The organism is Collimonas sp. OK607 (assembly GCF_900111995.1).
Lineage (GTDB): Bacteria > Pseudomonadota > Gammaproteobacteria > Burkholderiales > Burkholderiaceae_D > Collimonas.
Genome location: NZ_FOKF01000024.1, coordinates 1 through 56789, shown reverse-complemented (window position 1 = coordinate 56789; position 56789 = coordinate 1). Strand labels below are relative to the sequence as shown.

Here is a 56789-nt window from a genome sequence, read left to right as displayed (position 1 = left end):
CTTTTGAAGCCCGTATTTAGTATCAAGTCTTTTAAGTCGCCCAGCCATGGTTGTCACTGAACATAACTTAGCAGCACTAGCCACCACCATCAAAGCGTGGGGGCGGGAGCTTGGCTTTGCCGATATCCGCATCAGTGATGTCGATCTGGCGGAGCAAGAGGCTGGTTTCGCGGCATGGCTGGCGCTTGGTTATCACGGTGAGATGGATTATATGGCAGCGCACGGAATGAAGCGCGCCCGTCCTGCGGAACTGGTGCCGGGTACGATCCGGGCGATTACCGTGCGCATGGATTACCTGCCGCGCGCCTATAAAGATGAACAGGGTGATGAGCGTAACTGGCGTGCACGTGAACAAGCGCGGCTGGAGCCTGCCGCTGCCGGCACCGCCACAGTGTCGCTGTATGCGCGTGGACGCGATTATCACAAGGTGCTGCGTTCGCGCATGCAGCAACTGGCGGACCGGATCAAAGGTGAGATCGGCGATTTCGGCTATCGCGTGTTTACCGATTCTGCGCCGGTGATGGAAGTGGCCCTGGCGCAGAAGGCCGGGCTGGGCTGGCGTGGCAAGCACACCCTGTTGCTGAATCGCGAGGCCGGATCGTTTTTCTTTCTCGGTGAAATCCTGACCGATCTGCCGTTGCCGGTGGACGAGTCCATCAGCTCGCATTGTGGGCAATGCAGCGCCTGTATCGATGTCTGCCCAACCAAGGCGATCGTCGGACCGTATCGGCTCGACGCCCGCCGTTGCATCTCTTACCTGACGATCGAATTGAAAGGCAGCATTCCGGTGGAACTGCGACCGCTGATCGGTAACCGCGTCTACGGCTGCGACGATTGCCAGCTGTTCTGCCCATGGAACAAGTTTGCGCAGCCATCCACGCTGGGCGATTTCGATGTCCGCAACGGCCTCGATCGGGCCAGCCTGGTGGAGTTATTCAGCTGGAGCGAGGAACAGTTCAATAGCCGCATGGAGGGCAGTCCGATTCGCCGCATCGGCTATCAACGCTGGTTGCGCAATATGGCTGTGGGCCTTGGCAATGCCGCCGCGGCCGGCGCCGGTACGCCGGAGATCATCGCCGCCTTGCAGCAGCGCAGTGATGATCCTTCCGAGCTGGTGCGCGAGCATGTGGCATGGGCCCTGCAGCAACACGGCGCATGATGGTTTAGTGCTGCAAGACCCACAGCCAGAACGGCAAGGTCAGCGCCGACAGCATGGTGCCGGCAGAAATCATGAACGCTACCAAAGGGCCGTTGCCACCCATCCTGGCCGCCAGAATGTAGGCGCTGGACGCGGTCGGCAATGCGCAAAACAGCACGACGATCTGTAGTTGCGACGGCGCCAGTCCCAGCCACTGTCCCAGCAGCCAGGCCATGGTCGGCACCGCCAGTAGCTTGATCGCCAGGAAGTACCCGGTCAGCGCTTTGGCACGATGCGCGCCGCTCAGGCGCAGGCCCGCTCCAACCAGCAGCAGGCCCAGCGCCAGAGCGGAGTTGCCGAGTCGCGACAAGACCGCTCCCGCCACTTCCGGCATCGGCAAGCCGGACAGGCTATACAAGAGTCCGCAAGCGGTGGCGATCAGCAAGGGATTGCGCGCCAGCTCCTTGAACAAGCCGCCACTTTTATGCGCCAGGGCATGGACCGCCGCCAGGTTGCATAAAGGCACGCCAAAGCCGATCAGCATTGCCATCATGCCGGTGGCTTGCTCGCCGCCCAGCCGGGCCGCCAGGGCCAATGCCATATACGAATTGAAACGATAGGCGGTTTGCATGCCGGATTCATAATCCATAGACGCTGCCTTGATCCACGGCTTACCCAGCCAGGTAAGCATGACGGCGCCGAGCAGTGCGCACATGCCGACCATCAGCATCTTGCCGCTGGTGTCGAAGCTGAGCGGGGTGCGCGCAGTGGAGTAAAAGAGCAAAGCGGGGAAGAGCAGGAAATACACCAGTTTCTCCGCCCCGGTCCAGAATTCAGTCCCCCAGTTGCTAATGCGGTGCAAGATCGCTCCCAGCAGTATCAGCGAGAAATCCGGAAACAGCAGGTTGACGATATACATGGAGTGGTAGATATTGTAAGAAAGTTGGCTCGATTGTAGACATGCCGAACCATCTTGCATAATTTTAAGGAGAGGGCGGCGATATAAATTTCCACAGGGAAATTTGTGAATGTGAATAAGTGTTTATTTGATAATGGTTTAGTGAAAATCTATGTTGTTTAGTCAAAATGATTCATATAAATTATTTGTTAAATCAGCGTAACACCTGTTACAGTGCGACCACAATTTGACATTGCAGGACTTAAAAGCAGCAAATTGAACCGGATTTCGGTTTCCGGAAAACAGTAGTTATGTGGCACAGAATTCAGATTTTTTTAAGCGTCTGGCAGAAGCGGTTAAAAGCAATTGCCAACCAGGTTGAATAAACGGGATTGTAGGTGGTGGTGCATAAGAACGGTATTGATACCGGGGATACTGAGGAGACCTTGCATTCCGAATGAAGCTGTCTAAACAGCCGGGAGTGCATACGAAGTAATTTGAGGCGCATCGACAGATGCGCCTTTTTTATTTTATGCTAGCAGTATGAATATAATCTCAGATAGTCCACTAAAGCGCGCCGCCGGCGGCCAGCTTCCTGCGCAGCACTTCACGGCCGTGGTCGCCGCGCCTTTCGGTGCGATGGGCATACGCACTGATGCCGGCTTGCTGCAGGAATTGGTCTATCTACCTCCCTCATTTCACGAAAAAGACGCCACCGATGCGTTAGCCGAACGCGCAGTCAAGCAGATCTGTCGTTATCTGGAACAGCCCGACTTCCGCTTCAACCTTCCCCTGGCGCCGCTAGGCACCGCTTTCCAGCACAGAGTGTGGAAGGCGATTGCCGCAATACCGCGTGGGGAGGTACTCACTTATGGCCAGGTTGCCAAACTGATAGAGTCGGCGCCACGCGCGGTCGGGCAGGCATGCGGAGCCAACTGGTTTCCGTTGGTGATTCCCTGCCATCGGGTGACCGCGGCTGGCGGCTTGGGCGGCTTTTCTCATCACGATGACGAGGATGGCTTCCATCTGCGCGTCAAACGCTGGTTGCTGGAGCATGAAGGCGTGGTCGGCTTGTGAGAAGGTCCAAAGCTGAAACACTAGCGAAACCGGCATTAAGCACCGAACATCAAACCGCGATCGACGAGTTTTGCGACAGCTTGTGGCTGGAAGACGGCCTTGCCAAGAATTCGCTTGAAGCCTATCGGCGCGACATGACGCTGTTCGCTTTGTGGTTGCAGGCGCAACCAGATGGCAAGACCTTGTTTGCTATCCATGCCGGCGATCTGAACGCGTATTTCCTGGCTAAGCATGAGAGCAGCAAGGCGACCTCCTCGAACCGCCGTCTGGCGGTACTCAAGCGGTTCTATCTGCTGGCATTGCGGCAAAGCCGTATCAGTGTCGATCCTTGCCTGCATTTGCGCTCTGCCAAGCAAGCGCCGCGTTTTCCCAAGATCTTGTCCGAAGCCCAGGTTGAAGCTTTGCTGGCAGCGCCCGATGTTGCGACGCCGCTCGGCCTGCGTGACCGCACCATGCTGGAGCTGATGTATGCCAGCGGCTTGCGGGTATCGGAGCTGGTGTTGCTGAAAACGCTGGAAGTCGGCATGAACGAAGGCGTGCTGCGGATTACCGGCAAGGGTAATAAAACGCGCCTGCTGCCGTTCGGCGAGGAAGCGCGGAACTGGATTGTGCGCTTCCTGAAGGATGCGCGCGGCCAGATCATGGACGGGCAGATGGATGATGCGTTGTTCGTGACAGCTCGTGGCGGCGCCATGACGCGCCAGATGTTCTGGACCTTGATCAAGAAATACGCACTCAAGGCCGCCATCAATGCGCCGTTGTCGCCGCATACCTTGCGGCATGCCTTCGCTACTCATCTGCTGAATCACGGTGCGGATTTACGGGTGGTGCAATTACTGTTGGGGCATGCCGATATATCAACGACCCAAATTTATACCCATGTGGCGCGTGAACGTTTGAAGGCACTGCATGCAGCGCATCATCCGCGTGGTTAATGTTTTAATAATTATTTTGATCGTCCCCATTAAATTGAATTCTGCATCTTCCCAATTATTCTCCTGTATCCTGTAATACATCTATTCAAGAGTCTATTTAGGGGGCGCAATTGGCAAAAACGAATTTTCAGTATGAAAAACGGCAAAAAGAGTTAGAGAAGAAAAAAAAGAAGGAAGAAAAGCTGAAGCGTAAGGCGGAGAAAGGTTCTTCCACCGAAGTTGAGGTTGACGTAGAAGATGCGGCAGAGTCCGAACTGCCGGCTACCGGTGAACCGGCTTCCGACGAGCCAAAACAGCCTTAACCGTTAAACACGTTAGTTAAACATGTTAAACGCCGTGGTCAGCCCGACCAGCGTGGATCAGCGGCAGGGATTGTCGCTGCGTCAAGTTTTACGAACGAAAACATGATTTGCCAGCAGACGCTCAGACACAGGGCGCTGCGTTCAAATACCCGGTATGACAAAACATATTTCAGAGACCCCGGCGACGCAATTCTTGCGCAAGCACGGAGCGGTCTTTTCCGAGCATCCCTATGCATATGAGGAACATGGCGGCACCACGGTATCGGCGCGCGCATTAGGCGTGGACGAACATGCGGTTGTGAAGACGCTGGTGATGCAGGATGAGGCGGCCAAGCCCCTGATCATCCTGATGCATGGCGACCGCAAGGTGTCGACCAAGAACCTGGCGCGGCAAATCGGCTGCAAGTCGGTCGAACCTTGCAAACCGGAGGTGGCGAACCGCCATTCCGGCTACCTGATCGGCGGTACTTCGCCGTTCGCTACCCGTAAGGTGCTACCGGTCTATATAGAAGAAAGCATCCTGGCCTTGCAGAAGATATATATTAACGGTGGCAGGCGTGGTTACCTGATCGGCATGGCGCCGCAAAGCGTGGCGGATCTGTTGCAAGCAAAAGCGGTCCAGTGTGGGCTGGACGAATAAACCGGATAAACCGAATAAGCGCCAAACCTGAATCAACCAAATACAAAAGAAAGAGACACGCATGTACATATTGTTATTCGCGCTTGCCGCCTACCTGATCGGTTCGGTATCGTTCGGCATCATCACCAGCAAGGTATTCGGGCTGGGAGATCCGCGTACCTACGGCTCGAATAATCCCGGCGCCACCAATGTCCTGCGTAGCGGGAATAAAACCGCGGCGGCCCTGACTTTGCTCGGCGATGGTTTCAAGGGTTGGCTGGCGGTGTGGCTGACACAAAAATACGGGCCGCAATTCGGCTTGGGCGATGGCGCCGTTGCGCTGGCCGCCGTAGCAGTATTTTTGGGACATCTGTGGCCAGTCTTCTTCCGTTTTGCCGGCGGCAAAGGTGTGGCCACCTTGCTCGGCATCCTGATTGGCATCAGCCTCTGGCTGGGTCTGGCGACCATCGCGACCTGGATGATCGTAGCCTATGCGTTTCGCTATTCCTCGCTGGCGGCCTTGATTGCCAGCGTCTTCGCGCCATTCTTCTATGCCTTGATGGAAGGGCCGGACATGATTTTGCTGGCAATTGTCGTCATGAGCGCCTTGCTGATCTATCGCCATGCCAAAAACATCGGCAATTTACTGGCCGGCAAAGAAAGCCGTATCGGCGCCAAGAAGAAGGGCGGCAAGGCGGCGTAGAGTGAGTACTTGTACCCACGCATAACGTCAAATCCGCCATCTTGCTCATTTCGGCACCGCGTGGGCAAAAAAACTTGCCCGCCCTACCGATGATAAAAAAGCGCTGCTTCCTTCCGGGTCAGCGCTTTTTTACTTAGATTTACGGTAGTTGTTATATCGAATTAGCTATAAGTCAGATTTTATCGATATCAATATGTAACTATTGCTGCACTGCAGTACGGTGTTTTAAGCTGGAATTCAGCTTTTCGACGCAATGAAAAAGCTAATAAGCCCCGATTTCCCATAGTATTTTGTCTTGCTATGCAGCATATTTTCATATTATGAAATCAAATATCGCTATTTGGAAATGGAAAAAACTCCTGTTAGAATTTGGCGTCCGTCTACGAAGTGACGTAGATGCTTGCGACCCAACCCGCTAATCCGATGTTAAATTGGACAGGCGCACAAATTCAGGAGACTCAGCATGTCAGCCCAGCTCGACCAGGTTTTGGCCCAGGCCGCCAACGATCCAGACGTCATAGAAACCCAAGAATGGCTTGATGCGCTCGAAGCTGTTATTGAAACCGAAGGTCCTGAACGCGCCCACTATCTGATGGAAAGAATGGTCGACCTGGCCCGCCGCCGTGGCGCCCAGATCCCGTTTTCCAGCAACACCGCTTACGTCAACACCATCCCGGCACACATGGGCGAGCCTTGCCCCGGCGATCTGGAGATCGAAGAGCGCCTGCGCTCGTGGATGCGCTGGAATGCGATGGCGATGGTGGTCAAAGCCAACCGTCTCGACGGCGACCTTGGCGGCCATCTGTCCAGCTTTGCATCGCTGGCCAACATGCTGGGCATCGGCTTCAACCATTTCTGGCATGCACCGTCTGAAAACCACGGTGGCGACCTGTTGTACATCCAGGGCCACTCGTCGCCAGGCATTTACGCCCGGGCTTTCCTCGAAGGCCGCCTGACTGAAGAACAACTGCTGCATTTCCGTCGCGAAGTCGACGGCAACGGCCTGTCTTCCTACCCGCATCCGAAGCTGATGCCGGATTTCTGGCAATTCCCGACCGTATCGATGGGCCTGGGCCCGCTGATGGCGATTTACCAGGCGCGTTTCCTGAAATACCTGCATGCACGCGGCATCGCCGATACCGCCAACCGCAAGGTTTGGGCCTTCTGCGGCGACGGCGAGATGGACGAGCCGGAATCGATGGGCGCCATCGGCATGGCCGGTCGCGAACGTCTCGACAACCTGGTGATCGTGGTTAACTGTAACCTGCAGCGCCTGGATGGCCCGGTGCGCGGTAACGGCAAGATCATCCAGGAACTGGAAAGCGATTTCCGTGGCGCCGGCTGGAACGTGGTCAAGGTAATCTGGGGCGCTGGCTGGGACGATCTGCTGGCGCGCGACAAGGAAGGTATCCTGCAGCGCGTGATGATGGAAACCGTCGACGGCGAATACCAGAACTACAAAGCCAAGGATGGCGCGTTCGTACGTAAGCATTTCTTCGGCAAGCATCCGAAGTTGCTGGAACTGGTCAGCAAGATGTCGGACGACGATATCTGGCACCTGACCCGTGGCGGCCACGATCCGCACAAGATCTACGCTGCTTTCAAAGTGGCGCAAGAGCATAAGGGCCAGCCGACTGTCTTGCTGGTCAAGAGTATCAAGGGTTACGGTTTCGGCAAATCGGGTGAAGCGCGCAATACTGCACATAACACCAAGAAGCTGGACGACGAAGCCATCAAGGCCATGCGCGACCGCTTCCAGTTGCCGATTTCCGACGACAAGCTGGCGGAAGTGCCGTTCTTCAAGCCAGCCGACGATACCCCGGAAATGCAATACCTGCACGCCCGCCGCAAAGAGCTGGGCGGTTACCTGCCGCAACGCCGTCAGAAAGCTGACGAAGTATTGGTGGTGCCGGAATTGTCCGCATTCAAGGGTGCCTTGGAGCCGACTGCTGAAGGCCGTGAAATTTCCACGACCCAGGCTTACGTACGTATCCTGAACATCCTGCTGCGCGACCCGAGCCTGGGCCAGCGCGTAGTGCCGATCATGGTCGACGAATCGCGGACTTTCGGTATGGAAGGCCTGTTCCGCCAGATCGGTATTTTCAGCCAGGTCGGGCAGTTGTACGAGCCGGTCGATAAAGACCAGGTGATGTACTACCGTGAAGACAAGGCTGGCCAGATCTTGCAAGAGGGGATCAACGAAGCCGGCGGCATGAGTTCATGGATTGCCGCGGCAACTTCCTACTCGACCAACAACCGGGTCATGATTCCGTTCTACACCTACTACTCGATGTTCGGTCTGCAGCGTATCGGCGACCTGGCCTGGGCAGCGGGCGACATGCGCGCCCGCGGTTTCCTGTTGGGCGGCACTGCCGGTCGTACTACATTGAATGGCGAAGGTTTGCAGCATGAAGATGGCCATAGCCATGTACTGGCTTCGACCATCCCGAACTGCGTTCCTTACGATCCGACCTTCTCGCACGAAGTCGCAGTCATCATGCATGACGGCCTGCGCCGCATGGTCACCAATCAGGAAGATGTGTTCTACTACCTGACGCTGATGAACGAGAACTACAGTCATCCGGGTCTGAAAGAAGGCCAGGAAGAGGGCATCATCAAGGGTCTCTACCTGTTGCAAGAAGGTGGCAAGAAGAACAAGCAGCGCGTACAACTGATGGGTTCCGGCACGATTCTGCGCGAAGTCATCGAAGGCGCGGCATTGCTCGCCAGCGACTGGGGCGTCGATGCCGATATCTGGTCGGCGCCATCGTTCACCTTGCTGGCCCGCGACGGCCAGGATGTCGAACGCTGGAACATGTTGCATCCGACCGAAACACCGCGTCTGGCGCACATCACCCAATGCCTGAAAGACACCACCGGTCCGATCATCGTCTCCACCGACTACATGCGTACTTTCGCTGAGCAGGCGCGTGCTTTCGTTCCTGCAGGCCGTACTTACAAAGTGCTGGGCACGGACGGCTTCGGTCGCTCGGATACCCGCGCCAAGCTGCGTGAATTCTTTGAAGTCAACCGCTACTATGTGGCAGTGGCGGCATTGAAGGCCCTGGCGGACGACGGCAAGATCAAAGCCTCGGTTGTCGCCGATGCGATTACCAAGTATGGTATCAATCCGGAGAAGCCGAATCCGGTCACGCAATAACCGGTTTGGTAGGGTGGGCACGCCGTGCCCACGCGGTAGCTGCAGCAGTGCATCCGCGTGGGCACGGGTGCCCACCCTACGAAAACAAATTTCCACGACTGTGAAGTGCTGGCGAGTACTTCACAGCGGGCAGAATAATTGGAGCTAAGCGATGAGTATGGTGGAAGTCAAAGTCCCGGATATCGGCGACGTCAGTGAAGTTGAAGTCATTGAATTGATGGTCAAGGTCGGTGACACGGTAAAGGTTGATCAATCGCTGATCACGGTCGAATCCGACAAGGCCAGCATGGAAATCCCGTCCAGTCATGCGGGTGTGATCAAGGAATTGAAAGTCAAGCTGGGCGACAAGGTCAAGGAAGGCACTTTGGTGCTGGTACTTGAAGTCGATGCAGCTGCAGCAGCGCCGGCGCCAGCCAGCGCTCCGGCTGCCGCACCAGCAGCAGCGCCGACGGCGGCAGCTCCGGCTCCGGCACCTGCAGTAGTAGCTGCACCTGCTCCGGTAGCGGCACCAGCTCCGGCAGCACCGGTCCATGCCAGCGGCAGCATTCCGCATGCATCGCCATCGGTGCGCAAATTTGCGCGTGAACTGGGCGTTGACCTGAGCCGCGTTGCCGGCACCGGCATCAAGGCCCGCATCACCCACGAAGATGTACAGAACTACGTCAAGGGCGTGATCTCTGGTGCCGCCAGCGGTAGCGCAGTTGCTTCGAGCAGCAAGGGCGGTAGCGGCGTCGGACTGGATCTGCTGGCATGGCCATCGCTGGATTTCAGCAAGCAAGGTCCGACCGAGTTGTTGCCGTTGTCGCGCATCAAGAAGCTCAGCGGCCCGAACCTGCATCGCAACTGGGTCATGATCCCGCACGTCACGCAATTCGACGAAGCCGATATCACCGAGCTGGAAGAATTCCGCAAGCAAGCCAATGACAGTTTTGCCAAGGCCAAGTCGCCGGTCAAGCTGACCATGCTGGCGTTCGTGATCAAGGCCAGCGTCGCTGCGCTGAAGAAATTCCCTGCATTCAACTCCTCGCTCGATGCAAAGGGTGAAAACCTGATCCTCAAGCAGTACTACAACATCGGCTTTGCCGCCGACACGCCAAACGGCCTGGTGGTACCGGTGATCAAGGATGCCGACAAAAAGGGCATCAGCCAGATCGCTCTGGAAATGGGCGAATTGTCTGCCCAGGCACGCGACGGCAAGTTGAAGCCGGCCGACATGCAAGGTGCAACTTTCACGATTTCCTCATTGGGCGGTATCGGCGGTACGGCATTCACGCCAATCATCAATGCGCCTGAAGTAGCGATCCTGGGCTTGTCCAAGGCATCGATGAAACCGGTCTGGGACGGCAAGCAATTCGTGCCGCGCCTGATGATGCCTACCTCTTTGTCTTACGATCATCGCGTTGTCGACGGTGCCATGGGTGCACGCTTTAGCGTCTATCTGGCTGAAGTGCTGGCCGACATGCGCAAGACATTGTTGTGATGCCTGGCGGCGCAAACTGAAAGCTTGTTCTTTCTTTTTTGCGCCGCTTGCGGTCATTTGGCATACCGATGGAGAGCAACTATGACTACCTGTGTTGTCGTCAAAAAAAATGGGCAAATCGCGATTGCGTCTGATTCGCTGGTGACGTTCGGCGATACCCGTTTGTCGCATGCTTATGAGGTCAACAACAAGATATTCCAGGTTGGCGAATCGTATATCACGCTGGCCGGCACCGCCGCCCATTTCCCGGTGATGCGCAAGCTGCTGACCGGCATGGGAGAAGACTGCAAGCTGAATACGCGCGATGAGGTATTCGAGACCTTTTCCAAGGTGCACACCATCCTCAAGGACCAGTATTTCCTGAATACCAAAGAGGATGAAGACGATCCCTACGAGTCATCGCAGATTACTGCCTTGATTGCCAATCCTTACGGTATTTTCGGTGTGTATTCCTATCGCGAAGTGTTCAGTTTCGATCGTTTCTGGGGCATAGGCAGTGGCCGCAATTTTGCCTTGGGCGCGATGTATGCAGTCTACGACCAGGATGTCAGCGCACAGCGTATCGCCGAAGTCGGGGTGCATGCCGGCGTTGAATTCGATAAGAGCTCTGCCACCCCGATGCGCATTCACAGTTTTGAAATGAAATCCTAGGCGGCGCAGGGCACGCTGGGCACAGCACGCAGCATCACACTACATCACACATTTTTCCTCCAGACGGGGGAACGAGCATGGAGCAAACGCTATGAGTATGGTTGAAGTCAAGGTCCCGGATATCGGCGACGTCAAAGAAGTAGAAGTCATTGAATTGCTGGTCAAGGTGGGCGATACCGTCAAGGTCGATCAGTCGCTGATCACGGTGGAGTCCGACAAGGCCAGCATGGAGATTCCTTCCAGCCAGGCCGGTATTATCAAGGAAATCAAGGTCAAGGTCGGCGACAAGGTTAGCGAAGGTTCGCTGGTTCTGGTGTTGGAAGCCGCCGGCGCTGCAGCATCTGCTGCGCCCGCTGCCGCACCAGCACAGGCTGCGGCGCCAGCTGCCGCCGCCCCGGCTGCTGCCGCTGCACCAGCCGCAGCGACTGGCGCCGTCAGCACGATCGAAATCAAAGTGCCGGATATCGGCGATGTCAAGGAAGTCGACGTTATCGAATTGATGGTCAAGGTAGGTGACAGCGTCAAGGTCGACCAGTCGCTGATTACCGTCGAATCGGACAAGGCCAGCATGGAAATCCCATCGAGCCAGGCCGGTACGATCAAGGAAATCAAGGTCAAGGTCGGCGACAAGGTTAGCGAAGGTTCGCTGATCGTGTTGCTGGAAACTGTCGGTGCTGCCGGGGCAGCGCCTGCTGCGCCTGCAGCCGCGGCTCCCGCTACGGCTCCTGCTCCGGCAGCAGCGCCTGCTGTAGCGGCTCCCGCCGCCGTCAGTTTCGCAGGCAAGGTCGATATCGAGTGCGACACCATGGTGCTGGGCGCCGGTCCTGGCGGTTATACCGCTGCATTCCGCGCCGCCGACCTGGGACAGAGCGTGGTGATGATCGAGCGCTATCCTAGCCTCGGCGGGGTCTGCCTGAACGTCGGTTGTATTCCGTCCAAAGCACTCTTGCATGCAGCCAAGGTGATTACAGAAGCGGAAGAAATGGCGCATTTCGGTGTCAAGATGTCGGCGCCGGAAATCGATATCGATGCCTTGCGCGGCTGGAAAGAAAGCGTCATCAAGAAATTGACCGGCGGCCTGAGCGGGTTGTCCAAGGCGCGCAAAGTGCAAGTGTTGACCGGCAAGGGTGAATTCAGCTCAGCCAACACGATCACGGTAGCAACCGCCGACGGCCCGAAAGTGGTCGGTTTCAAGAATGCGATTATTGCTGCCGGTTCTTCGGTTGCCCGCATCCCCGGTTTCCCATACGACGATCCGCGTCTGATCGACTCCACCGGCGCGCTGGAACTGCGTCAGATTCCGAAGAAACTGCTGGTCATCGGCGGCGGCATCATCGGCCTGGAAATGGCTTGTGTGTATGACGCGCTCGGTTCCAAGGTAACGGTGGTCGAATTTGCCGACGGCTTGATTCCGGCGGCAGACCGCGACGTTGTCAAGCCGCTGCAAAAACGTATCGAAAAACGCTACGAAGCGATTTACCTGAAAACCAAGGTCACCAAGCTGGAAGCCTTGAAAGAAGGTTTGCGCGCAACGTTTGAAGGTGCCGACAGCAGCTCGCCGGCAGCGCCGGAACCGCAACTGTACGATATGGTGCTGGTGGCCGTAGGCCGTCGTCCTAACGGCAAGGAAATTGCAGCCGAAAAAGCTGGCGTGATCGTCAACGATCGCGGATTTATTCCGGCCGACAAACAACAGCGTACCAACGTTTCGCACATCTTTGCCATCGGCGACATCTGCGGCGATCCAATGCTGGCACACAAAGCCACCAACGAAGCCAAGGTTGCAGCTGAAGTGATCGCTGGACACAAGGTTGAATTCGATGCGATGACGATTCCTTCGGTGGCTTACACCGATCCGGAAATCGCCTGGATGGGCCTGACCGAAACCGAAGCCAAAGCCAAAGGCATTCCTTTCGAAAAAGCGAATTTCCCATGGGCGGCAAGTGGCCGTGCACTGGCAATGGGCCGCGACGACGGCATGACCAAGCTGTTGTGGGATCCGACCACAAAACGCATCATCGGCGCCGGTATCGTTGGCGTGAATGCTGGCGAGCTGTTGGCGGAAACCGTGTTGGCAATGGAAATGGGTGCTGACCTCGAAGACCTGGCGCTTACCATCCATGCCCATCCGACGTTGTCGGAGACGCCGATGTTTGCGGCTGAAATGGGCCTGGGCACGATTACCGACCTGTTCATCCCGAAGAAGAAATAAAGAAATAGGGTGGGTACGCAGTGCCCACGCAGCATAAAAAAAACGCCGTTCCAGCATCAGCCGGAACGGCGTTTTTGTTTATATCAGCCCACAACAATCAGTCAAAATATCTGCGAACAGCCTCAAATCGGGTCGCGTAATAACGATTGTCGAGACGGTCGATACGCACCTTGCCATTGGTCGACGGCGCATTGATGAAGCGGCCGTCGCCAATGTAAATCCCGACATGGGAAAAAGCGCGGTGCATGGTATTGAAAAAAACCAGATCGCCGGGGCGCAGATCGGCCTTTGAAATATTTCTTCCCTGGCGCGCGATATCTGCCGCGCTACCGGTGACATTGAGCCCCGCCGCCTGCTTATACACATAAGTGACCATGCCGCTGCAATCGAGCCCGGCTTCCGGATTCTTGCCGCCGAATCGGTAGTTGGTATCAATCAGGCCCAGTGAGTAGATGACGATGTCGTTGCCCTTTTCGCTGACGGGTGTGTCGTCGGCGGAGCCGGGGCGGACCGAACCGGTTCCGCCGCAAGCTGCCAGCAACAAAGCCAGGCAACAGATAAAGAGATTTCTAATCGTCATCGAGTACTCACCTTTATCTCCTTTAGTTAGTCTTACTTCTTGATCTGGCCAATCACGTCCGACAGCATGGCGATCATCTGGTCGATTTCCGCAATCGTCACGTTCAGCGATGGCATGAAGCGCAGCAGGTTCGGCCGCGGCGAGTTCAGCAGCAGGCCTACCGGATTCAGGTCGCGTGCGATATCGACAATTTGCGGACCGATGTCGCTACCCAGTTTCAGTGCGCGCAACAAACCTTCGCCACGCTCGCCTTCGAGTCCGTGTTTCCCGGTAAGTTTCAACAACTCGCTGCTCAGGTAGGCGCCCTTGTCTTTTACCGATTGCAGGAAGCCAGGAGCCAGCAAGGTATTGATCACCGCCACGCCGACCGCCGTCATCAGTGGATTGCCATTGTAAGTACCGCCCTGGTCGCCGGCCTCGAAGCAGGCGATCTCTTCCCGTGCCAGCAATGCCGCCAGCGGCACGCCGCCGCCGATGCCTTTGCCGAGCGTCATGATATCCGGTGTGATGCCGGACAACTGATAAGCGAACAGTTCGCCGCTACGGCCCATGCCGGATTGCACTTCGTCGACGATCAGCAAGATACCGCGCGCCTTGGTCAGTTCGCGCAAGCCGTGCATGAATTCACGGGTCGCTGGAATTACGCCGCTTTCACCCTGTACCGGTTCCAGCATTACCGCGACGGTCTTGTCGTTGATCAGTTTTTCGACGCTGGCCAGATCGTTCAGTTCGGCTTTAGGAAAGCCAGGTACTTGCGGTGCAAAAATGGAATCCCAGCCCGGCTTACCGCTGGCTGACATGGTGGCCAAGGTACGGCCGTGGAAACTGTGATTGAAAGTGATGATTTCAAACCGGTTCTGGCCGGCCTGGTTCGGATTCTTCTTGCCCCATTTGCGGGCCAGCTTGATCGCGCCTTCATTGGCTTCGGCGCCGCTGTTGGTGAAAAACACGCGGTCGAAGCAGGAGTTGGCAGTCAGCAGGCGAGCCAGTTCAATCGACGGTGCATTGTAAAAGGCCGGCGAAGGATTGATGATCTTCTTCGATTGCTCCACCAGCGCATCCTGGATGCACTGTGGCGAGTGGCCCAGCGAATTGACCGCCCAGCCCTGCAGATAATCCAGGTAGCGCTTGCCGGTATGGTCCGTCATCCACATGCCGTCGCCTTCGGTAAACACCAGAGGAGGGCGGTTAGTGATGTACATCAGGTCGTTGACCGGGTAGTCGCTGAATTTCACGCTTTGTTCCATATGGTTACTCCAAAATAAGGGCAAAAAAAAACCACAGGCATCGCCTGTGGCTTCGTGATCAATCGACGGTCACGCGCACGGCTTACCAGGCTGAGGTAATGGGTTACGGCGTCGCAACAATGTCTTGATCATGTTCATGACGCAAATATTAGGACCTTTTGTGTGGTGCGTCAAAAAATATTTGCGCCTTTGTTGTCGGCTGTTCCCACAAATTTCGGTGCTAGGACGCCAGATCCGCTTCCGAAGTAAACGAATCCGCATAAAACTCATCGGCCGGCAACTTGCACAGGGCGACAAAATCACGCTGCGCCGATTCCACCACGATCGGCGCGCCGCAGGCATACACCTGGTAAGCGGACAGATCCGGCATGTCCTCGATCACCGCCTGATGGACGAAGCCGCTACGACCTTGCCATTGATCCTCCGGCTGTGCATTCGAAATCACCGGTACGAACTTGAAGTTCGGCAGCGTGCTGGCCCAATCTTCGCACAGCGCCATCATGTACAGGTCTTGCGGGCGGCGTCCGCCCCAGTACAAGGTGATCGGCCGCTGCGATTCGGTATGGGCGCATTGTTCGATCAAGGCTTTGATCGGGGCAAAACCGGTACCCGAGGCCAGCAGCACCATCGGCTTGTCCGAATCCTCACGCAGGAAGAACGTACCAAGCGGACCTTCCAGGCGCAAGATGTCGCGCTCTTTCATGGTGGAAAACACCTGATCGGTAAACAAACCGCCGGGCATGTGGCGGATATGCAACGTCAGATATTCATCCTTGTAAGGGGCGTTGGCCATGCTGTAGCTGCGTCGTTTGCCATCGCGCAACATGAATTCAACGTATTGGCCGGCCAGATACTGCAGGCGCTCGTTGGCTGGCAATTGCAGCGACAATACGATGACGTCGTCGGCCACCTTGTCGAGCTTGACCACGCGGGTCGGCATTTTACGTACCGGAAATTCGCCTATGCCCGCCACTTCACGCGCTTCGATGGTAACGTCGGAATGCGGGGTGGCGCAGCAGAACAGGGCAAAGCCCAATTGTTCTTCCTTGACCGGCAGGGCTTTTTCCTGATGGGCGCCGTGGGTGATGTCGCCGTCCAGCAGCTTGCCTTTGCACGAACTGCATGCGCCGTTTTTGCAGCCGTAAGGCAGACCGACGCCGGCGCGGATGGCGGCGTTGAGAATGGTCTCGCCCTCGTCGCAGCTGAATTGGCGACCGCTAGGCTGAACAGTTATCTGAAAACTCATACAATCCTGTAATGAAAAATATAAAACAAAACCATGACCATGACGGCAAGCCAGGCAAGCCGCGTCTTTTGATTCTCGGCTGCGGCGACGTGGGATTGCGCTTGGTAGCGCTGCTGAAGCACCGGTTTCGCGTATTCGCGGTAACTAGCCAGGCAGCTCGTTGCGCAGAATTACGCGCTGCCGGAGCAATTCCGTTGGTGGCTGATCTTGATCAACCGGCAACATTGGGACGCTTGGCCCGTCTGGCGCAGATTGTCGTCCATCTGGCGCCGCCGCACTCCGCAGGTGAAAAAGACCAGCGCACCCGTAACCTGGCCGCCATTTTACCCGAGCGGGCGACTCTTGTTTACATCAGCACCACTGGTGTCTATGGCGATTGCGGTGGCGCGCTGATAGACGAAACCCGCGCCGTGAGTCCGCACAACGCCCGCGCAAGGCGTCGGGTCGATGCTGAACAAGTATTGCGGGCGTGGGCACGGCGTCGCGGCGGGCGCCTGGCGATCCTGCGCGTGCCTGGAATTTACGCTGCAAACCGGCTACCGCTGGCCCGCCTGCAAAAGGCGACGCCGGCCCTGATCGCCGCTGACGATGTGTATACCAACCATATTCACGCCGACGATCTGGCGCGGATCATCGTGGCTGCAATCTTCAAGGCGTCGCCCCTGCGCATCTACCACGCGAGCGACGATTCCCAGTTGAAAATGGCGGAATACTTCGATCTGGTAGCCAAGGCTTTCGGCTTACCGTTGTCGCCGCGGCTGCCGCGTGCCGAGCTGGAACAAGTGGTGTCGCCTATGTTGCTGTCCTTTATGTCGGAATCGCGTCGTTTGCAAAACCAGCGTATCAAGCACGAGTTGGGGGTGCGCTTGCGCTTTCCGGACGTGCCAACGGCTTTGCCGGAGATGGTGGCGGCTGGCAAGCTGGAGGCCGGATAATAATGCTATGACAGGTTTCTATATCTGTTTTTCGCATAAGCATAGAAGTTATAAGTTGTTGTAAGGCGGAAAGTTGATCGATAAAGTGGAAAGTGAATAAAAAATCCACTTTATATACGCTAGCCGACTTAGGCCCGGCGTTGCAAGACGACGCAAAGGCCGCCATTTCCATGAAGTTATCTTTTCAACATATCAACAAACAATTTTCCGGTTTGCCCGTGATCGCCGATTTCAGCCGCGAGATCGAAGAAGGCGAGCTGGTCGCCCTGGTCGGTCCTTCCGGCTGCGGCAAATCGACTTTATTGCATCTGGCGGCGGGCCTTGGCGCTCCCAGCAGCGGTGCAGTGCTGGCAGATGGCCAGGCGATCAAAGGTCCGCATCCTGAACGGATGTTGATGTTCCAGGAGAATGCGCTGTATCCGTGGCTGACGCTGGAAGCGAATGTGGCGTTGGCGTTGGAGTTGCAAAAAGTCAGCAAGGCCAACGCGCGTAAGCAAGCGCGCGACTGGCTTTCCAAAGTCAGCCTGCAGGGTTTCGAAACTTACTATCCGCACCAGGTTTCAGGCGGCATGCGCCAACGCGCGGCGCTGGCGCGCGCCTTCATCACCAAACCTAAAGTATTGCTGCTGGACGAGCCGTTTGGCGCACTGGATGCGCTGACCCGCATGACCTTGCAGGATTCCTTACGCCAGTTGATCCGGGAAGAGCGGCCGACGGTGCTGTTGGTGACCCATGATGTCGACGAAGCCCTGTTCCTGGCCGACCGGATTCTGGTGTTCAGCCCGCGCCCGGCCAAGGTGCTGCGTGAGTTCAACCTGAACCACCACGAGAAAACCCACGATTTATCCGAGTTTGCCGCCACCAGGCGGGAAATTCTTTGCCTGCTCGGAATTCACGCAGAGCAAGACGCATTCGCAAAAAAACTTGAGGGAATTGCCGCATGAAATTCAATATTCAATGGAAACCGTTATTGCTGATTCCGGCGCTGTTGCTCACACTGGCAGGCCAGGCCGGCGCCGCCGAGAAATTCAAGATCGGTTATCTGCGGGTCATGGACGATGCCCAGGCAATTGCCGCCTTTGAAGGCGGCTTCTACAAGAAGCATGGGCTGGACGTAGAACTGATCGAGTTCAAATCCGGTACCGACCTGATCAAAGCCATCGTCGGCGGCCAGCTTGACAGCGGCGTGCTGGGCTTCACCAATGCCGCCGCCTGGGCTTCCAAAGGCGCCGATCTCAAGGTGGTGGCCGGTGCTCAGCATGGCTATCATGCGATCGTGGTGCGCGAAGATAGCGGTATCAAGGATGTGGCTGGATTGAAAGGGCACACCCTGGCATCGCAAGCGGAAGGCAGCACTGCCGATACCGTCCTCAAAGGCGTGACGCTCAAGAACGCCGGTTTGAAAGCCGACGACGTCAATATTCTCGGCGTCAGTCCGCAGGTGGCGGTGCAATCGCTGGTGGGCAAGCGTGTCGACGCCGCCTTTTTGTTCGAACCGCAAGCCAGCATTGCGAAACTGGTAGCGCCGGTCAAACAGATTTATGAAGTCGGCGAAGTCTGGCCTTTCCCTTGCATGGTGGTGATTACTTCCGGCGAGACTTTGGCTAAGCGTCGTGATGCGGTCTGGAAGTCGCTGGATGCGCAACGCGAAGCGATCGATCTTCTGCAAAAAGATCCGGCCGCAGCATCGAAACTGATCGCCGGCTATTTCATCGCCGATCCGACTCTGAAAACACTGAAGCACGGCGATCTGCCGCGTGAGACGGTGATCCGCGATGCGATCAAGAGCCAGACATTCAGCGCCGTGCTGACCGCCAAGGAACTGGCGCGCATGCAGGAACTGGCAAATATCCTGCAAGAGCAGGGCTCGCTCAAAACACGTGACGGCAAGCCGTTCAACGTCAATGCGATCATTGACCTGGACTGGCAAAAGGATCGCAAACTTTAACGCCGTTTTTAACCACCCGGCATCGCCGGCCGCGCTGTCCCGGGCGGCCTAATTTCAACAACTACGTATTGTTTTGGTTCATCTATGAGTACTCAAAGCCGGCTGGTCGGTTACCGCAAAAAACTAGCCATGTTGCTGGCCATTTTGTTTATTTTCCTGTTGTGGCAGATTGCAGCGTGGTCCTTGCCTGATTTCCTGATGCCTGGGGTGTTGCCAGTGCTGGAGCGCTTGTGGCAAGAAGCGCTGACGCCGGAATTCCGTACCGCCCTGTGGGGTAGCCTGACCCGGCTCGGCGGCGGTTATGCGGTGGCAATGTTGTGCGGGATCGGCTTCGGCCTGATCGGTGCCGTCCTGTTTTTCTTCCGCGAAGTCCTGAAGTCGGCCATCATCATCCTGCAGTCGATTCCGTCGATTGCCTGGGTGCCGCTGTTCCTGATACTGATGGGTTTCGGTAATCTGCCGATCATGGTGGTCGTCGCACTGGCGGCATTTTTCCCTGCTGCATTGAGCGTCATGAATGCCACCGAAAGCGTGCAGCAGGTGCATGTATCGGCAGCGCGGGTGATGGGCGCAACACGTTGGGATATGTTGAAACGGGTGTATTTGCCGGCGGTCATGCCGGAACTGATTACCGGCGCCCAGCTGGCATTCGGCAACGCCTGGCGCGCTTTGATTTCGGCGGAAATGCTGATCGGTTTTGGCAAAGGGCTGGGGCGCACCCTGGCCTATGCCGGTGAAACTGCGGACATGGTCGGTGTGATGACCAACATCCTTGCCATCGCCATTTTGGCGGCGCTGATCGATCAGTTCATTCTGGAAAATCTGAAGCACAGGGTATTGCGCTACCAGTACGTCTGATCCGGGACCAATGATCGTTATGCCGCCGTTTTCATTCCTCCGATTCGCGCTACTGTTACTTGCCTGTACGTTGCAGGTTAGCGCTACAGCTACGGCGGCCAGCTTGCAACAGATCAAGCAGCGCGGCCAATTGGTGGTTGGCGTCAGCTATGTCGTGCCGGAATATGCCGCGGGCGCAAAGTATCGGACTCCGGAAGGTTTCTACAACGCCGCCGCTGAAGATCTGGCGCAGCGCCTGGGCGTCACACTGCGGACAGCAAAAGTCACGGCGCAGAATCGGCAGCAACTGCTGGCGCAGGGCAAAGTCGATCTGTTGCTGTTGAATCTGAAACAGGCCGATGCCGACACGCTGCGCGCAAGCGCAACACTGCTGCCGACCAGCTATCAGGCACGCCCCAGACTGATCATGCGCAGCGATACCGACATCAAGCGGCCGGCGCAACTGCGTGGCCGCAGCGTATGCGTGGCGCGAGGCGGAGCCTATGTGGGTATCTTGGCGACCAGCTATGGCGCCGTAGAAAAAGTAGTTAAAGCGCCGGCCGACGCCTTGCTGGCGCTCAGGACCGGCGTCTGCGACGCCGCAGTACATGACGATGCAGTCTTGAACGGCATGCTTGACCTGCCCGAATGGAAGAAATTCTCAGCCAGCTTGCCGCTGGATGGTAGCTCGGCCACGCTGACCTTCGTGGTCAGGCCGGCAGATGCCGAACTGGCTACCTATCTGCAGCAACTGAACGGCGCATGGGGTGATAGCGGCTACTGGGCCGACAATCGAAAAAAATGGATCAATAACGTCGCTTTCGAGGTCTACCTGGACCAGAACGTACCCGATTGCCATTGACCGGCGCCGATTCGGCCCGCATGTCCGCTTACCTTCACCTGCCTTCAATTTGTTTCCCTGATCGCCGTACGGCAATTAAAATCCGAGCCGGGGCGAGTCATTTTGCCATCGAATCTACGGAGAACCTGCCCCATAAAAGAATTTAATGTGGCGGCGTCCCTGCTAGGATTCGATCTGCAAGAGACGTCCTTGGCACCCACGCCTGACGATGGGTGCTATTATTAAAAAAACACTATTATTAAAGACAGACGAAAGGATACGCCATGTACGCACGGACCAAACTGATGATGGTTATGTTGGCTGCATTCCCAGCGCTCGCGATGGCGCAGGAGACACAAGAAGTAAAAATCGGCTTCAGCAGCCCGCTGACCGGCCCCCAGGCATCTGCCGGCCGCGACAACCAAGGCGGTCTGGCCATGGCAATCGATAAGCTGAATGCGCAGGGCATGGTTATAGGCGGTAAGAAAATCAAGTTCGTCGCCCAGATGGAAGACGACCAGGCCGATCCGCGTTCCGGCGTCAGCGTAGCGCAAAAGCTGGTCGACATGGGCGTCAAGGCAGTGGTCGGCCCTTACAACTCAGGCGTTACGATTCCTGCATCGCGCGTCTATAACGACGCCGGCATCGTGATGGGCACCGTTGCCTCCAATCCAAAAGTGACTTTGCAAGGTTTCCACTCGGTATTCCGGGTAGCAGCCAGCGACAGCCAGCTGGGCGGCAAGATGGCGCTGTATGCGGCCAAGGAACTGAAGGTCAAGACAGTGTCGATCATCGATGACCGCACTGCATACGGCCAGGGCCTGGCGGAAGAGTTTTCGAAAGTCGCCAAAGCTAACGGCATCAAGGTGCTCGGCAATGACTTCACCAATGACAAGGCGACCGATTTCACCGCCATCCTGACCAGCATCAAGGCCAAGAAACCAGACGCGATTTTCTACGGCGGCTATGCGCCACAAGGCGGTCCGATGACACGCCAGATGAAACAGCTGGGCGTGACCGCCATGTTCCTGGGCGGCGATGGTATCTGTTCGCCGGAAATGGGCCGTCTGGGCGGCGATGCGATTACCGACCAAGTGTATTGCACACAGGGCGGGGCCTTGCTGGACAAACTGGCTTCAGGCAAAACTTTCGCAGCTGACTACCAGAAGCGTTACAACCGTCCTGCAGAAACCTATGCAGCATCGTTCTACGACGGCATGATGCTGATCGCGCAAGCGATGAAGGAAGCCAATTCGGTAGAGCCTAAGAAATACGTGTCGGCGATGGAAAAAATTCACTACAAGGGTGTAGCCGGCTCTTATGAATTCGACGCCAACCACGACCTGAAGCAATCGCCGGTAACGGTTTATCGCTTCAAGGCCGGTGTGCCGGAAGCGCTGACCAGCTACTAATCAGCTACTAATCGGCTCACGCGTGGGCACCAGTGCCCACCCTACGTCCATGCGAACAGGTAGGGTGGGCAAGTTTTTTTGCCCACGCGGTGCAGATACAGGCAGGGCATCCAGGTTCATGCGTTGACACGGGTGCCCACCCGACACCATATTCGCAATTCTCTTCAAACAAAATTCCCATGTTAAGTTATACACGCACCATACACACGGTAGATGCACACACCGGCGGTGAGCCGTTGCGCATCGTGATTTCCGGTTTGCCGCCGGTACCGGGCGAGACAATTCTCGAACGTCGCAGCTGGCTCAAGGAGCAGCGCGACGACGTCCGCCAGTTCCTGATGAACGAGCCGCGCGGCCATGCCGACATGTACGGTGCGTATCTGTTGCCGCCAGTGACGCCGGCCGCCGATTTCGGCGTGATCTTCATCCATAACGAAGGTTATAGCGACATGTGCGGCCACGGCATCATTGCGCTCGGCAAAGTGCTGGTGGAACTCAATCATGTGGAACGTACGATGCCGCTGACGCGCATCGGCTTTGATACCCCCGCAGGCTTCATCGAAGCGCAGGTCGAGTGGGACGGCACGCGCGCCGGCGCAGTTACCTTCCGCAATGTGCCGGCGTTTATCTATCAGCGCGATGTCGAGGTCGAGACACCGAGCTTTGGCAAGGTCACCGGCGACATCGTTTTCGGCGGTGCTTTCTACTACTACATGAATGCCGATCAGACTGGCCTCAAGATCAAGCCGGAGCTGGTGCGCAACCTGATTCAGCTGGGCGCGGAAACCAAGCAGGCGGTCAAGGACAAGGTGAAAATCCAGCATCCGCTGGAGCCGGGCCTGGATACCTTGTATGGCACCATCGTCGACGGCGCACCGAACGATCCGAATGCCGATCAAGCCAATGTCTGCATCTTTGCCGACCGCGAAGTAGACCGTTCGCCGACCGGCACCGGCACTTCGGGCCGCGCCGCGCAATTGTTCCTGCGGCAGAAACTGGCATTGAATCAAACATTGGTGAATGAAAGTATTGTCGGCAGTTGTTTCAAGGTTCGGGTGACCGGCACTACCAAAGTCGGCGAATTCGATGCGGTGCATACTGAAGTGACCGGTAACGCCCACATCATGGGTTTCAACCAGTGGGTGCTGGAAGACAGCGATCCGTTCCCGCAAGGTTTTTTCCTGCGCTGATTCATTTTTTTCGTCAAAACAACATGAAAATTCTCGACGCCGAAAGCACCGCCGCCGCACTGCCTTATTCCGAGCTGGTGCCTGCGCTGGTAACTGTTGCGCAACAACTCCGTGAAGGCACGATTAACGCGCCCGAACGCATGGTGGTGGAAATCGACAAGGCCAGCGTGCTGTTATGCATGCCGGCTATCGCTGCCGATATCGGCATGACCAAGCTGATCACAGTGCATGCCAATAATGCCCAGTACCAGCTACCGGCGATTCAGGGCGAAGTGGTAGTGTTCGATGCCGCCAGCGGCCGCCGCCTTGCGCTGTTGCATGGTCCTACCGTTACCGCGCGCCGGACGGCCGCGGTAAGTTTGCTCGGCATTGAAGCCTTGCTGCCGTTCAAGCCGAAATCCGCGCTGTTGATCGGCACCGGGGTGCAAGCCATCGCGCATGCCGACGGCTTGATCAAGTATTTCGGCGTCAACGAATTTTGGGTAGCCGCCCGCGATCTGCAAAAGACCCAGGCATTTTGCGATGCTTTGCTGTTGCGTCATCCGCATATCGCAATCAAGCCGCTGGCTGCTGCGGCGCTGGCCACCGATTTGCCGCACACAGACGTCCTGATAGCCTTGACCACTTCGCGCACCGCCGTGATTCCAACCAACATCGCGGCAACCACGTTGGCGATTGGCGTAGGCGCTTTCAAACCGGATATGGTGGAGTTCCCGGCCGCACTTTTACACAGCCGCACCGTGGTAGTCGACTGCCTGGCCGGCGCCAAGCATGAAGCCGGTGATTTGCTGCAAGCGCAGGTCGACTGGAGCAAAGTGCGCGAACTGCCCGATGTGCTGGCCCACGGTTTTGTCCAGGAAGCGCTGCTGCCAGTGTACAAGACCGTCGGTCAGGCCGCCTGGGACCTGGCCGCGGCGCGCGTTGCGATCGCTTCGCTTACGCGTGCATGAATTTGAAGGGCGCAATGTGATTCGTGACGCCGTAGAAGCCGATTCCATGAGCCTGACCGCGCTGTCGATCCAGGTCTGGCTGCACACCTATGCCACCGAAGGCGTCAGCGACGACCTGGCGCGCGAGGTACTGTCGACTTTTACGCCGGAGTATTTCCGCGAGATCATCGCCGATCCCGATTACCGCTTGTTTGTGAAAGTGGACGGAGAAAATCTGCTTGGCTATATCCTGCTCGATCTGGATTCGCGCTGCGAGGAAAAGAATTTCGGGGGGATTGAGGTCGACACGCTATACGTGCAGGAACATTTTCACGGGCGCGGCATCGGCCGCGTGCTGCTGGGGCACGCGATCGACAGCGTCGGCGCCAGGCTCTGGCTGACGGCCTGGGCCGGCAATGTACAGGCGCTGGCCTTTTACCGCGCCTATGGCTTCGTCGACATCGGTACTGCCTGGCACGTATTCGAAGACCAGAAATATGAGAACCGGATATTGGCTTATCAAAAGTAAAAATAAGAAAGAGGTAGGGTGGGCACGCTTTTGTGCCCACGCGTGAATTCAATCCACGCATAGGTCTATTTACGTGCCGCGGAGGCCCTAACTCCGGTTATCGAGGTCACGCGTGGGCACAAAAGCGTGCCCACCCTACAAAAACTCCTCAAGCACCCGACCAAGGCAGCCCGGCCTTGCACCAGCCACTGACGTTTTTACGATGGCCGTTGTTATCCTTATCGCCTTCGAAACCTTCCAGAATATTGAAGCAGTTGCTGTAGCCGTTTTCTGTGGCCAGCTTGGCCGCATGTTGCGAGCGCACGCCGGAGCGGCACAGGAACAATAATGGCGTTCCTTTTTCCGCAACCTGCGCCAGTTGCGCCAGGAAATCAGGATTCTGCACACCGCCCGGATATTGCGACCATTGCACCGCGGCGTGCTGCGGCTCGCGGATCGCCACCCGGCCGACCCAGTCGCGTTCAGCATTGGTGCGGACATCTACCAGGATTGTGGCGACATCGCTCTCCAGTAAAGAGAAGGCCTCGTTCGGCGTGACGGCGCCGGCATAGGGGAGGTGATCATTTTGACCACGTTGTTTGGCAGTGGCCAGGATTTCGTTGCTGCTAGTCATGGAATTTCTCCTGCAAAATGTTGGTTTCCGTAATGATGATTTATTTAAGCTTCAGACGCACTTAATTGGTGCTAATCCATGATTTATTCAGGTGCACGCACAAAAATGGTGCTTTCAATTTTCTTTGCACCTGTTTGGTGATTCAATATTGCTCAAATGGTAAGGCTAACCATGTGAAAAGGTAAATAAAACCTTCTAAACAAGCTAATTACCAAACCAAATAAGCATTACTTCCCAAACGGATGGTGGCATGGATTCTGCTATCATCCTGCACTGAGTTCTGGTCGTACTGAATTGCTGTCCGGTCTGAGGATGCTCACTACCTGTCCATGATGTTACTGCGACGCTGAGATCCGCGTGCAACAGATCCTGAGCAGGTCACACAATTTAAATTGCAGTACTTTCATATTTTAGGAGATTCACATGGCAATGACGGCCGCAGAAGTCTTGAAAATGGCAAAAGACAACGAAGTTAAATTCGTTGATTTTCGCTTCGCTGACACCAAAGGCAAGGAGCAGCACGTAACTGTTCCGGTCTCTCATTTCGATATCGATAAATTTGAGTCGGGTCATGCATTTGACGGTTCTTCTATTGCTGGTTGGAAGGGTATTGAAGCTTCCGACATGTTGTTGATGCCGGATCCGAACACCGCCAACATCGACCCGTTCATGGAAGAAACCACATTGTTCATGCAATGTGACGTGATCGAACCATCCGACGGCAAGGGCTACGACCGCGACCCGCGTTCGATCGCCAAGCGCGCTGAAGCCTATCTGAAAGCTTCCGGCCTGGGCGATACCGCCTATTTCGGTCCAGAACCAGAATTCTTCATTTTCGACGACGTCCGTTGGGGTTCCGACATGTCGGGCTGCTTCGTCAAGATCGGTTCCGAAGAAGCTTCCTGGAGCACCGGCGCCAAACTCGAAGGCGGCAACACCGGCCATCGTCCAACCGTCAAGGGCGGCTATTTCCCAGTGCCACCGGTCGACAGCTTCCAAGACATGCGTTCGGAAATGTGCCTGATCCTGGAATCGCTGGGCATCCCGGTTGAAGTGCATCACCACGAAGTGGCTGGCGCCGGCCAAAATGAAATCGGCACCAAGTTCTCGACTCTGGTTGAGCGCGCTGACTGGACCCAGAACATGAAATATGTGATCTGGAACGTTGCCCACACCTACGGCAAGACTGCTACTTTCATGCCTAAGCCTATCGTTGGCGACAACGGTTCCGGCATGCACGTGCATCAATCGGTATGGAAAGACGGCAAGAACCTGTTCGCTGGCGACGGCTATGCCGGCCTGTCCGAATTCGCGCTGTTCTACATCGGCGGCATCATCAAGCACGCTAAGGCACTGAACGCGATCACCAACCCAGGCACCAACTCATACAAGCGTCTGGTTCCAGGCTACGAAGCACCGGTCAAGCTGGCTTACTCGGCACGTAACCGTTCGGCTTCGATCCGTATTCCGCACGTTGCGAATCCAAAGGGCCGTCGTATCGAAACCCGTTTCCCGGATCCGCTGGCTAACCCGTACCTGTGCTTCTCGGCGTTGCTGATGGCCGGTCTGGACGGCGTGCAGAACAAGATCCATCCGGGCGAAGCAGCATCGAAAGATCTGTACCATCTGCCACCGGAAGAAGACAAATTGATCCCTACAGTTTGCGCTTCGCTGGAAGAAGCTCTGGAAGCGCTGGACAAGGATCGCGAGTTCCTGACACGTGGCGGCGTATTCAGCGACAGCATGATCGATGCTTACCTGGACTTGAAAATGCAGGAAGTTCAGCGCTACCGCATGACGACGCACCCGATCGAATTCGACATGTACTATTCGGTATAAGTCATAAGTTAATTCGTAAGTTTTGAAGGCCTGCCTTGCCTTGCGCGAGGCTGACCGGCAAGATAAAAAAGGACAGGAGATTTTTCCTGTCCTTTTGTTTTTTTTGCATGCTTGTTTTCTTTATCTGCGTGTCGTAATTTATATTGTGTAGGATGGTTTGTCATGGGAAGTTTCTTGGCATAAACTAGCGTCTCGATCGAATTGCAAAGAGAGTCTATGAAGCGTCCAATGTTGCGTTTTTCCCGGGGATTCCTGCTGTTGGCAGCGGTCAGCATGTTCGGTGGCATGTTCAGCGCCGCCGTGCACGCCCAAAGCGAAGTCTTTCTGTGTGTTGACCAGAACGGCGTCAAGGAATACAAGAACACCGGCGATACCAAAGGCTGCAAACGCGTCAGTTTGCCGCCGTTGACTGTGACTTCCTCCAGCAAGCCGAGCGGCGGCGGTAGCTCGGCTTCCAGCAAGCCCGCAGCATCAACGCCATCCGATTTCCCGAAGGTGGATAACGGCACGCAAAAGGCGCGCGACAACGATCGCCGCCAGATCTTGCAGGATGAGATGAAGAGTGAGCAGGAGCGCCTGGCCAATCTCAAGAAAGACTACAACGATGGCACGCCGGATCGCCAAGGCAACGAACGCAATTACGCCAAGTACCAGGAACGGGTGGCATCCATGAAAGAAGATATTGCCCGCAGCGAGAAAAATATCGACGCCCTCAACCGGGAACTGTCGAATCTCAAGTAATACCGCGCATGGTATCAACCTTGCTTAATCCATAAGGCCGCTACTGCGGCCTTTATTTTTGCCTATCCGGTTTAAGATAATGCCAGGGCCGGACGCACCATAATGTGGCGATTCTGCATGTTACCCACCGACATTGCTTACAAAGCTTGTTATGCTCGGAAAATGCACCATTTCAATCACGCAGACAGTGTTAGCGACGTCGAGATGCCAGGGGCTGCTTTGCTTGCTGCAGCGCATGTCACCCAATGCCGGCGGCGCCACTGTTTGCCTGGATCAGGCTTTTTAATAAGGATGTCAGGATGTTAATAAAAGCCACCGAACGGAATGCACTTGCCAGCCTGGATTTGCTGGCGTCCGCGGTACTGGTGCTGGATCAGCACGGCCGCCTGGTGTTTGCCAACGCCGCTGCGGAAAATCTGCTGGAAAGCTCCTGCCGCTTGCTATTACAGCAGACCCTGTCAGACCTGTTCCTGAATCCGGAGCAGCTGATTGCGATTTACCAGCAAGCGCTGCAACATCAATTCGACGATTCGCGCCAGGACCTGATCCTGGAACGCATGGGGCGCGAACCATTGTGGGTCGACACCATCGTCACCGCCCTCGACAATCCCGACATGCCGGTGTTGATCGAGCTGCGCGAAAACGTGCAACAACTCAAGCTTGAGCGCGAGGAGCGTCTGATCGACCAGAGCCAGGTCAACAAAGAGCTGATCCGCAACCTGGCGCACGAAATCAAGAACCCTTTGGGCGGCATCCGCGGCGCCGCCCAGTTGCTGGAGCTGGAGCTGCCGGAGCGCCACCTCAAGGAATTGCGCGAATACACGCAAGTCATCATCAAGGAAGCCGATCGCCTGCAGACCCTGGTAGACCGCCTGCTGGCGCCGCACCGGTTGGCGCAGATCGTCGGCGACGTCAATATCCATGAAGTGTGCGAGCGGGTACGCAGCCTGATCGTGGCTGAATTTCCGAGCGGTTTGAGCATCAAGCGCGATTACGATCTGTCGATCCCGCAGTTCCGTGGCGACAAGGAGCAACTGATCCAGGCGATTTTGAATATTGCCCACAACGCTGCACAAGCGCTGAGCGAGCGTATCAAAGCCGGCGATGCCGAACTGATTTTCCAGAGCCGGGTAGTGCGGCAGGTGACCTTGGCCAAGGTGCGTTACCGGCTGGCACTAGACTTGCATATCATCGACAATGGACCTGGCATCCCGGCCGAGATTCAGGAACGCATTTTTTATCCGCTGGTATCGGGACGCGATGGCGGCAGCGGTTTGGGTTTGACGCTGGCGCAAACCTTTGTGCAGCAGCACATGGGTGTCATCGAATGCGAAAGTCGGCCGGGATATACAGATTTCAGAATTCTGATACCGCTACCTTGATGCCTGCCTGCAAGATGGGCAAGTTGATAGTGCGGCTTCATCGCGATGACAAACAGTTTAAAGGACTGCGTTCTTGACGCAGCAGAAACCACATGAAACCAATCTGGATTGTTGACGACGACGAATCGATTCGATGGGTGCTTGAAAAAGCGCTGGCCCGCGAAAACCTGAGTACCAAGAGTTTCTCCAATGCGCGCGATGCAATCGAAGCGCTGCAATCGAGCACGCCGCAGGTGCTGGTCTCCGATATCCGCATGCCGGGCGCATCCGGCCTGGAGTTGCTGCAAACCGTCAAAGCCAAGTTTCCCGGCGTACCGGTGATTATCATCACCGCTTTTTCCGATCTTGATTCTGCGGTTGCCGCATTTCAGGGCGGCGCCTTCGAATACCTGGCCAAGCCGTTCGATGTCGACAAGGCAGTCGAACTGATCCGGCGTGCGCTGGAAGAAAGTTTGCGCGAAGCGAATGTCGAGCAAGCGTCTGCCGAGACACCGGAAATCCTGGGGCAGGCGCCGGCGATGCAGGATGTATTTCGCGCCATCGGCCGCTTGTCGCAATCGAATGTGACGGTGCTGATCACTGGCGAATCGGGTACCGGTAAAGAGCTGGTAGCGCGCGCCCTGCACAAGCATAGTCCGCGCGCGGCGCAGCCATTCATTGCCCTCAACACCGCAGCGATTCCGAAGGATTTGCTGGAGTCGGAATTGTTCGGCCATGAACGCGGCGCATTTACCGGCGCCCAGGCATCGCGCCGCGGCCGCTTTGAACAAGCCGAAGGCGGCACGCTGTTCCTGGATGAAATCGGCGACATGCCGTTTGATTTGCAGACCCGCTTGTTGCGGGTTTTGTCGGACGGCCACTTCTACCGGGTGGGCGGCCATCAGTCGTTGAAAGCCAACGTCCGCGTTATCGCCGCGACCCACCAGAACCTGGAGATCAGGGTCCGGGAAGGTCTGTTCCGGGAAGACTTGTATCACCGTTTGAACGTGATCAGGCTGCGCCTGCCGAGCTTGCGCGAGCGGCGCGAAGACATCCCGATCCTGACCCGCTACTTCCTCAGCCAGAGCGCCAAGCAACTTGGTGTTGAAAGCAAGCGGGTATCCGATAACGCCATGCGTTTCATGAGCGGCCTGGACTTGCCGGGCAACGTCCGTCAGCTGGAAAACCTGTGCAACTGGATTACCGTGATGGCGCCCGGCCAGACTGTAGAGGTCAAGGATTTACCGCAAGATCTGGTTGGCGGCCGCGATCAAAGCCTGCAGTTGGAAAGCCCGGCAAACCGGCCGGTAGCGTTCGACCCGCATCTTGCAGCACCTGTCGCCGCCACGCATTATCCTGATTCGTCGTCGTCGTCGACGCCGCCAGGGCAAGTCGCTGTCAGTGGCGAGCTGCAAAATGAAAAACAGAACTGGATCGCGTTGCTGGAGATTGAAGCCGCGCAAATGCTCAGCAATGGCGACGCCGATGTGATGGATGTGCTGGGCCGGCAATTTGAATCGGCTTTGATCAAAATTGCATTGCGTCATACTCATGGGCGCAAGAACGATGCCGCGGTACGTCTCGGCATCGGACGCAATACCATCACGCGCAAAATTCAGGAATTAGGCATAGCCGGCGCCAAGGACGACTGACGCCGGAACAGACAAAACAAGGCCGTGCCCGGCGGTCTTGTTGTTTCCGTAATTTATGCCGCAGGCGGTGCGGCTGAATCTCAGTTTGGTCCTTAGCTTGATCCTCAGTTCCATCAGATTGCGCAGTTCGCGCACATAATCATCTATAAACGAACAAAAGACAGACAATAAGATTATTCGTCTGCGGGTGAATTTTATGGCCCCAGAAGATTTAAAATTTGTCTCGATTGGCAAACGCAAATAACGTCTGTGTGCAAAATGGCAATGCGGACGTTAGGGCGAGCCAACGAAATCCTTCGTTGTTATTAACGACGGGGGCTATGTATACTTATTTGCTTACTTATCGCCTTGAGGCCGGGACAACATGACTGCTTTTAACGTAATGAATTCTTACCGTATTGCTTCAGCTTTAACACTTGCCGCCTTGCTGGCAGCATGCGGTTCCAGCGTACCGCTGGCTAACACCAAGTCGGCAGCAACCGTGCCGAATGCCTTGAACCTTGCGCCTGCGCCCACAGCGAGTTTGGTTACCGGTAATTTTTATTGCGAATTGAGTAACCGGGTTGATGTCGCCAACACCGTCAATGGTGAAACCAAGTTGACATGGAAAGGGCGCAGCTACCCGATGACTCCGGTCAGCACTACCACCGGCGCGGTACGGCTGGAAGATAAAGCCAGCGGCCTCGTGTGGATCCAGATTCCAGCCAAGTCGATGCTGCTCAATTCCAAGCAGGGGCTGCAGCTGGCTAACGAATGCAAGGTGCGCTGAGTCCTTGAGTTTGCGGCGCAGGGGGTTGTGAGAAGAGTATTGTAAGCATTACTTATTGGATTGATCAGATTGATGTAACAGATCCTGATGCAGCAGATGTATTTCTGGCTTCAATTCTCATCTGACAAGGAAAACAATGTCCGCCCACATCTCCAACGTCCGTCCAAAATACGACAAGGTGATAGTCGATATCGTCGATTACGTTACCGGGTACAAGATCACATCCAAGGTCGCCTATGACACCGCACGCAACTGTCTGATCGATACCTTGGGTTGTGGCCTGGAAGCGTTAGAGTACCCGGCCTGTAAAAAGCTGATGGGGCCGATCGTTCCCGGCACAATGGTGCCAAACGGCGCCAAAGTGCCGGGAACGCAATTCCAGCTCGACCCGATCCAGGCCGCGTTCAATATCGGCGCCATGATTCGCTGGCTGGATTTCAACGATACCTGGCTTGCAGCCGAATGGGGTCACCCATCCGACAACCTGGGCGGCATTCTGGCCACCGCCGACTGGCTCTCGCGCAACGCCATCGCCGCCGGCAAGAAGCCGTTGAAGATGAAAGACGTTCTGACCGCCATGATCAAGGCGCACGAAATCCAGGGCTGTATCGCGCTCGAAAACTCCTTCAACAAGGTCGGCCTGGATCACGTCGTACTGGTCAAGGTGGCTTCGACGGCGGTGGTAGCGGAGATGATGGGCCTGACAGGCGAAGAAATCCTCAACGCGGTGTCGCTGGCATGGGTCGACGGCCAGTCGCTGCGCACCTATCGCCATGCACCGAATACCGGTTCGCGCAAATCCTGGGCTGCCGGCGATGCTACTTCGCGCGCGGTGCGCCTGGCCTTGATCGCCAAGACTGGCGAAATGGGTTATCCGTCGGTGCTGACTGCCGAGACCTGGGGTTTTTACGATGTGCTGTTCAAAGGCCAGCCGTTCAAGTTCCAGCGCAAGTACGCATCGTATGTCATGGAAAACGTGCTGTTCAAGATTTCCTTCCCGGCCGAGTTCCACGCGCAAACCGCAGTCGAAGCCGCCATGACTTTGCATGCGGCGTTGGCCAAGGCAGGCAAGCGGGTGGATGACATCAGGCAGATTACGATCCGCACCCACGAAGCCTGCATCCGCATCATCGACAAGAAAGGTCCGCTGAACAATCCGGCCGACCGCGACCACTGCATCCAGTACATGGTCGCGGTGCCGTTGATTTTCGGCCGTCTGACCGCTGGCGACTATGAAGACAAGATCGCATCGGACAAACGTATTGACGCCTTGCGCGACAAGATCGTTTGTGTCGAAGACAAGGCATTCACTAAGGATTACCACGATCCGAAGAAACGTTCGATTGCCAATGCCTTGACGGTTGAATTCAAAGATGGCAAGAAGCTCAAGGAAATCGTGGTCGAATATCCGATCGGCCATGCGCGTCGCCGCAAGGATGGCATCCCGCTGCTGGAAGCCAAGTTCAAGATCAACCTGGCGCGTCAGTTATCGCTCAAGCAGCAACAGAAAATCCTGGAGATTTCGCTTGATCAGAAGAAACTGGAGGACATGGCGGTCAACGAGTATGTCGATCTGTATGTGATATAACAATTGCGTCACGTGTAACCTTATAAAAATACGTGGGAAAAATACCCACCCGACGATTCTTTCAAGAAGCGAGGAGACAGCATGAGTTTCGCCACCTTTTACCAGCGCTCGATCACCGATCCATCGACATTCTGGACCGAGCAAGCCAGGCGGATCGATTGGCACCATCCGTTCTCGCAGGTACTCGACGACAGCCGGCCGCCGTTTGCCAAATGGTTTGTCGACGGCACCACCAACCTGTGCCACAACGCGGTAGATCGCTGGGTGGCGACGCGTGGCGACCAGCCCGCCCTGATTGCGATTTCGACCGAGACGAATACTGAAAAAACCTATTCCTTTCGCGAGTTGCAGGCGGAAGTCAATCGCACTGCAGCCATCATGCAAGCGCTAGGAGTGGGCCGCGGCGATCGTGTCCTGATCTACATGCCGATGATTGCCGAGGCGACGTTTGCGATGCTGGCTTGCGCCCGCATCGGCGCCATTCACTCAGTGGTGTTCGGCGGCTTTGCCTCGAGCAGCCTGGCGAGCCGGATTGACGATGCAACGCCGAAGTTGATCATCTCCGCCGACGCCGGTTCACGCGGCGGCAAAGTGATTGCTTACAAGGGTTTGCTGGACGAGGCGATCAAGCTGGCGCAACACAAGCCGGCGCACGTGTTGCTGGTTGATCGCGGCCTGGCGCCAATGGAAGTGGTGGCGGGGCGGGATGTCGATTATGCGGAGCAACGTCAACGTCATATCGACGCCAAGGTGCCGGTAGCATGGCTGGAATCGAACGAAGCATCCTATATCCTGTACACCTCCGGCACCACCGGCAAGCCCAAGGGCGTGCAGCGCGATGTCGGTGGTTACGCGGTGGCGCTGGCCATCTCCATGGACACCATCTTTTGCAGCAAGCCGGGCGGCACATTTTTCTGTACCTCCGATATCGGCTGGGTGGTCGGCCATTCCTACATCGTGTACGGGCCTTTGATCGCGGGCATGGCGACGGTGCTGTATGAAGGTCTTCCGATCCGCCCTGACGGCGGCGTCTGGTGGAGTATCGTCGAGAAGTACAAGGTAACGCGAATGTTCTCGGCGCCAACTGCGATCCGGGTGTTGAAAAAGCAACCGCCAGAGCTGATGCAGAAATACGATCTGTCGTCCCTGCAGGCGTTATACCTGGCCGGAGAGCCGCTGGACGAAACTACTTCCAGCTGGATTTCCGCGGCCCTTGGCGTACCCGTCGTCGACAACTATTGGCAAACCGAATCCGGCTGGCCGATCATGACGATCGCCAAGAACATCGAAAACAAACCGAGCAAATTAGGCAGCCCTGGTGTGCCAATGTATGGCTACAAAGTACAACTGCTGAACGAGACCACCGGCGAGTTATGCGGCGCCAATGAAAAGGGCGTGGTCGTGATCGAATGGCCATTACCGCCGGGCTGCATGCAAACCATCTATGGCGACGACCAGCGTTGTGTCGATACTTATTGGGCGACGCATTTGCCCGACTCCAAACGCCCGGTTTATTCGACCTTCGACTGGGGCATCCGCGATGACGATGGTTACTACTTCATTCTCGGACGCACTGACGATGTCATCAATGTCGCGGGTCATCGGCTTGGCACGCGCGAAATAGAAGAAAGTATTTCCAGCCACCCGAACGTGTCGGAAGTGGCCGTGGTCGGCGTCGAAGACAAGCTGAAAGGGCAGGTGGCCTTGGCCTTTGTGATTCCCAAGGTTGCCGACAATACGGCGCCGGGGCGGGCCGCGCTGGAGGCGGAAATCATGCGTGTGGTCGACAAGCAGATCGGCAGCCTCGGCCGGCCGGCGCGGGTGTATGTGGTTGGCCTGCTGCCGAAAACCCGTTCCGGCAAACTGCTGCGCCGTTCCATCCAGGCGATCTGCGAGGGACGCGATCCGGGAGATTTGACGACCATAGAAGATCCGTCTTCCTTGCAGCAGATCAAGGATGCCTTGCGCGCCTGATGTTGTCTATTTGACGGCTACAGTCAGGCATGGGCGATTGCACGGTATGATTGTGCATTCGCCCATGTAACCTGACATATTGCCATGACCCACATCATTCGCCCGGCAACCATTGCCGATGCAGCCGCCATTTGCGACGTCTACAATCCTTATATCCTCGATACCGTCATCAGTTTTGAAACCGAAACGGTGACGCCCGAGCAAATGGGGCATCGCATCCTCGATATAACGTCCCAATTCCCTTGGCTGGTATGCGTCGAGGATGGGAAAGTTCTCGGCTATGCCTATGCCACCAAATGGCGCGCGCGCGCGGCTTACCAGCATGCCGTCGAGACTTCTGTATATTTGTCGCCCGCAGCGGGTGGCAAGGGATTCGGTAGTGCGCTGTATCGCGCCTTGATCGCCGAATTAAAGAAATTGCCGGTGCATGTGGTGATCGGCGGTATCGCGTTACCAAATGCTGCCAGCGTCGCGCTGCACGAAAAAATGGGTTTTGAAAAAGTGGCGCACTTTGCGCAGGTCGGTAAAAAATTCGAACGCTGGATCGATGTCGGCTATTGGCAACGGGTGTTGTGATGGCGCAGTCGTCGCCGCTGCCAGCGCGGTTACCAGCGCCGTTACCAGTTATCGATGGCGTAGCGCCAAGCTATCTGTGGCTGCCGGTTGGCGAATGGCCGAATCTGCTGGCATTTCTGATACAGCGCTTCCCCGCTATTGATAGCGCTACCTGGGTAGCCCGTATGGCGCGCGGCGAGGTGGTCGACGGCAATGGCTTGTGTTTGATGCCGGATAGTCCTTACCGGCGTGGCATGTGTATTTTCTATTATCGCGAGCCGCCGGCCGAGACGCCGATTCCGTTTGAAGAAACCATCTTGTACCGTGATGAGCGGATACTGGTGGCTGACAAGCCGCATTTCCTGCCGATGATTCCGAGCGGGCGTTTTCTGCACGAGACTTTGCTGGTACGACTTAAGAAAAAAACCGGCCTGGCAGATTTGACGCCGATACACCGCCTGGATAGGGAAACTGCCGGCGTAGTGCTTTTTTCCCACGACATCGGCAGCCGCGGCGCTTACCAGTCGTTGTTCCAGCAACGTCTGGTCGACAAGACTTATGAGGCGTTGGCGCCGACCGCGCCGGATCTGGTATTGCCGCTGGTGTATCGCAGTCGCATGGTGGAAGGCACGCCGTTTTTCCGCATGCAGGAAGTGGCAGGCGAGCCGAATTCGGAGACGCGCATCGAACTGATCGAGCGGTGCGAGACATGCAGCTTGTACCGCCTGCGCCCGCTGACCGGCAAGAAACATCAACTGCGCGTACATTTGGCAGCATTGGGGATACCGATTATCAACGATACCTTTTATCCCGACGTATATCCCTGCAAAGGCGACGATCTGTCGACGCCCTTGAAGTTGCTGGCGCGCGAAATTGCTTTCGTCGATCCGCTGGACGGGCGGCCGCGGCGCTTCACAAGTCAGCGCGAACTGTAACGAAATTGAAGATTGTTGGAACAGATGACAAAGATGATAAAGATCAGGAATATCAGGAGAGCGCAATGAGATCAACCCGAGCCACAGCGGCGGTAGAACGTCTCAATGCCCGTAGCACCGATGTCCGGTACTCGATGGTAAGGACCGCAGAGGAATTGTTTTACCTGACGCAGAACGCCGGTTTCGATGCGCCGATCCGCTTGAGCGAGGCGCTGGAGCTGGATGATTTTGTCAGGTTCGTCAATGCTTATGGCCCGCAAAAGCCGAAGCGCGTCAGCAAACTCGACGTTGCGTTTGAAAAGCAGTTGCAAAAGAAAGAGTAATGCGCAATGGACGGCCGCCGGCCCGATAGTGCAACCGTACACGCCATCCTGGTGCATGGCATGGGGCGCACGCCGGTATCTATGCTGTTGCTCGCCAAACGCCTGCGCGCGGCGGGAATCACCACCCATCTGTTCGCTTATTCGGCTGCGTTTGAACGCTGGCTACCTTGCGTCGAACGGCTGCGTAAATTCGTCACGGCCCGAGTCGGCGACCAACGCTTCATCATCATTGGCCATTCGCTTGGTTGCGTGCTGACACGTGCCGTATTGCCGCACCTGGCGCGGGCGCCCGAGCTAGGCGTGTTCCTGGCGCCGCCGACCATGGCTTCCAGCTATGCGATCAAACTGGCGCAATGGCGTTTGTTCCGGTTGCTGACAGGTGAAATGGGGCAGTTGCTGGCACGCCAGGACTTCATGGATAGCTTGCCGGTTCCGGATATTCCGTTGCGCGTGTATGCAGGTATCAAAGGTCCGCGCGGCAGCTGGATGCCGTTCGGCGACGAGCCGAACGATGGCATCCTGTCGGTAAAAGAAGTGCAACTGGGCACGATACCGGTGCAGCTGCTGCCGACTATTCATACCGTCATCATGAATTCACGTCAGGTGGCCAACGAAATCGTGGCCACTGTGAATTCACGCGCGTAGCCATTAGCGGTTAGCGGCTCAACACCGGGCTTGCAGGGATCAGATCGCCGCCGGCGTGATGGCCTTTGATACGCAGCACCATTACCGCAGCCACGATGCAAGCCGCGCCCATCAGCACCGACGACAGGGTATAGCTGCCCAGGCTGTTACGCAGCGAGCCAGCCAGCATGGTGGCGCTGGCAGCGCCGAGTTGGTGGCCGGCGACGATCCAGCCAAACACGATAGGCGCAGCCAGGCGGCCGAATACATCATTAGCCAAACGCACCGTGGGTGGTACCGTTGCGATCCAGTCCAATCCATAAAACAAGGCGAATACCGGCAATCCGAAATAGCTGAGGCCGAACGCATGCGGTAGAAAAATCAAGGCCACGCCGCGCAAACCGTAATACCAGAACAGCAGCACACGCGGGCTGTAACGGTCCGACAGCCAGCCGGACATGGTAGTACCGACCAGATCCAGCATGCCCATGGCGGCCAGGATGCTGGCGCCGCCGACAGCCGTAATGCCGTAGTCGCCGCACATGGCGATGAAATGCGAACCGATGTAGCCATTGGTACTCATGCCGCAAATGAAGAAGCTGAAGAACAGCAGCCAGAAATCGCGGATCTTGACCGCTTTGCCCAAAGCCTGGAATGCGATCGTCAATGGGTTTTTAGATTTGCTGGCGGTGTCTGGCGGCAGTTCTTCAAACTGGCCGTAGCGTTTCATGCCGATATCTTGCGGACGTTCCGGCAAAAAAATCGCCACCAGCGGGATCGCCAAAGCCGCTACGCTGGCCACCAGCATAGCCACCGAACGCCAGCCGTAATGCTCGACCATGTAGGCCATCAACGGCAGGAACACCATCTGGCCGGTGGCGGAGCTGGCGGTCAGCAAGCCCATCGCCAGGCCGCGGCGGGTTTCAAACCAGCGGCTGACGATAGTCGCCGCCAACGTGTTGGCGGCGACGCCGCTACCGGCTCCCACCAGAATGCCCCAGGCCAGCACCATATGCCACGGCATCGTCATGAAGGTGCTGATAAATGTGCCGACCGCCAGCAACACCAGCGCACCCAGCACGATCGGGCGGATACCGTAGCGCTGCATGGCGGCCGCCGAAAATGGTCCGATCAAGCCATACAGCGCGATATTGACAGAGATGACGAAGGAGATGGTAGTGACGCTCCAGCCGAATTCATGTTCCAGCGGCAGGATCATGACCGATGGCGTGGCGCGGATGCCGGCAGCGGCCAGCAGCACCAGGAAAGTGATGCCGACGATGATCCACACGTAGCTGAAACGTGTGCGCGACATGATGGTTTGTATGGTCCGGTTCATAAAATGGCGTTTTCGTTTTGTTCAAATTTTGCGTTTGCGTCATCGACCAGATTCATCAAGGCTTGATGTGTCTGGTCACCCAATATCATATTGATTACGTCTTGTGCTTTACGCCAGTTAGGCATGGATTGCTGCCACTTGTGCTGCCCATCGGTGCTCAGCCTGACGCCGAATGAGCGCTTGTCTGTCAGCATTTCCAGCGGCAGGTCGACCGTCTCTATCCATCCCGCGCTAATCAAGGGCTTGAGAGTACGGCTCATCGTGCTGCGGTCCATGCCCATGTTGTTAGCCAGCGGAATCACGCCGATAGGGCCGTATTTACCGATCCGGGCCAGCAAGGAATACTGGCTGATGGTGAGCTCGTCGGCGGCAAGGTAATGATCGTAGATATTCGTCATCTTGCGGGTCAGCTGCCGCAGCGTCGAGCAGCTGCATTGACTATTCGTCATGTAATTTCCTGCTTGTCTATAAATTAATGCATATGCATCCATGTATATGCATACTATAGATAACATTCAGCGGATGTCAACTGGCTTGTTGTAATTTGATCTGGGGATCTAACGGATTCCAACGGGGGAAATCGCAGCCGCTTGGTGTAAAGTGCGAAGGTGGAAAGAAATCAGCAATGCCCCATCAACTTGAGGCAGCATAAATACCCTATTTAGTGAAGAAATCGAATATGCAGAAAATAGCGACATGGAACGTCAACTCCCTCAAGGTGCGCTTGCCGCAAGTGCTGCAATGGCTCACCGATAACCCGGTAGACGTATTGGCCTTGCAGGAAACCAAGCTGACCGACGACAAATTCCCGGTGGCCGAAATCGAGGCGGCTGGTTATCACGTGGCGTTCAGCGGCCAGAAAACCTATAACGGGGTGGCCCTCCTGTCGCGCCATCCGATCACCGATGTCGTCAAGAACAACCCGCGCTATGAAGACCTGCAGCAACGGATCATCGCCGCCACCATCGACGGCATGCGGATTGTCTGCGCCTATATTCCGAACGGCCAGGCGCCTGATACGGAGAAGTATCAATACAAGTTGGCGTGGCTGGACGCCTTGCACGACTGGTTGCAGGACGAGTGCAGGCAGCATCCGAAACTGGCCTTGATGGGCGATTACAATATCGCGCCGGAAGATCGCGATGTTCATGATCCCGCTGCATGGGTCGGGCAGAACCTGGTGTCGCCGCCTGAGCGCGCCGCATTTGTCCGCTTGCAGGCCTTGGGACTGACTGATGCATTCCGCATGTTTGAACAGCCGGAAAAATTGTTCAGCTGGTGGGATTACCGGCAGATGGGATTCCGCCTGAACCGCGGCATGCGGATCGACCATATCCTGCTGTCACCACCGTTGGCAGCGCGGTGCAGCGCTTGCGTGATCGACAAAGTGCCGCGCAAATGGGAGCAGCCGTCGGATCATGCGCCGGTCATAGCTACGTTAGATTAAACGCTGGGCGGCATATGCGAGGTCCGCGTGGGCACAAATGCGTGCCCACCCTACATGAAAAAAAGGTGCCTCACGGATTACCGATAAACAACGATAAAAACAAGAAAGAAGTAGGGTGGGCACGCATTTGTGCCCACGCCGTGACCGCGACATGAAAAAGGGCTGTTGGCGCATATACGCCAACAGCCCTTTTTTTTACTATCTGACCGATTACTTGGCTGCAGCAGCGCGGTTTATCAGGAAGGTGGTCAGCAAAGCCACCGGCCGTCCGGTTGCGCCCTTGGCTGCGCCGCTCTTCCATGCCGTACCGGCGATGTCCAGATGGGCCCAGGTGTATTTCTTGGTGTAACGCTCCAGGAAACAGGCTGCGGTAATGCTGCCGCCGGCAGGGCCGCCGATATTCGCCATGTCGGCAAAATTCGACTTCAGCTGCTCTTGGTAGCTATCTTCGATAGGCATGCGCCATGCGGTATCGCCGGTCGCCTTGCCGGCGCTGAGCAACTCGTTCGCCAGCGCATCATGCGCGCTGTCGTGACGGGTGAACAGTCCGGAGTTGTGGTGGCCGAGCGAAGTCACGCAAGCACCGGTCAGTGTCGCGATATCGACCACGGCAGCCGGTTTGAAGCGCTCGACGTAGGTCAGTGCATCGCACAGCACCAGGCGGCCTTCGGCATCGGTGTTCAAAACCTCGATGGTCAGGCCCGACATGGAGGTGACGATGTCGCCAGGTTTGGTGGCGGTGCCGGATGGCATGTTCTCGGTGGCAGGGATGACGCCGATCACATTCAATTTCAGCTTCAGTTCAGCGATGGCCCGCATTGTGCCCAGCACCGAACCGGCGCCGCACATGTCGTATTTCATCTCATCCATGCCGGAGCCGCCCTTGAGCGAGATGCCGCCGGTGTCAAAGGTGATGCCCTTGCCGACCAGTACCGTCGGCGCATCTTTGGCTTTGCCGCCCAGATGCTTGATGATGATGAACTTCGGCGCTTCGCCGCCGCCGCGTGCAACCGACAGGAAACTGCCCATCTTCAAGGCTTCCAGCTGTTTGCGGTCGAGTACTTCGACCGTCAGCTTGAATTCCTTGGCCAGCTTCTTGGCGGTGTTAGCCAGGTAAGTCGGGGTGCAGACGTTGCCGGGCAGGTTGCCAAGCTCCTTGGTCAGGTCGATGCCGTTGGCCAGCGCCAGGCCTTGCGCGACAGCTTCCTTGGCAACCGCGGCTTGGGCGGTAGCGACCAGGAAGGCGATCTTCCTGACGCCGGATAATGTTGTCTCTTTCTTACTTTTCAGAGTGTCCGAGCGGTAGCTGTTCTCGCGCAGCACCAGGATGCTGTTACGAATGGCCCACGCCAGGTCGCGTTCCGGGGTTTGCTTGGCGATGCCGTCGAACGGCAATGCCAGCAAGGCGTCGTTGCCGCCCAGGGTCGACAGCACGCGTGCCACGCACAAGGCTGCCATCGACATGACCTTGTCGCTCAGCTCGCCATCCGTGCCGAGACCGATCAACAGGACGCGCTCAGCGGCGACGCCTGCGACCTTGCGCAGCAACAGGGTGGAGCCTGGTTTACCGGAAATATCGCCGGACTTCAGTGCAGCAGTGATTTCACCAGATTTGTCAAGAGCTTGCGCTTGTGGCGAAAGTTTCTTGTTTTCATAGATCCCGACTGCGATACAGCCAGCTTTCAGAGAGGCAATTGAGGTTTTTGCGTCATTGGTTTTTATGCTAAAGTCCATCACTTACTCCTTTTTTGATCCGCAATTATATTCCCCAATGATCTTTCAGCGCGCACTCCGACGCGAATTAATTAGCACCGCCGGTGCAGTTTTTACTACGCTCTTCACAATTATCATCACGGTGATGCTGATCAAGATTCTGGGACAAGCAGCCGGAGGACAGATTGCGTCGCAGGACGTGGTCGCGCTGATCGGTTTCCAATCCTTGAACTACATGCCGATCCTGCTGATCCTGACCGGCTATATCTCGGTGCTGCTAGTGGTTACGCGCAGCTATCAAGACTCGGAAATGGTGGTCTGGTTTGCTTCCGGCCTGAGCCTGGTGCGCTGGATCCGGCCGGTATTGTTGTTCGGCCTGCCCATCATCGCCCTGACTGCCGTCCTGAGTTTTGTGGCGACCCCGTGGGCCAACAGCCAGAGCGCGCAATACCGTGAACGTTTCGAGAAGCGTGAAGATATCTCCCGGGTTTCGCCCGGCAAGTTTCAAGAGTCGGCGGCTGCTAACCGGGTCTTCTTCGTGGAAGGGTTTTCCGGCGACAGCAGCAAGGTGAAAAATGTCTTCGTGAATACCCAGCAAGACGGCAAGAACAGTATCGTGGTGGCGCAGGAAGGCAATATCGAACTGGATAAAAATGGTGATAAATTTTTGATTTTGTCGAAAGGGCGCCGTTATGACGTCCTCTCCAGCCAGAACGAATTCCGGGTCATGGAGTTCGAGCGTTACGGTGTGCTGGTGGCCAGTAATTCACAAGCGGTGAATGGCGATAAATCAGCACGTGCATTGCCGACGGCAGATTTATTAAAAGATCGCAACGGCTTCAATATGGGTGAGTTGCTATGGCGCTTGTCGCTGCCGTTCATGGCGTTGTGCCTGATGTTGCTGGCGATACCGCTCAGCTTTGTGAATCCGCGGGTGGGGCGTTCGGCCAGCTTGCTGATTGCACTGTTGCTGTTCATTACCTATAGCAACGTGACCAATATCTTCCAGGCCGCAGTAGTGCAAAACCGTATGTCGTTCGGATTTGCCTGGTGGCCGATGCATCTGGTGGCACTGATCATCATCTGCTTGCTGTTCCTGTGGCGCCTGAACGTTAATAGCCGCTGCCATCCTCTGGTGATGTGGTCTGCGGTCAAGCACGCGCGCCTGCTTAAAGACAAGAATTCGAACAAGAATTCGAACAAAAATACGGCGGCAACATGAAGGTCCTGCAGCGTTACTTTACTTCCGAGATTGTTCGTTCCGTCTTGTTCACGCTGGCGGCGTTTCTGGCGCTGTTCGCATTCTTCGACTTGATGAACGAATTGCCGTCAGTCGGTCGCGGCGGCTATAAATTGCAGCACGCTTTCCTGTTCGTCTTGCTGGGCATGCCGGGCTATGCCTATGAACTGATGCCGATTGCGGCGTTGATCGGCACCATCTACACCTTGTCGCAATTCGCTGCGCGGTCCGAATTCACGATCATGCGTGTCTCCAGCATGTCGACCATGATGACCGCCAAGATTCTGCTCAAGATCGGCCTGCTGTTTGTGGTGGCGACGGTATTGATCGGCGAATTTGTTTCACCTAAAAGCGCGGAATTTGCCGAGAAGGTGAAGTTGCAATCCAAGGGTTCTTCGATTTCACAGAAATTCAAGACCGGCTTGTGGAGCAAGGATGTGATACGGACCGACGGCACCAGCGGCGATATCGTCGGCTCGCGCTTTATCAATATCGGCGAGATCCGCCCGGACGGCCAGCTGGTCGGCGTCAAACTGTATGAATTTGACCGCAACCTGCACATGACGGCGCAGATTCAGGCCGGCAAGGCTGAATATCAGGGCAAGCATGTCTGGCGCATGGATGATGTGGAGCAAACCGATTTCGTCAACGGTACGTCGACAGCAGATATTACCGGTTCGATCGGCATCAAGAAATTCCCGACCAAAGACCTGGTTTCGGAAATTACGCCGGAGATCCTGTCGGTACTGTTTGCCGACCCGGACCATATGTCGGCATACAATTTATGGGCTTATTCCCGGCATCTGGCGGAGAACAACCAGCACTCCGAGCGCTACGATATCGCGTTCTGGAAAAAATTGGTGTATCCCTTGTCGGTACTCGTGATGATGGCACTGGCCTTGCCGTTTGCCTATCTGCATTTCCGTACCGGTGGCGTGAGCCTGAAGATATTTACCGGTATCATGATCGGTGTCAGCTTTCAATTGGTCAACACGCTGTTTTCGCATCTCGGCTTACTCAATACCTGGCCACCTTTTTTCACGGCTGCCTTGCCGAGTACCATCTTCCTGTTGATTGCCATCGGCGCGTTGTGGAAGATTGAGCGGCAGTAATTAAACCGCACTAGAGGTGGTACCGCGTCACGTTTTGTTTGGAGATCGGGTCGTTCATGTCTCAGTCTGCACCTCAGTCTATACAGCGCCAGGCCCTTATCCTCTTCGCTCACGGCGCCCGTGATCCGAACTGGGCGGCGCCGTTCGTGTCTCTGCAACAGCTGATCCAGCAGCAGCGCCCGCAGTTGCTGGTCAGGCTGGCTTTCCTTGAACTGATGCAACCGGATTTGCCGCAACTGTTGCAGCAACTGGTTGCCGACGGTGTCAACGAAGTTAGCGTGGTGCCGGTGTTTCTGGGGCAGGGCGGGCATGTACGGCGTGATCTGCCGGCACTGATAACCCAGGCTCGGCAACAATATCCGCAACTGGCAATCACGGTGGCGCAGGCGGTTGGCGAACAGCCGGACGTGCAGAATGCCATCGCTGAATATTGTATTTCTACTTTGCCGCCGCGATAATGCTGGTGGATGTCTGCTTTCCCTTCAACTGCAGCCACGCGATAAAGTCTGTTAGTGCCGGATCCTGGTGACTTGGGCGGTACAACAAATGAAACCCTTTGTCTCGCAGCAGCAAGTCTGGAAACAGTGGCGCCAAGCTGCCGTGCGCGAGGTCTTCCTCGATCATGGCCAGCGATCCCAATGCCACCCCGAGATCGGTGAGCGCCGCTTGTAAACTCAAGAAAAAATGTTCATAGATCTGGCCCGATAGCTGGCCTTTTACCGGCACGCCAGCTTCACTAAACCAACGCGTCCAGCTTTCCGAGCGGGTCGAAAGATGCAGCAAGGAAGCTTGCAGCAGATCGTCCGGCGTCTTGCACGGGTGCTGCTGCAGATAACGCGGCGACGCCACCGGTGTCAACACATCGTCCAGGAACCGTACGCACTCATACTCGGCGCGATGCATCGGGCTGCGCCGTATCAGCACATCGAAAGGCTCCTTGAGAGCATCCACTGCAACGGTCGACGTCGTGACGCGAATCTCAACCCGCGGATGTTCTATCTGAAACGACGACAAACGCGGAATCAGCCAGCGCATCGCCATCGACGGTGTGCAGCTGACACGGATGATGCGCACCTTGCCGGTATTGAGCAGCTGTTCGGCCGCCAGAGAGATGCGGTCGAGGCCGGCTTTGACGTCGGCAAAAAACACCCGCGCTGCCGCAGTCGGTTCGACCCCGCGCTGCCCTCTGACAAACAAGGTCTGGTCGAAGTGCTGTTCCAGCAATTTGATTTGCTGGCTTACCGCGCTGTGCGTCAGGTGTAGCTCCGCCGCCGCCAGCGTCAGGCTGCCGGTGCGTACCACGGCTTCGAATACGCGTAGCGGCTTGAGGGGAGGTAAGCGTGTTTTCATGTTAAAAAAACTTATATTTCAAATAGATAATGTCGTTTCAGGAAAAGCCCGTATCCATCTATTCTACAGTCATGGCAAAGAGATAGCGGCCGGTAGAACTAATTTATCCATTCATCGATTGAGGTTTGGCATGGCATTTTCCAACAAATTTTCTAATATCAACGCACGGATTCTTCCAGGCTTATCGTGGCTGCAACGGGTGCTGGCAAGCAGCCGGACCGGGACGCCGGATGCCGAGCAGGCTTATCTTGCAGCAGCCCTGGATCATCAGGATCTGGAGCGGCGTTTGCGGGTGCTGGATTGCCGGCACGGGTCGGTGTTGCATACATTGCGCGTAATGAAGATCTGTTCTTACTGATGCCATTTTATGCGCGCCGGCGGCTGTTGTTATGCAGGTCGATAATGCATGTTTTGTCTCGAAAGTAAAGGGTTTTTACTTGACAGAGTAGCTAGATAGAAATATAATCCTTAGCATTGCATCACTTGGAGGTCCATATTTTGGACAGTTGTTCTAGTAGTACACGTGGATGGGTCCTCAGCCCGGCACATAGCGCATAATCTTTAGCAGACCTCCCTCCGCTACAGCTTGTGCTTATATGCGAGCTGTAGTATCTCGCTAAGATCGTCGCGGCAATATCAGCGCGACAAAATTATCGCGGCAAATATCATTTCTGGTGTCGATTCACGTATCGATTCAGATAAGCGCCGCAGCGATACTCCCATCCGTTTTTTGCAAGACCGTTTTCGTACTGCCATTCGGCGGGTTGCGTACGGCTGTGTTTCTGTCTCGGGTTTCTGCTCGAGCCGGTTCTCCGCTGTAGCAAACCGTCTGGTAACCCACGTTAACGGAAATTGGAAGTGGGAAGGAAATCGCCATGCCATTCAATAAAGTGCGTGCCTTTTTTAACAAGTATCGTTTTGCCGCGACCAAAGATAGTCACGAGACAGCTTTGCCGTATCGTATCGTGACCACCTGCCGTACCTCGGAAGTGGCCAAACTCGAAGAACTGATGCGTCAGCTGTTGTCCGCCTATGACGTAACTTATCAAGGCAGCGAGCCAGCGGTGCAGGCGCACCTGACCAGTATTACGGTTGAAGTGATGTGTTCGGTGCGTGAACGTGGAGGACTGGTGCAATTGGTCACCCGCGTGGCACGGGAAGTCAGTGTCCGTAGCGTGCAGTGGGAAAGTATCCCTCAGCGTTCGGCGCGCTCTGCCCAAGCCAGGTCTGCATCTGCGTCTTCTGCCGCGCACGCTACGGCGCTGCCGGCATAACCAGGAGTAAGTGAAATGGACTGTTCCAGTTGTCCGATATCGCTATGTCGGACCAATAAATCAGCAGCAAAAAATAGTAAAGCAGTTGTGTACCTGCGGTTGTCTGACCCCATCTAGCTAGCCTCACTTTTCCGGTGTCGATTAGCCAGGCTGGACAGCTTGCAATCGACTGGCGGAATGTCTTCGTCGCTGTCGTCTACACCACCGCTTTACATGTTGACACTGTTTCCCGTAAAGGAAGCACCGCATGAAAAAGGTGAAATGATGAGCATCAAAAAATTACTCGGTATCGCACCGGCCAACCGCAACGGCGGCAACGCCGGTAACTGGACTTTCGGCTGGACGCCAAGCCAGGCATCGGCGCTTTCAGGCAAGGCGAAATCAAACAATGTTAAGCGTGAATCCGCTCAGGGAAATCGTCAGGTCGGTGTGTATGGCGTCCTGGCTATACGTAGCAGGTAAGTGGTAAGTGGCAGCGGACGTTGAACGCGCTCCGCTAACCATGGTGTAGAGGTTTCCTTGTTGCCGTTTTTTATGGCGGCGGGAAACCTGTTATTTGAATCAGATATGAATGCGATAGTTTCACGGTTTTACACATCGACGATTTTCAGACGATGTGTGGTGGCGCTAATGTCGCAGGTAAGGAGTAAGTAATGAAATTGAAATTGAAATTGAAATTGAATTGGGAATTTTTGAATAAGAGAGTTGCAGTATTTTTTGTGTTGACCGTGGTTGCCGTCGGCCTGGTCAGCTGGATCAATGTTCTGTCACCAGAGGATCGTCCGGATGAATCCGGACGGATCCTGCAGAAAGCGCTGGCGTCGCAAGGGCAAGCCAAGTCAATCGTGCGCTAAGCACACTGCGCGTCGACTCTGGTCAGGCCGCGTTTTGGCTGCTCTGCTGTTGCAGCTGTTGTTGTTGTTGGTCGATTTCAACTGACTGTCGCGCACGACTGGCCAACGCCTCGCCTATCATCACCAGCACCGGGCCTTCGCATTGCTGCAAGCCGGACTCAAGTTCATCAAGACGCAGGCGCAGGATACGCTGGTCGTCGCGGCTGCAGTTCTCCACTACCACCACCGGCGTTGAAGCGGTACGCCCCTGTGCCAGTAATCGCTGTGCAGTAGCCGCTGCTTCGCGCCCACCCATGTATTGCACCAGTGTGTCGCAATTGGGGATATTGACCTGATCCGATTCGCCGGGTGCTGTACTTGAGGTAAAGAAGGCAACGCTGCGTGCCACCCCGCGTTTGGTCAGCGGCTGCCGGGACGTCGCCGCGGCAGCCAATGCAGCGCTGATGCCTGGCACCACTTCTACCTCGATGCCATGCTTTTCCAGCGCCCGTAATTCTTCATCGGCACGGCCGAACAACATCGGATCGCCACCCTTCAGGCGCACCACCAAGGCGTATTTACGGGCATTGTCGACCAGTTGCTTGTTGATGAATTGCTGTGCGGTGGAAAGTTTTCCGCAACGTTTTCCGACGGCGATTTTCAAGGCTTGCGGGCACAGTGCAAGCATCTCTTCAGTTACCAGGGCGTCATGCAAGACTACATCGGCTTGCGCCAGCAATCTGGCGCCGCGCACGGTAATCAGGTCGGCCGCGCCTGGGCCGGCGCCGATCAGGTAGACCTTGCCATAGGTGCCGGCGCTTGTCTGGTTGCTGGAGTGAGTAGCTTGCATGGCTTGCCTGTCCAATCTATCGCTGTCAGTCGTTATCAGTCGAGGCCGGGTTATAGCCGAATCATGCCGGCGGCCACGGTCTGGTGCGTTACTTCGTCGATCAGGATAAACGCACCGGTAGCACGGATCGCATCGTACGAATCGGCAGCGATGGCTTGCTGCAGATTGAGCGATACGCGGGCGATGTCGTTCAGCTTGAGCGACTCGGCCGGACGCCGTTCCTGGGTATTGATATCGAGCAGCGTATCCACCTTCGTGATGCGCGCCGCGACTTGTTTGGTGCTGTGCTTCATCCAGTATTTGCGGCGCAGGTCGAGCGTGTCTTCCGACAGCCAGCAAATATCGGCACTGAGAGTTTTCAGCAACGCCGGCGCACGGTCGACGGAAGTCAGCATGTCACCGCGTGAGATGTCCAGGTATTCGTCAAGCAGCAAGGTAACCGATTGTCCAACCACGGCCGATTCCAGCGAGCCTTCGAGCACCAGGATGTCTTTGACGGTAGCGCTCTGGCCGCTAGGTTGCACCACCAGCTTGTCGCCCTTGTGGACTTTACCGGCTTCGATGCGGCCCATGTAGCCGCGGAAATCATTCGCTTCGTGACCGTTGTGACGCGCCACCAACTGTACCGGGAAGCGGAACGGCTCGTCATGCGATTCGTCGTAGACGCTGAGCGATTCCAGCAGCTCGATCAAAGTCGGACCCTGATTCCACGGCATGTTATCGCCTGGCACAACCACGTTGTCGCCAGCCAGTGCCGACAGTGGGATCGGGCGCACGTCGCGCAAACCGAGTTGATGGGCAAATTCCTGATAAGCGGCGACGATACGGTCGTAGACAGTCTGGTCGTAATTCACCAGATCCATCTTGTTGACGGCGACGATCACGTGCTCGATCTGCAGCAGGTGGGCAATCGTCGAATGGCGTTTGGTCTGGGTCAGCAGTTCAACGCTACCGTCATCGCCGAGCTTCACTTTGGAAACGTCGATCAGGATGATGACCGCATCCGCGGTAGAGGCGCCAGTCACCATGTTGCGCGTGTATTGTTCGTGACCCGGGGTGTCGGCGATGATGAATTTGCGCTTCGGCGTGGCGAAATAGCGATAGGCGACGTCAATCGTGATGCCTTGTTCGCGTTCTGCCTCCAGGCCGTCGGTCAGCAACGACAGATCGATGGTGTCGCCCACTGTACGTTTGTGCTTGGCGCGCGAGATGGAATCCAGCTGGTCGGCAAAAATGCCCTTGCTGTCAAACAGCAGGCGGCCGATCAGCGTGCTCTTTCCGTCATCCACCGAACCTGCGGTAATGAAACGCAACAGGCCACGTTCCAGCGGTACGTGGCTAGTGCCCGCGCTGGTGGATACAGTAGCTTCAACAGTATTGGTTACAACGGCGTTCATCAGAAATATCCTTCTTTTTTGCGTTTTTCCATTGATGCTTCGGAGGTCTGGTCATCCATCCGGGTAGCGCCGCGTTCGGTGATCTGGGTCACTGCGGTTTCAGCGATGATGGCTTCGACCGTCGCCGCATCGGATGCCACCGGGCAGGTGCAGGAAATGTCGCCGACGGTGCGGAAGCGGACTTCGCGCATCTCCACCACTTCGCCTTCTCTTGCCGGCGTCAGGTCGGTCAGCGGCACCAGCAGGCCGTTGCGCGGGATCACCTGGCGTTGATGGGCAAAATAGATCGGCGGCAGTTCCAGCTTTTCGCGGGCGATGTATTGCCAGATATCCAGTTCGGTCCAGTTCGAAATCGGAAATACCCGCATGTTTTCGCCCGGATGAACGCGGGTGTTGTACAGGTCCCAGAGCTCGGGGCGCTGTGCTTTCGGGTTCCATTGGCCAAATTCGTCGCGGAAAGAAAAAATGCGTTCCTTGGCGCGTGCCTTTTCTTCGTCGCGCCGGGCGCCGCCGATGCAGGCATCGAACTTGTGCTCGGCAATCGTTTCCAGCAGAGTCACCGCTTGTGCCGCATTGCGTGAATCGGTTTGCGGATTGCGCAGGCGCACTGTGCCGCGTTTGATCGAATCTTCCACCGAACCGACGATCAGGCGCTCACCCAGTTCAGCCACGCGCTTGTCGCGGAAAGTGATGACTTCTGCAAAGTTGTGGCCGGTGTCGATATGGACCAGCGGGAAAGGGAATTTGCCAGGGCGGAAAGCTTTTTCTGCAATCCGCAACAGGACAACAGAGTCTTTGCCGCCCGAGAACAGCAGCGCAGGATTGCTGCACTCGGCCGCCACTTCACGCATGATGTGGATCGCTTCCGATTCCAGCCAGTCCAGATGGCGGTTGGCGGCTTTATCCAGGAAAAAATTTTCAACAACTGTGTTCATATCGAGTCTTGTCCGGGTCTGGTTTATTCAACGATTCTTCAACGATGCGATGCTTCAGGCGTTCTGCTGTGGTTCTGCTGCGACCGATTTGATGCGGATCAGCTTGCCGTCGACCACATGCAAGCCGCATTCTTTCGAATCCGGATTTTCCCACCACCAGCGGCCGGCGCGTACGTCTTCGCCAGGCTGGATGGCGCGAGTGCAAGGTTCGCAGCCGATCGACGGATAGCCTTTGTCGTGCAGCGGGTTGTACGGCACATCATTGCTGCGGATGTATTGCCAGACGTCGTCCTCCGACCAGTCGGCCAGCGGATTGAATTTGGCCATGCCGTGCGCTTCATCGTGTTCCTGCACATGCAGTTCAGCACGTGTCTGCGACTGCGCGCGGCGCTGGCCGGTAATCCATGCTTTATTGCCGGCGAGGGCGCGGTTCAGCGGCTCGATCTTGCGAATCCGACAGCATTCCTTGCGCATCTCTACGCTGTCGTAAAACGCGTTCAAGCCGTTCTGTTCGACATAGGCTGCGACAGCTTCAGGTTGCGGCCGATACGGCTTGACGTCGTAATCGTAGGTTTCCTTGATACGGTCCAGCATGCCCAGCGTTTCAGCATGCAAGCGTCCGGTTTCCAGCGTGAAGATGGAAATCCCGCCTTGCAGTTGACCGCGCAGGATCAGATCGGTCAGCACCATGTCTTCGGCCGCCAGGCTGGAAGCAAATACCGCTGGCGTATATTCGGCGGCGATTTTTTCCAGGGTTGCCTTGGTGGCGGCGATCAGGTCAGGCAGTGATGTGGTTGGGCTGCTCATGATTAATCCTGGGTGACTGCCTGACGTTGCACGCGGCGGAACAGCGGCGTCTTCTCGTCCCACGAAGTCTGGTATTTTTCCGAGAAATCGGTCAGGCCTTTGAGGGCGTCGTTGATGTCCTTGTCGGCTCGTACGGCAAAGGCATCGAAACCTACGCGCTGCATATAAAACAACTGATCGCGCAAGACGTCGCCGATGGCGCGCAATTCGCCGTTGTAGCCCAACCGGGTGCGCAGGTTGTAAGCGATCGAATAACCGCGGCCGTCGGTGAATTTAGGAAAATCTACCCCGATCACGGCGAAATGCGCCAGATCTTCTTTCACACTATCCGCCGGCGCATCGCTGCTGAGCCATACGCCGATTTCAGCACGATCCTGCAATTGCGCGCGCTGGGCTTGCCAGACGCTGAACGGCACAATCACTTTACCGGCAGGGATGCTGACGCTGTCGGCGCTTTCGCCTTCGTTCAGGCGCAGTACGCTCCATTCGTCGGCGATGACTTCGCGATTCTTGATGATATTAATAGACACAGGCATCCTCTCCATGGGTGTGACCCGTCGGGATCGGGCTGGCGTAGACAAATTCCTTGAACGGCGCAACGCCCAGGCGTTGTACGGTATCGATAAACAGTTCGTCTTCGTGGCGTTGCTGTACATAGACATCCAACAGACGCTCGATCACGACAGGCATTTGCTGCGCCGAGAACGACGGTCCGATGATCTTGCCGATGCTGGTGTTGTTGCCTTGCGCGCCGCCGATGGAAACCTGATACCACTCGGAACCGTCTTTGTCGACGCCGAGGATGCCGATATTGCCGACGTGATGATGACCGCAGGCGTTGATGCAGCCCGAGATATTCAGTTCGATCTCGCCAATGTCATGCTGGAAATCGAGATTGTCGAATTTTTCGGCGATGGCTTGCGCAATCGGGATCGACTTGGCATTCGCCAGCGAGCAGAAATCGCCGCCAGGGCAGCAGATGATGTCGGTCAGCAGGCCGATATTCGGCGTTGCCAGGCCATGCGTCTTGACTTCCTGCCATACCGTGAACAAGTCGCTTAGCTTGACGTCAGCCAGCACCAGGTTTTGCTCATGCGTGATGCGTACTTCGCCGAAGCTGTACTGGTCGGCCAGGTCGGCGACGAAATCCAGCTGGGCGGCGGTGATGTCGCCAGGTGGCACGCCGGTTTTCTTGACCGACAGGATCACTGCAGCATAGCCGCTTACTTTGTGTGCCTTGACGTTGCGTAGCAGCCAGTTGGCGAAAGCCTTGTTTTCGGCCTTGTGTGCTTCGAATCCGGCATCGCTGGCTGGCAAGGTTTCATACGGCGGCGGCACGAAATACTGGGCGATCCGCTGCAATTCTTCTACAGTCAGTGTCGCCGGGCCATCCTTGATGTCAGCCCATTCGGCTTCCACCTGGCGAGCGAATTCTTCCGCACCAAGTGCTTTCACCAGAATCTTGATACGCGCCTTGTACTTGTTGTCGCGGCGGCCGTGCTGGTTGTAGACGCGCAGGATCGCTTCCAGATACGTCAACGCGTGCTGCCATGGCAGGAATTCGCGGATCACGCTACCGATGATTGGCGTACGGCCCATGCCGCCGCCAACCAGGAAACGGAAGCCGACTTCGCCTTCGGCGTTCTTGACAACATGCAGGCCGATGTCATGCACCGCAGTCGCGGCACGGTCTTGTTCGGAACCGCTGATGGCGATCTTGAATTTGCGCGGCAGGAATGCGAATTCAGGATGAAAGGTGCTCCATTCTCGGATGATTTCAGCGTAAGGGCGCGGATCGATAATCTCGTCCGCAGCAACGCCGGCCAGTTCATCCGAAGTAGTGTTGCGGATGCAATTGCCGGAAGTCTGGATAGCATGCATTTCTACTGTCGCCAGTTCCGCCAGGATGTCCGGCGACTGTTCCAGGTTGATCCAGTTGAACTGGATGTTCTGGCGCGTCGTGAAGTGGCCATAGCCGCGATCGTAGGTGCGGGCGATATGGGCGAACATGCGCACTTGCGGCGTGGACAACATGCCGTAAGGCACCGCGATGCGCAGCATGTAGGCATGACGCTGCATGTAAAGGCCGTTTTGCAGGCGCAATGGCAGGAATTCTTCTTCAGTCAGTTCATCCGACAAACGGCGGCGCACCTGGTCGCGGTATTGGGCGACCCGTTCCTTGACTATCAGGTGATCGTATTGATCGTAGCGATACATCTTCGTCTTCCTTATGGGTTGTGGCCAGCGTTGTCACCTAACAATGTGATCACTCAACTCGCCACGCCTTGCTTCGAAACAGGTATTGGGCTGCTACAGCTACTACCAGCCCCGTATTAAATCAATCTTAGTAAATCAACTTTACGGCAACGCTGGTCAAGGTCAAGGCCAACAATGCACGCAGAAATTTTTCCGGGACGGCCCGCGCCGCCAGCGAACCGATAGTGATGCCTGGTACCGAGCCGAGCAGCAACGCGCCCAGCAAATTCCAGTCTATCGATCCCAGCCACCAGTGGCCGAGAGCGGCAATCGCCGTCAGCGGTACGGCGTAGGCAATGTCGGTGCCGGCAACTTCTGCCGGCGACAGGCGAGGATACAGCAGTACCAGGATGGTGGCGCCAACCGCGCCGGCGCCGATCGACGATATGGTGACCAGAATGCCAAGAATCAGCCCTGCCACGATGGTCGCTGCGGCCAATTTCTTGCCGTGAAGATGTTTTTCCGGATGGGCATTCAACCAATGCTGGAGTTTGCTTTTAAACAGCAGTGCGACCACCGTCAGCAATACCGAAACGGCTATCGAGTAACGGATGACCTGGCCGATTTCGGCGCTGATGCCACCCAGGTATTTGAGTATCAGGGCGGTAGCGACGGCTGCCGGCAACGCGCCCAGCGAGAGCAATTTGACGATATCCCAACGCACGGTGCCGCGCGAACGGTGAGCTACGGTACCGGCGACCTTGGTCACCGACGCAAACGCGAGGTCGGTACCAACAGCAACGCTGGGATGGATGCCGAACAGCAGGGTCAGCAAAGGCGTCATCAGCGAGCCGCCGCCGACACCAGTCAATCCCACCAATAATCCGACGGCAAAACCGCTCACTACATAAGAAACAGTCATATCACCTCGTACGAAACACCTCGAATCGTAATAAACTTCACATATATCTCCAACTACAGACTATTTATTTGCTTATATGCGTATTTGATATATGTAAATACGGCAAATATGTTTGTTTTGGCCGAGGCTGCATTATGTCGTTGTTTTTTAGTAATATGCCGGAGTGGTATTTTTGTTAATTATCCGGCCGTGCTGAACAGATTCTTATTTAAAGAAAAACCAAGGAAAATCCATGAATCTCCATCAGTTCCGTTTTGTCCGTGAGGCGGTGCGCCAGAATTACAACCTGACCGAGGCGGCCAAGGCGCTGTATACATCACAGCCGGGCGTCTCCAAGGCGATTATCGAGCTGGAGGAAGAACTGGGTGTTGATATTTTTACACGCCACGGAAAACGTATCCGCGGATTGACGGAGCCGGGGCGGGCGGTATTGAAATCGGTCGAACTGATCATGCAGGAAATCGATGGCCTGAAGCGTATCGGCAACGAATACGCGGCCCATGACAGTGGTAGCTTCACGATTGCCACCACGCACACGCAGGCGCGTTATGCGCTGCCTAAGGTGGTGCAGGCATTTACTTTGAAGTTTCCTAAGGTTCGCTTGTCTTTATTGCAGGGTAATCCGAGGCAGGTTGCCGATATGGTGCGTAATGACCAGGCCGATCTGGCGTTGGCGACTGAGGCTATTGTCAACGCCGACGGGCTGGTGACCTTGCCTTGTTATCAGTGGGAGCATGTGGTGGTGGTGCCGCCGGATCATCCGCTGTTGCAGTCGAAGGCGATCACGCTGGAAGAAATCGCTGCATTTCCGTTGATTACTTACGATAGTGCGTTTACCGGCCGGACCAAGATCGATCATGCGTTTTCTTTGCGTAACTTGAAACCGGATGTGTTGCTGGAGGCGATCGACGCTGATGTCATCAAGACTTATGTCGAGTTGGGGATGGGGGTGGGAATTATTGCTGGCATGGCGTTTGATGCGGAGCGGGATGTCGGTTTGCGTTCGATTCCGGTCGGGCATCTGTTTGGGACTAATATCTCGCGGGCGGCGGTTAAGCAGGGGGCTTATCTGCGCAGTTATGTGTATACCTTCATCGAGTTGCTGGCGCCGACCATGAATCGGAAATTGATTGAACAGGTGATGAGTGGTGAGAAGGATATGTATGAGTTGTAGTTCAAACGTTTGCTACTCCGTGGATGCATGCCGGGGGTAGCCCGGCGGCTACTCACTTTTATATGGACGCCTCCTATTTGCCAAGGTTTTTTGTGTACTGCCAAACAGATAAGGATGCAGTTTTATATCCGGCCTTGTTGCAGACTGAACTCTGCTGGCCTTGATGGAATCCGCTGGCCCACACCTAATTTCTTTGACGAGCTCTTGGCTCTAAAGTGAGTTCAGGTTTCGTGAGCCCCGGTCTGACCTGTTTACCATCGCACTCAATTACCTTGCGCAACCTTTCAACGTACTCATGTTGTAAAACTAATCAACTGCTGCTACGTAGCGCTCTATTCATGCAGCCTTGGTGCTGAC

The 56789-nt window shown here is 56.1% G+C and carries 55 protein-coding genes and 1 pseudogene; 39 read left to right on the top strand and 17 right to left on the bottom strand.

All coding sequences use genetic code 11. From position 1 onward, the window contains the following. Nucleotides 1-46: 46 nt before the first annotated feature. Nucleotides 47-1159: a tRNA epoxyqueuosine(34) reductase QueG gene (gene queG / locus BM029_RS16545; RefSeq protein ID WP_092437844.1), complete on the top strand. Its 1113-nt coding sequence runs from the start codon at nucleotides 47-49 to the stop codon at nucleotides 1157-1159. 4 nt (nucleotides 1160-1163) lie between these two features. Here queG and BM029_RS16540 read toward each other — a convergent pair whose 3' ends face one another. After that, a complete protein-coding gene (locus BM029_RS16540; RefSeq protein ID WP_092437842.1) occupies nucleotides 1164-2057 on the bottom strand; it encodes an AEC family transporter in 894 nt (297 codons plus the stop codon). 618 nt (nucleotides 2058-2675) lie between these two features. On the opposite strand from BM029_RS16540, the gene BM029_RS16535 reads away from it, so the two are divergent. From BM029_RS16535 to lpdA, 9 genes are all read left to right on the top strand, one after another. Continuing rightward, entirely contained in the window at nucleotides 2676-3113 is a 438-nt protein-coding gene (locus BM029_RS16535; RefSeq protein ID WP_371329129.1) for a methylated-DNA--[protein]-cysteine S-methyltransferase, read from the top strand. After that, on the top strand, nucleotides 3110-4048 hold the full coding sequence (xerD, locus tag BM029_RS16530) for a site-specific tyrosine recombinase XerD (RefSeq protein ID WP_092437838.1): 939 nt from the start codon (nucleotides 3110-3112) through the stop codon (nucleotides 4046-4048). The genes BM029_RS16535 and xerD overlap by 4 nt, the downstream gene beginning before the upstream one ends. Before the next feature lie 110 nt (nucleotides 4049-4158). Beyond that, entirely contained in the window at nucleotides 4159-4350 is a 192-nt protein-coding gene (locus BM029_RS16525) for a hypothetical protein (RefSeq protein WP_092416055.1), read from the top strand. A 154-nt stretch (nucleotides 4351-4504) separates the two neighbouring features. Next, a complete protein-coding gene (gene ybaK, locus BM029_RS16520; protein ID WP_092437836.1) occupies nucleotides 4505-4990 on the top strand; it encodes a Cys-tRNA(Pro) deacylase in 486 nt (161 codons plus the stop codon). A gap of 61 nt (nucleotides 4991-5051) precedes the next feature. Continuing rightward, a complete protein-coding gene (plsY, locus tag BM029_RS16515; protein WP_092416053.1) occupies nucleotides 5052-5672 on the top strand; it encodes a glycerol-3-phosphate 1-O-acyltransferase PlsY in 621 nt (206 codons plus the stop codon). A 463-nt stretch (nucleotides 5673-6135) separates the two neighbouring features. Beyond that, entirely contained in the window at nucleotides 6136-8832 is a 2697-nt protein-coding gene (aceE, locus tag BM029_RS16510) for a pyruvate dehydrogenase (acetyl-transferring), homodimeric type (protein ID WP_092416052.1), read from the top strand. Nucleotides 8833-8983: 151 nt separating this feature from the next. Continuing rightward, complete coding sequence (gene aceF / locus BM029_RS16505) at nucleotides 8984-10312, top strand: dihydrolipoyllysine-residue acetyltransferase (protein WP_092437834.1); 1329 nt, start codon at nucleotides 8984-8986, stop codon at nucleotides 10310-10312. Nucleotides 10313-10393: 81 nt separating this feature from the next. Further along, nucleotides 10394-10963: an Ntn hydrolase family protein gene (locus BM029_RS16500; RefSeq protein WP_092416050.1), complete on the top strand. Its 570-nt coding sequence runs from the start codon at nucleotides 10394-10396 to the stop codon at nucleotides 10961-10963. A gap of 91 nt (nucleotides 10964-11054) precedes the next feature. Further along, entirely contained in the window at nucleotides 11055-13175 is a 2121-nt protein-coding gene (gene lpdA, locus BM029_RS16495; RefSeq protein ID WP_092437832.1) for a dihydrolipoyl dehydrogenase, read from the top strand. Nucleotides 13176-13272: 97 nt separating this feature from the next. Here lpdA and BM029_RS16490 read toward each other — a convergent pair whose 3' ends face one another. The 3 genes from BM029_RS16490 to BM029_RS16480 form a co-directional block, all read right to left on the bottom strand. Next, complete coding sequence (locus BM029_RS16490; RefSeq protein WP_092437830.1) at nucleotides 13273-13755, bottom strand: C40 family peptidase; 483 nt, start codon at nucleotides 13753-13755, stop codon at nucleotides 13273-13275. Nucleotides 13756-13787: 32 nt separating this feature from the next. Next, on the bottom strand, nucleotides 13788-14990 hold the full coding sequence (locus BM029_RS16485) for an acetylornithine transaminase (protein WP_092437894.1): 1203 nt from the start codon (nucleotides 14988-14990) through the stop codon (nucleotides 13788-13790). 232 nt (nucleotides 14991-15222) lie between these two features. Continuing rightward, nucleotides 15223-16248, bottom strand: a complete 1026-nt coding sequence (locus BM029_RS16480; protein WP_092437828.1) for a CDP-6-deoxy-delta-3,4-glucoseen reductase — start codon at nucleotides 16246-16248, stop codon at nucleotides 15223-15225. An 11-nt stretch (nucleotides 16249-16259) separates the two neighbouring features. Between BM029_RS16480 and BM029_RS16475 the strand changes: the two genes are divergently transcribed. The 9 genes from BM029_RS16475 (at nucleotide 16260) to BM029_RS16435 (ending at nucleotide 24869) form a co-directional block, all read left to right on the top strand. Continuing rightward, on the top strand, nucleotides 16260-17183 hold the full coding sequence (locus tag BM029_RS16475) for an SDR family oxidoreductase (RefSeq protein WP_092437826.1): 924 nt from the start codon (nucleotides 16260-16262) through the stop codon (nucleotides 17181-17183). 170 nt (nucleotides 17184-17353) lie between these two features. After that, complete coding sequence (locus BM029_RS16470; protein ID WP_092437892.1) at nucleotides 17354-18127, top strand: ABC transporter ATP-binding protein; 774 nt, start codon at nucleotides 17354-17356, stop codon at nucleotides 18125-18127. After that, nucleotides 18124-19131 (top strand): ABC transporter substrate-binding protein, encoded by a 1008-nt coding sequence (locus BM029_RS16465; protein ID WP_092437825.1) that lies wholly within the window; start codon nucleotides 18124-18126, stop codon nucleotides 19129-19131. The genes BM029_RS16470 and BM029_RS16465 overlap by 4 nt, the downstream gene beginning before the upstream one ends. Nucleotides 19132-19215: 84 nt before the next feature. Then, nucleotides 19216-19989 carry an ABC transporter permease gene (locus tag BM029_RS16460; RefSeq protein WP_092437823.1) on the top strand — a complete coding sequence of 258 codons (774 nt, stop codon included), beginning with the start codon at nucleotides 19216-19218 and terminating at the stop codon, nucleotides 19987-19989. Between the two features lie 103 nt (nucleotides 19990-20092). After that, complete coding sequence (locus BM029_RS16455; protein ID WP_244545090.1) at nucleotides 20093-20830, top strand: transporter substrate-binding domain-containing protein; 738 nt, start codon at nucleotides 20093-20095, stop codon at nucleotides 20828-20830. 263 nt (nucleotides 20831-21093) lie between these two features. Next, the gene (locus BM029_RS16450; protein WP_092437820.1) at nucleotides 21094-22221 is read left to right on the top strand and encodes a branched-chain amino acid ABC transporter substrate-binding protein; all 1128 of its coding nucleotides are present in this window, start codon (nucleotides 21094-21096) and stop codon (nucleotides 22219-22221) included. Nucleotides 22222-22400: 179 nt separating this feature from the next. After that, a complete protein-coding gene (lhpH, locus tag BM029_RS16445; RefSeq protein WP_092437818.1) occupies nucleotides 22401-23411 on the top strand; it encodes a trans-3-hydroxy-L-proline dehydratase in 1011 nt (336 codons plus the stop codon). A 23-nt stretch (nucleotides 23412-23434) separates the two neighbouring features. After that, complete coding sequence (locus BM029_RS16440) at nucleotides 23435-24361, top strand: delta(1)-pyrroline-2-carboxylate reductase family protein (RefSeq protein ID WP_092437816.1); 927 nt, start codon at nucleotides 23435-23437, stop codon at nucleotides 24359-24361. Between the two features lie 46 nt (nucleotides 24362-24407). Continuing rightward, nucleotides 24408-24869: a GNAT family N-acetyltransferase gene (locus BM029_RS16435; RefSeq protein WP_170851111.1), complete on the top strand. Its 462-nt coding sequence runs from the start codon at nucleotides 24408-24410 to the stop codon at nucleotides 24867-24869. A 148-nt stretch (nucleotides 24870-25017) separates the two neighbouring features. Here BM029_RS16435 and BM029_RS16430 read toward each other — a convergent pair whose 3' ends face one another. After that, nucleotides 25018-25482 carry a rhodanese-like domain-containing protein gene (locus BM029_RS16430; protein WP_092437812.1) on the bottom strand — a complete coding sequence of 155 codons (465 nt, stop codon included), beginning with the start codon at nucleotides 25480-25482 and terminating at the stop codon, nucleotides 25018-25020. A 423-nt stretch (nucleotides 25483-25905) separates the two neighbouring features. On the opposite strand from BM029_RS16430, the gene glnA reads away from it, so the two are divergent. Further along, nucleotides 25906-27321 carry a type I glutamate--ammonia ligase gene (gene glnA, locus BM029_RS16425; protein ID WP_092416037.1) on the top strand — a complete coding sequence of 472 codons (1416 nt, stop codon included), beginning with the start codon at nucleotides 25906-25908 and terminating at the stop codon, nucleotides 27319-27321. 8 nt (nucleotides 27322-27329) lie between these two features. On the opposite strand, the gene BM029_RS25940 is transcribed toward glnA, so the two are convergent. Continuing rightward, nucleotides 27330-27485, bottom strand: a complete 156-nt coding sequence (locus BM029_RS25940) for a hypothetical protein (protein ID WP_170851110.1) — start codon at nucleotides 27483-27485, stop codon at nucleotides 27330-27332. Nucleotides 27486-27537: 52 nt separating this feature from the next. Between BM029_RS25940 and BM029_RS16420 the strand changes: the two genes are divergently transcribed. The 10 genes and pseudogenes from BM029_RS16420 to BM029_RS16375 all read left to right on the top strand — a co-directional run bounded on the left by BM029_RS16420 (nucleotide 27538) and on the right by BM029_RS16375 (nucleotide 37864). Then, the gene (locus tag BM029_RS16420; protein WP_244545089.1) at nucleotides 27538-28062 is read left to right on the top strand and encodes a DUF4124 domain-containing protein; all 525 of its coding nucleotides are present in this window, start codon (nucleotides 27538-27540) and stop codon (nucleotides 28060-28062) included. Between the two features lie 299 nt (nucleotides 28063-28361). After that, nucleotides 28362-29444: a nitrogen regulation protein NR(II) gene (glnL, locus tag BM029_RS16415; RefSeq protein ID WP_092437888.1), complete on the top strand. Its 1083-nt coding sequence runs from the start codon at nucleotides 28362-28364 to the stop codon at nucleotides 29442-29444. A gap of 92 nt (nucleotides 29445-29536) precedes the next feature. Continuing rightward, nucleotides 29537-31075 carry a nitrogen regulation protein NR(I) gene (gene ntrC / locus BM029_RS16410; protein WP_092437810.1) on the top strand — a complete coding sequence of 513 codons (1539 nt, stop codon included), beginning with the start codon at nucleotides 29537-29539 and terminating at the stop codon, nucleotides 31073-31075. A gap of 364 nt (nucleotides 31076-31439) precedes the next feature. After that, nucleotides 31440-31844, top strand: coding sequence for a hypothetical protein (locus tag BM029_RS16405; protein ID WP_092437807.1), 405 nt, complete (start codon nucleotides 31440-31442; stop codon nucleotides 31842-31844). 136 nt (nucleotides 31845-31980) lie between these two features. Further along, nucleotides 31981-33432 (top strand): bifunctional 2-methylcitrate dehydratase/aconitate hydratase, encoded by a 1452-nt coding sequence (locus BM029_RS16400; protein ID WP_092437805.1) that lies wholly within the window; start codon nucleotides 31981-31983, stop codon nucleotides 33430-33432. 48 nt (nucleotides 33433-33480) lie between these two features. Beyond that, nucleotides 33481-35406: pseudogene (locus tag BM029_RS16395) on the top strand (propionate--CoA ligase); the annotation flags it as partial. Between the two features lie 84 nt (nucleotides 35407-35490). Then, entirely contained in the window at nucleotides 35491-35982 is a 492-nt protein-coding gene (locus BM029_RS16390; RefSeq protein ID WP_170851109.1) for an arsinothricin resistance N-acetyltransferase ArsN1 family B, read from the top strand. Further along, complete coding sequence (locus tag BM029_RS16385; protein ID WP_092437801.1) at nucleotides 35982-36896, top strand: RluA family pseudouridine synthase; 915 nt, start codon at nucleotides 35982-35984, stop codon at nucleotides 36894-36896. Before BM029_RS16390 ends, BM029_RS16385 begins: the two co-directional genes overlap by 1 nt. A 65-nt stretch (nucleotides 36897-36961) precedes the next feature. Next, nucleotides 36962-37219 carry a hypothetical protein gene (locus tag BM029_RS16380; protein ID WP_092416032.1) on the top strand — a complete coding sequence of 86 codons (258 nt, stop codon included), beginning with the start codon at nucleotides 36962-36964 and terminating at the stop codon, nucleotides 37217-37219. A gap of 6 nt (nucleotides 37220-37225) precedes the next feature. After that, entirely contained in the window at nucleotides 37226-37864 is a 639-nt protein-coding gene (locus BM029_RS16375; protein WP_092437799.1) for an esterase/lipase family protein, read from the top strand. A gap of 10 nt (nucleotides 37865-37874) precedes the next feature. On the opposite strand, the gene BM029_RS16370 is transcribed toward BM029_RS16375, so the two are convergent. Both BM029_RS16370 and BM029_RS16365 read right to left on the bottom strand, forming a co-directional pair. Then, the gene (locus tag BM029_RS16370; RefSeq protein ID WP_092437797.1) at nucleotides 37875-39182 is read right to left on the bottom strand and encodes an MFS transporter; all 1308 of its coding nucleotides are present in this window, start codon (nucleotides 39180-39182) and stop codon (nucleotides 37875-37877) included. Beyond that, entirely contained in the window at nucleotides 39179-39631 is a 453-nt protein-coding gene (locus BM029_RS16365) for a MarR family winged helix-turn-helix transcriptional regulator (protein WP_092437795.1), read from the bottom strand. Before BM029_RS16365 ends, BM029_RS16370 begins: the two co-directional genes overlap by 4 nt. 230 nt (nucleotides 39632-39861) lie before the next feature. On the opposite strand from BM029_RS16365, the gene xth reads away from it, so the two are divergent. Next, a complete protein-coding gene (gene xth / locus BM029_RS16360; RefSeq protein ID WP_092437793.1) occupies nucleotides 39862-40629 on the top strand; it encodes an exodeoxyribonuclease III in 768 nt (255 codons plus the stop codon). Between the two features lie 210 nt (nucleotides 40630-40839). Here xth and BM029_RS16355 read toward each other — a convergent pair whose 3' ends face one another. Then, complete coding sequence (locus BM029_RS16355; RefSeq protein ID WP_092437791.1) at nucleotides 40840-42363, bottom strand: leucyl aminopeptidase; 1524 nt, start codon at nucleotides 42361-42363, stop codon at nucleotides 40840-40842. A 37-nt stretch (nucleotides 42364-42400) separates the two neighbouring features. Between BM029_RS16355 and lptF the strand changes: the two genes are divergently transcribed. The 3 genes from lptF to BM029_RS16340 are packed head-to-tail and all read left to right on the top strand — an operon-like array spanning nucleotide 42401 to nucleotide 45152. Continuing rightward, on the top strand, nucleotides 42401-43564 hold the full coding sequence (gene lptF, locus BM029_RS16350; protein WP_092437884.1) for an LPS export ABC transporter permease LptF: 1164 nt from the start codon (nucleotides 42401-42403) through the stop codon (nucleotides 43562-43564). Next, nucleotides 43561-44694, top strand: a complete 1134-nt coding sequence (gene lptG, locus BM029_RS16345; protein ID WP_092437789.1) for an LPS export ABC transporter permease LptG — start codon at nucleotides 43561-43563, stop codon at nucleotides 44692-44694. The genes lptF and lptG overlap by 4 nt, the downstream gene beginning before the upstream one ends. 56 nt (nucleotides 44695-44750) lie before the next feature. Continuing rightward, complete coding sequence (locus BM029_RS16340; RefSeq protein WP_092437786.1) at nucleotides 44751-45152, top strand: sirohydrochlorin chelatase; 402 nt, start codon at nucleotides 44751-44753, stop codon at nucleotides 45150-45152. Here BM029_RS16340 and BM029_RS16335 read toward each other — a convergent pair. Beyond that, nucleotides 45133-46044, bottom strand: coding sequence for a LysR substrate-binding domain-containing protein (locus BM029_RS16335; protein WP_092437784.1), 912 nt, complete (start codon nucleotides 46042-46044; stop codon nucleotides 45133-45135). The two genes, BM029_RS16340 and BM029_RS16335, sit on opposite strands and share 20 nt — an antisense overlap. Before the next feature lie 130 nt (nucleotides 46045-46174). Between BM029_RS16335 and BM029_RS25935 the strand changes: the two genes are divergently transcribed. The 4 genes from BM029_RS25935 (at nucleotide 46175) to BM029_RS16315 (ending at nucleotide 48172) form a co-directional block, all read left to right on the top strand. Further along, nucleotides 46175-46402 (top strand): DUF3563 family protein, encoded by a 228-nt coding sequence (locus tag BM029_RS25935; protein ID WP_092437782.1) that lies wholly within the window; start codon nucleotides 46175-46177, stop codon nucleotides 46400-46402. Nucleotides 46403-46919: 517 nt separating this feature from the next. Continuing rightward, nucleotides 46920-47318 carry a hypothetical protein gene (locus BM029_RS16325; protein WP_092437780.1) on the top strand — a complete coding sequence of 133 codons (399 nt, stop codon included), beginning with the start codon at nucleotides 46920-46922 and terminating at the stop codon, nucleotides 47316-47318. Nucleotides 47319-47579: 261 nt separating this feature from the next. Beyond that, nucleotides 47580-47780 (top strand): hypothetical protein, encoded by a 201-nt coding sequence (locus tag BM029_RS16320; protein ID WP_139217265.1) that lies wholly within the window; start codon nucleotides 47580-47582, stop codon nucleotides 47778-47780. A gap of 191 nt (nucleotides 47781-47971) precedes the next feature. Continuing rightward, entirely contained in the window at nucleotides 47972-48172 is a 201-nt protein-coding gene (locus tag BM029_RS16315) for a hypothetical protein (RefSeq protein ID WP_092437776.1), read from the top strand. 22 nt (nucleotides 48173-48194) lie between these two features. On the opposite strand, the gene cobA is transcribed toward BM029_RS16315, so the two are convergent. The 7 genes from cobA to BM029_RS16280 form a co-directional block, all read right to left on the bottom strand. After that, complete coding sequence (gene cobA / locus BM029_RS16310; RefSeq protein WP_092437774.1) at nucleotides 48195-49001, bottom strand: uroporphyrinogen-III C-methyltransferase; 807 nt, start codon at nucleotides 48999-49001, stop codon at nucleotides 48195-48197. A gap of 50 nt (nucleotides 49002-49051) precedes the next feature. Then, nucleotides 49052-50398, bottom strand: coding sequence for a sulfate adenylyltransferase subunit 1 (locus BM029_RS16305; protein ID WP_092437772.1), 1347 nt, complete (start codon nucleotides 50396-50398; stop codon nucleotides 49052-49054). Beyond that, nucleotides 50398-51333 (bottom strand): sulfate adenylyltransferase subunit CysD, encoded by a 936-nt coding sequence (gene cysD, locus BM029_RS16300; protein ID WP_092416019.1) that lies wholly within the window; start codon nucleotides 51331-51333, stop codon nucleotides 50398-50400. Before cysD ends, BM029_RS16305 begins: the two co-directional genes overlap by 1 nt. Nucleotides 51334-51387: 54 nt before the next feature. Then, nucleotides 51388-52140 (bottom strand): phosphoadenylyl-sulfate reductase, encoded by a 753-nt coding sequence (locus tag BM029_RS16295; protein WP_092437770.1) that lies wholly within the window; start codon nucleotides 52138-52140, stop codon nucleotides 51388-51390. A 2-nt stretch (nucleotides 52141-52142) separates the two neighbouring features. Continuing rightward, nucleotides 52143-52676, bottom strand: coding sequence for a DUF934 domain-containing protein (locus BM029_RS16290; protein ID WP_092437768.1), 534 nt, complete (start codon nucleotides 52674-52676; stop codon nucleotides 52143-52145). Further along, nucleotides 52660-54357 carry a nitrite/sulfite reductase gene (locus BM029_RS16285; protein WP_092437765.1) on the bottom strand — a complete coding sequence of 566 codons (1698 nt, stop codon included), beginning with the start codon at nucleotides 54355-54357 and terminating at the stop codon, nucleotides 52660-52662. Before BM029_RS16285 ends, BM029_RS16290 begins: the two co-directional genes overlap by 17 nt. 127 nt (nucleotides 54358-54484) lie before the next feature. Then, a complete protein-coding gene (locus BM029_RS16280; protein WP_092437762.1) occupies nucleotides 54485-55258 on the bottom strand; it encodes a sulfite exporter TauE/SafE family protein in 774 nt (257 codons plus the stop codon). A gap of 232 nt (nucleotides 55259-55490) precedes the next feature. On the opposite strand from BM029_RS16280, the gene BM029_RS16275 reads away from it, so the two are divergent. After that, complete coding sequence (locus BM029_RS16275; protein ID WP_092416014.1) at nucleotides 55491-56432, top strand: CysB family HTH-type transcriptional regulator; 942 nt, start codon at nucleotides 55491-55493, stop codon at nucleotides 56430-56432. Nucleotides 56433-56789 lie beyond the last annotated feature (357 nt).

Coding starts and splice junctions, on each gene's coding strand:
- queG (WP_092437844.1), top strand. CDS start 47: ATGGTTGTCACTGAACATAACTTAGCAGCACTAGCCACCACCATCAAA.
- BM029_RS16540 (WP_092437842.1), bottom strand. CDS start 2,057: ATGTATATCGTCAACCTGCTGTTTCCGGATTTCTCGCTGATACTGCTG.
- BM029_RS16535 (WP_371329129.1), top strand. CDS start 2,676: ATGGGCATACGCACTGATGCCGGCTTGCTGCAGGAATTGGTCTATCTA.
- ybaK (WP_092437836.1), top strand. CDS start 4,505: ATGACAAAACATATTTCAGAGACCCCGGCGACGCAATTCTTGCGCAAG.
- plsY (WP_092416053.1), top strand. CDS start 5,052: ATGTACATATTGTTATTCGCGCTTGCCGCCTACCTGATCGGTTCGGTA.
- aceE (WP_092416052.1), top strand. CDS start 6,136: ATGTCAGCCCAGCTCGACCAGGTTTTGGCCCAGGCCGCCAACGATCCA.
- aceF (WP_092437834.1), top strand. CDS start 8,984: ATGAGTATGGTGGAAGTCAAAGTCCCGGATATCGGCGACGTCAGTGAA.
- BM029_RS16500 (WP_092416050.1), top strand. CDS start 10,394: ATGACTACCTGTGTTGTCGTCAAAAAAAATGGGCAAATCGCGATTGCG.
- lpdA (WP_092437832.1), top strand. CDS start 11,055: ATGAGTATGGTTGAAGTCAAGGTCCCGGATATCGGCGACGTCAAAGAA.
- BM029_RS16490 (WP_092437830.1), bottom strand. CDS start 13,755: ATGACGATTAGAAATCTCTTTATCTGTTGCCTGGCTTTGTTGCTGGCA.
- BM029_RS16480 (WP_092437828.1), bottom strand. CDS start 16,248: ATGAGTTTTCAGATAACTGTTCAGCCTAGCGGTCGCCAATTCAGCTGC.
- BM029_RS16475 (WP_092437826.1), top strand. CDS start 16,260: ATGAAAAATATAAAACAAAACCATGACCATGACGGCAAGCCAGGCAAG.
- BM029_RS16470 (WP_092437892.1), top strand. CDS start 17,354: ATGAAGTTATCTTTTCAACATATCAACAAACAATTTTCCGGTTTGCCC.
- BM029_RS16465 (WP_092437825.1), top strand. CDS start 18,124: ATGAAATTCAATATTCAATGGAAACCGTTATTGCTGATTCCGGCGCTG.
- BM029_RS16460 (WP_092437823.1), top strand. CDS start 19,216: ATGAGTACTCAAAGCCGGCTGGTCGGTTACCGCAAAAAACTAGCCATG.
- BM029_RS16450 (WP_092437820.1), top strand. CDS start 21,094: ATGTACGCACGGACCAAACTGATGATGGTTATGTTGGCTGCATTCCCA.
- lhpH (WP_092437818.1), top strand. CDS start 22,401: ATGTTAAGTTATACACGCACCATACACACGGTAGATGCACACACCGGC.
- BM029_RS16440 (WP_092437816.1), top strand. CDS start 23,435: ATGAAAATTCTCGACGCCGAAAGCACCGCCGCCGCACTGCCTTATTCC.
- BM029_RS16435 (WP_170851111.1), top strand. CDS start 24,408: ATGAGCCTGACCGCGCTGTCGATCCAGGTCTGGCTGCACACCTATGCC.
- BM029_RS16430 (WP_092437812.1), bottom strand. CDS start 25,482: ATGACTAGCAGCAACGAAATCCTGGCCACTGCCAAACAACGTGGTCAA.
- glnA (WP_092416037.1), top strand. CDS start 25,906: ATGGCAATGACGGCCGCAGAAGTCTTGAAAATGGCAAAAGACAACGAA.
- BM029_RS25940 (WP_170851110.1), bottom strand. CDS start 27,485: ATGACAAACCATCCTACACAATATAAATTACGACACGCAGATAAAGAA.
- BM029_RS16420 (WP_244545089.1), top strand. CDS start 27,538: ATGAAGCGTCCAATGTTGCGTTTTTCCCGGGGATTCCTGCTGTTGGCA.
- glnL (WP_092437888.1), top strand. CDS start 28,362: ATGTTAATAAAAGCCACCGAACGGAATGCACTTGCCAGCCTGGATTTG.
- ntrC (WP_092437810.1), top strand. CDS start 29,537: ATGAAACCAATCTGGATTGTTGACGACGACGAATCGATTCGATGGGTG.
- BM029_RS16405 (WP_092437807.1), top strand. CDS start 31,440: ATGACTGCTTTTAACGTAATGAATTCTTACCGTATTGCTTCAGCTTTA.
- BM029_RS16400 (WP_092437805.1), top strand. CDS start 31,981: ATGTCCGCCCACATCTCCAACGTCCGTCCAAAATACGACAAGGTGATA.
- BM029_RS16390 (WP_170851109.1), top strand. CDS start 35,491: ATGACCCACATCATTCGCCCGGCAACCATTGCCGATGCAGCCGCCATT.
- BM029_RS16385 (WP_092437801.1), top strand. CDS start 35,982: ATGGCGCAGTCGTCGCCGCTGCCAGCGCGGTTACCAGCGCCGTTACCA.
- BM029_RS16380 (WP_092416032.1), top strand. CDS start 36,962: ATGAGATCAACCCGAGCCACAGCGGCGGTAGAACGTCTCAATGCCCGT.
- BM029_RS16375 (WP_092437799.1), top strand. CDS start 37,226: ATGGACGGCCGCCGGCCCGATAGTGCAACCGTACACGCCATCCTGGTG.
- BM029_RS16370 (WP_092437797.1), bottom strand. CDS start 39,182: ATGAACCGGACCATACAAACCATCATGTCGCGCACACGTTTCAGCTAC.
- BM029_RS16365 (WP_092437795.1), bottom strand. CDS start 39,631: ATGACGAATAGTCAATGCAGCTGCTCGACGCTGCGGCAGCTGACCCGC.
- xth (WP_092437793.1), top strand. CDS start 39,862: ATGCAGAAAATAGCGACATGGAACGTCAACTCCCTCAAGGTGCGCTTG.
- BM029_RS16355 (WP_092437791.1), bottom strand. CDS start 42,363: ATGGACTTTAGCATAAAAACCAATGACGCAAAAACCTCAATTGCCTCT.
- lptF (WP_092437884.1), top strand. CDS start 42,401: ATGATCTTTCAGCGCGCACTCCGACGCGAATTAATTAGCACCGCCGGT.
- lptG (WP_092437789.1), top strand. CDS start 43,561: ATGAAGGTCCTGCAGCGTTACTTTACTTCCGAGATTGTTCGTTCCGTC.
- BM029_RS16340 (WP_092437786.1), top strand. CDS start 44,751: ATGTCTCAGTCTGCACCTCAGTCTATACAGCGCCAGGCCCTTATCCTC.
- BM029_RS16335 (WP_092437784.1), bottom strand. CDS start 46,044: ATGAAAACACGCTTACCTCCCCTCAAGCCGCTACGCGTATTCGAAGCC.
- BM029_RS25935 (WP_092437782.1), top strand. CDS start 46,175: ATGGCATTTTCCAACAAATTTTCTAATATCAACGCACGGATTCTTCCA.
- BM029_RS16325 (WP_092437780.1), top strand. CDS start 46,920: ATGCCATTCAATAAAGTGCGTGCCTTTTTTAACAAGTATCGTTTTGCC.
- BM029_RS16320 (WP_139217265.1), top strand. CDS start 47,580: ATGATGAGCATCAAAAAATTACTCGGTATCGCACCGGCCAACCGCAAC.
- BM029_RS16315 (WP_092437776.1), top strand. CDS start 47,972: ATGAAATTGAAATTGAAATTGAAATTGAATTGGGAATTTTTGAATAAG.
- cobA (WP_092437774.1), bottom strand. CDS start 49,001: ATGCAAGCTACTCACTCCAGCAACCAGACAAGCGCCGGCACCTATGGC.
- BM029_RS16305 (WP_092437772.1), bottom strand. CDS start 50,398: ATGAACGCCGTTGTAACCAATACTGTTGAAGCTACTGTATCCACCAGC.
- cysD (WP_092416019.1), bottom strand. CDS start 51,333: ATGAACACAGTTGTTGAAAATTTTTTCCTGGATAAAGCCGCCAACCGC.
- BM029_RS16295 (WP_092437770.1), bottom strand. CDS start 52,140: ATGAGCAGCCCAACCACATCACTGCCTGACCTGATCGCCGCCACCAAG.
- BM029_RS16290 (WP_092437768.1), bottom strand. CDS start 52,676: ATGCCTGTGTCTATTAATATCATCAAGAATCGCGAAGTCATCGCCGAC.
- BM029_RS16285 (WP_092437765.1), bottom strand. CDS start 54,357: ATGTATCGCTACGATCAATACGATCACCTGATAGTCAAGGAACGGGTC.
- BM029_RS16280 (WP_092437762.1), bottom strand. CDS start 55,258: ATGACTGTTTCTTATGTAGTGAGCGGTTTTGCCGTCGGATTATTGGTG.
- BM029_RS16275 (WP_092416014.1), top strand. CDS start 55,491: ATGAATCTCCATCAGTTCCGTTTTGTCCGTGAGGCGGTGCGCCAGAAT.